At 50.4% G+C, this 44,674-nt stretch carries 39 protein-coding genes; 11 read left to right on the forward strand and 28 right to left on the reverse strand.

Translation table 11 applies throughout. The features are described from left to right. Positions 1–399: 399 nt before the first annotated feature. The 9 genes from QZ310_RS10775 to QZ310_RS10815 form a co-directional block, all read right to left on the reverse strand. Positions 400–2,718, reverse strand: a complete 2,319-nt coding sequence (locus QZ310_RS10775) for a fibronectin type III domain-containing protein (RefSeq protein WP_297072654.1) — start codon at positions 2,716–2,718, stop codon at positions 400–402. Further along, complete coding sequence (locus QZ310_RS10780; protein ID WP_297072656.1) at positions 2,715–3,248, reverse strand: T9SS type A sorting domain-containing protein; 534 nt, start codon at positions 3,246–3,248, stop codon at positions 2,715–2,717. The genes QZ310_RS10775 and QZ310_RS10780 overlap by 4 nt, the downstream gene beginning before the upstream one ends. A 683-nt stretch (positions 3,249–3,931) precedes the next feature. After that, on the reverse strand, positions 3,932–4,075 hold the full coding sequence (locus tag QZ310_RS10785; RefSeq protein ID WP_297072658.1) for a hypothetical protein: 144 nt from the start codon (positions 4,073–4,075) through the stop codon (positions 3,932–3,934). Between the two features lie 53 nt (positions 4,076–4,128). Next, entirely contained in the window at positions 4,129–5,187 is a 1,059-nt protein-coding gene (locus QZ310_RS10790) for a vitamin K epoxide reductase family protein (RefSeq protein ID WP_297072660.1), read from the reverse strand. A 120-nt stretch (positions 5,188–5,307) separates the two neighbouring features. Next, positions 5,308–5,610: a thioredoxin family protein gene (locus tag QZ310_RS10795; protein WP_297072662.1), complete on the reverse strand. Its 303-nt coding sequence runs from the start codon at positions 5,608–5,610 to the stop codon at positions 5,308–5,310. Positions 5,611–5,694: 84 nt separating this feature from the next. Then, positions 5,695–7,158: a pectinesterase family protein gene (locus QZ310_RS10800; protein WP_297072664.1), complete on the reverse strand. Its 1,464-nt coding sequence runs from the start codon at positions 7,156–7,158 to the stop codon at positions 5,695–5,697. Positions 7,159–7,281: 123 nt separating this feature from the next. Next, positions 7,282–8,541: a CinA family nicotinamide mononucleotide deamidase-related protein gene (locus QZ310_RS10805; RefSeq protein ID WP_297072666.1), complete on the reverse strand. Its 1,260-nt coding sequence runs from the start codon at positions 8,539–8,541 to the stop codon at positions 7,282–7,284. A gap of 216 nt (positions 8,542–8,757) precedes the next feature. Continuing rightward, positions 8,758–9,774, reverse strand: coding sequence for a tRNA (adenosine(37)-N6)-threonylcarbamoyltransferase complex transferase subunit TsaD (gene tsaD / locus QZ310_RS10810; protein ID WP_297072667.1), 1,017 nt, complete (start codon positions 9,772–9,774; stop codon positions 8,758–8,760). Between the two features lie 271 nt (positions 9,775–10,045). Continuing rightward, positions 10,046–11,263: an OmpA family protein gene (locus tag QZ310_RS10815; protein ID WP_297072669.1), complete on the reverse strand. Its 1,218-nt coding sequence runs from the start codon at positions 11,261–11,263 to the stop codon at positions 10,046–10,048. 676 nt (positions 11,264–11,939) lie between these two features. Here QZ310_RS10815 and QZ310_RS10820 point away from each other — a divergent pair. After that, entirely contained in the window at positions 11,940–12,164 is a 225-nt protein-coding gene (locus QZ310_RS10820; protein ID WP_297072671.1) for an XRE family transcriptional regulator, read from the forward strand. Positions 12,165–12,670: 506 nt separating this feature from the next. Here QZ310_RS10820 and QZ310_RS10825 read toward each other — a convergent pair. Continuing rightward, the gene (locus QZ310_RS10825) at positions 12,671–13,384 is read right to left on the reverse strand and encodes a hypothetical protein (RefSeq protein WP_297072673.1); all 714 of its coding nucleotides are present in this window, start codon (positions 13,382–13,384) and stop codon (positions 12,671–12,673) included. Between the two features lie 47 nt (positions 13,385–13,431). On the opposite strand from QZ310_RS10825, the gene QZ310_RS10830 reads away from it, so the two are divergent. From QZ310_RS10830 to QZ310_RS10840, 3 genes are read left to right on the forward strand one after another with little or no spacing between them, the layout of a single operon-like run. Then, entirely contained in the window at positions 13,432–14,916 is a 1,485-nt protein-coding gene (locus QZ310_RS10830; protein WP_297072675.1) for an amino acid adenylation domain-containing protein, read from the forward strand. Next, on the forward strand, positions 14,913–15,404 hold the full coding sequence (locus QZ310_RS10835) for a GNAT family N-acetyltransferase (protein WP_297072676.1): 492 nt from the start codon (positions 14,913–14,915) through the stop codon (positions 15,402–15,404). Before QZ310_RS10830 ends, QZ310_RS10835 begins: the two co-directional genes overlap by 4 nt. Next, positions 15,401–16,078, forward strand: a complete 678-nt coding sequence (locus QZ310_RS10840; protein WP_297072678.1) for an alpha/beta hydrolase-fold protein — start codon at positions 15,401–15,403, stop codon at positions 16,076–16,078. The genes QZ310_RS10835 and QZ310_RS10840 overlap by 4 nt, the downstream gene beginning before the upstream one ends. A gap of 26 nt (positions 16,079–16,104) precedes the next feature. Here QZ310_RS10840 and QZ310_RS10845 read toward each other — a convergent pair whose 3' ends face one another. The 6 genes from QZ310_RS10845 to QZ310_RS10870 all read right to left on the reverse strand — a co-directional run bounded on the left by QZ310_RS10845 (position 16,105) and on the right by QZ310_RS10870 (position 20,665). Beyond that, positions 16,105–17,151 (reverse strand): MBL fold metallo-hydrolase, encoded by a 1,047-nt coding sequence (locus QZ310_RS10845; RefSeq protein ID WP_297072680.1) that lies wholly within the window; start codon positions 17,149–17,151, stop codon positions 16,105–16,107. Between the two features lie 35 nt (positions 17,152–17,186). After that, complete coding sequence (locus tag QZ310_RS10850) at positions 17,187–17,891, reverse strand: SAM-dependent methyltransferase (RefSeq protein WP_297072682.1); 705 nt, start codon at positions 17,889–17,891, stop codon at positions 17,187–17,189. Beyond that, on the reverse strand, positions 17,891–19,363 hold the full coding sequence (gene sufB, locus QZ310_RS10855; RefSeq protein ID WP_297072731.1) for a Fe-S cluster assembly protein SufB: 1,473 nt from the start codon (positions 19,361–19,363) through the stop codon (positions 17,891–17,893). Before sufB ends, QZ310_RS10850 begins: the two co-directional genes overlap by 1 nt. Positions 19,364–19,370: 7 nt before the next feature. Continuing rightward, entirely contained in the window at positions 19,371–19,964 is a 594-nt protein-coding gene (locus QZ310_RS10860; protein ID WP_297072684.1) for a CvpA family protein, read from the reverse strand. Between the two features lie 132 nt (positions 19,965–20,096). Then, complete coding sequence (locus QZ310_RS10865) at positions 20,097–20,402, reverse strand: hypothetical protein (RefSeq protein WP_297072686.1); 306 nt, start codon at positions 20,400–20,402, stop codon at positions 20,097–20,099. Then, on the reverse strand, positions 20,399–20,665 hold the full coding sequence (locus tag QZ310_RS10870; protein WP_297072688.1) for a hypothetical protein: 267 nt from the start codon (positions 20,663–20,665) through the stop codon (positions 20,399–20,401). The genes QZ310_RS10865 and QZ310_RS10870 overlap by 4 nt, the downstream gene beginning before the upstream one ends. Positions 20,666–21,133: 468 nt before the next feature. On the opposite strand from QZ310_RS10870, the gene QZ310_RS10875 reads away from it, so the two are divergent. After that, entirely contained in the window at positions 21,134–24,811 is a 3,678-nt protein-coding gene (locus QZ310_RS10875; protein ID WP_297072690.1) for a hypothetical protein, read from the forward strand. Between the two features lie 78 nt (positions 24,812–24,889). Continuing rightward, positions 24,890–25,357, forward strand: a complete 468-nt coding sequence (locus QZ310_RS10880; protein WP_297072692.1) for a hypothetical protein — start codon at positions 24,890–24,892, stop codon at positions 25,355–25,357. Positions 25,358–25,656: 299 nt separating this feature from the next. On the opposite strand, the gene QZ310_RS10885 is transcribed toward QZ310_RS10880, so the two are convergent. The 11 genes from QZ310_RS10885 to QZ310_RS10935 all read right to left on the reverse strand — a co-directional run bounded on the left by QZ310_RS10885 (position 25,657) and on the right by QZ310_RS10935 (position 36,597). Continuing rightward, positions 25,657–26,892 carry an S-adenosylmethionine:tRNA ribosyltransferase-isomerase gene (locus QZ310_RS10885; protein WP_297072694.1) on the reverse strand — a complete coding sequence of 412 codons (1,236 nt, stop codon included), beginning with the start codon at positions 26,890–26,892 and terminating at the stop codon, positions 25,657–25,659. Continuing rightward, positions 26,889–27,539: a ribulose-phosphate 3-epimerase gene (gene rpe / locus QZ310_RS10890; RefSeq protein WP_297072696.1), complete on the reverse strand. Its 651-nt coding sequence runs from the start codon at positions 27,537–27,539 to the stop codon at positions 26,889–26,891. The genes QZ310_RS10885 and rpe overlap by 4 nt, the downstream gene beginning before the upstream one ends. 51 nt (positions 27,540–27,590) lie before the next feature. Next, positions 27,591–28,229 (reverse strand): DedA family protein, encoded by a 639-nt coding sequence (locus QZ310_RS10895; protein WP_297072698.1) that lies wholly within the window; start codon positions 28,227–28,229, stop codon positions 27,591–27,593. Positions 28,230–28,468: 239 nt separating this feature from the next. Continuing rightward, positions 28,469–29,077, reverse strand: a complete 609-nt coding sequence (locus QZ310_RS10900) for a uracil-DNA glycosylase family protein (protein ID WP_297072700.1) — start codon at positions 29,075–29,077, stop codon at positions 28,469–28,471. A gap of 45 nt (positions 29,078–29,122) precedes the next feature. Continuing rightward, positions 29,123–30,328: an FprA family A-type flavoprotein gene (locus tag QZ310_RS10905; RefSeq protein ID WP_297072702.1), complete on the reverse strand. Its 1,206-nt coding sequence runs from the start codon at positions 30,326–30,328 to the stop codon at positions 29,123–29,125. A 165-nt stretch (positions 30,329–30,493) separates the two neighbouring features. Beyond that, positions 30,494–31,060: an elongation factor P gene (gene efp, locus QZ310_RS10910; protein ID WP_297072704.1), complete on the reverse strand. Its 567-nt coding sequence runs from the start codon at positions 31,058–31,060 to the stop codon at positions 30,494–30,496. A 64-nt stretch (positions 31,061–31,124) separates the two neighbouring features. Continuing rightward, the gene (locus QZ310_RS10915) at positions 31,125–31,697 is read right to left on the reverse strand and encodes a peptidylprolyl isomerase (protein ID WP_297072706.1); all 573 of its coding nucleotides are present in this window, start codon (positions 31,695–31,697) and stop codon (positions 31,125–31,127) included. 53 nt (positions 31,698–31,750) lie between these two features. Next, on the reverse strand, positions 31,751–32,524 hold the full coding sequence (locus QZ310_RS10920) for a C4-type zinc ribbon domain-containing protein (protein ID WP_297072708.1): 774 nt from the start codon (positions 32,522–32,524) through the stop codon (positions 31,751–31,753). 32 nt (positions 32,525–32,556) lie between these two features. Beyond that, positions 32,557–33,369: a Nif3-like dinuclear metal center hexameric protein gene (locus tag QZ310_RS10925; RefSeq protein ID WP_297072710.1), complete on the reverse strand. Its 813-nt coding sequence runs from the start codon at positions 33,367–33,369 to the stop codon at positions 32,557–32,559. 7 nt (positions 33,370–33,376) lie between these two features. Continuing rightward, positions 33,377–35,140 carry an aspartate--tRNA ligase gene (aspS, locus tag QZ310_RS10930; RefSeq protein ID WP_297072712.1) on the reverse strand — a complete coding sequence of 588 codons (1,764 nt, stop codon included), beginning with the start codon at positions 35,138–35,140 and terminating at the stop codon, positions 33,377–33,379. Positions 35,141–35,316: 176 nt separating this feature from the next. Then, positions 35,317–36,597, reverse strand: a complete 1,281-nt coding sequence (locus QZ310_RS10935; protein WP_297072714.1) for a DUF4143 domain-containing protein — start codon at positions 36,595–36,597, stop codon at positions 35,317–35,319. Between the two features lie 640 nt (positions 36,598–37,237). Between QZ310_RS10935 and QZ310_RS10940 the strand changes: the two genes are divergently transcribed. The 5 genes from QZ310_RS10940 to QZ310_RS10960 all read left to right on the forward strand — a co-directional run bounded on the left by QZ310_RS10940 (position 37,238) and on the right by QZ310_RS10960 (position 43,517). Continuing rightward, positions 37,238–37,756: an RNA polymerase sigma-70 factor gene (locus tag QZ310_RS10940; protein WP_297072716.1), complete on the forward strand. Its 519-nt coding sequence runs from the start codon at positions 37,238–37,240 to the stop codon at positions 37,754–37,756. Between the two features lie 681 nt (positions 37,757–38,437). Continuing rightward, positions 38,438–39,247: a FecR family protein gene (locus QZ310_RS10945; protein WP_297072719.1), complete on the forward strand. Its 810-nt coding sequence runs from the start codon at positions 38,438–38,440 to the stop codon at positions 39,245–39,247. After that, entirely contained in the window at positions 39,244–41,856 is a 2,613-nt protein-coding gene (locus tag QZ310_RS10950; RefSeq protein ID WP_297072721.1) for a TonB-dependent receptor, read from the forward strand. The genes QZ310_RS10945 and QZ310_RS10950 overlap by 4 nt, the downstream gene beginning before the upstream one ends. A 29-nt stretch (positions 41,857–41,885) precedes the next feature. Continuing rightward, complete coding sequence (locus QZ310_RS10955; RefSeq protein ID WP_297072723.1) at positions 41,886–42,926, forward strand: DUF4249 domain-containing protein; 1,041 nt, start codon at positions 41,886–41,888, stop codon at positions 42,924–42,926. Positions 42,927–42,989: 63 nt separating this feature from the next. Then, positions 42,990–43,517: a hypothetical protein gene (locus QZ310_RS10960; protein ID WP_297072726.1), complete on the forward strand. Its 528-nt coding sequence runs from the start codon at positions 42,990–42,992 to the stop codon at positions 43,515–43,517. Positions 43,518–44,083: 566 nt separating this feature from the next. On the opposite strand, the gene QZ310_RS10965 is transcribed toward QZ310_RS10960, so the two are convergent. Continuing rightward, positions 44,084–44,674: transposase (locus QZ310_RS10965; RefSeq protein WP_297072728.1), on the reverse strand; the 591-nt coding region annotated here is incomplete at its 5' end.

A 44,674-nucleotide genomic window follows, 5' to 3' on the forward strand; every position in this document is an offset into this window, starting at 1 on the left:
AACCCCACACCTTCACGGCACGCAATTTCGCCCTGCGGGCTTCATTGCGTTGCCGTTCGATGTGGGGCTATGAGCACATCGCTGCTCCGCAGCTTACCAATTGCCATCCGGCACTATAATTCTGATTTGCAATGTAGTATATATTACGCCTATTTTGGTGATTTTATAGATTGATAGTTATCGTTAGGTTCTCTATATGTCTTTTGGCTCTTGAGCCCTATCATATAACAAATTACTATCATATAACAAATTTGTTATATCGCTTCAAGCTAATGTGGAACGCGTTATAGGGACTTTTGCTCTTTTGTATCTCCTGTAAGGTGATAAAAAATCATCCGGTCGGATTCCGCAAAATCGGGAATTTCCGGCCGGATGACAATTTTATTCAGTCAGAGGCAATCAGTTTTTCCAACGCTGGTCGCCGATGTTCTTGGTATAAATCTCGTGGTTGGTCACTTCGGGGGACTGTTTATATCTGAGGGCCTCGAAGATATTGTCGGGAGCTTTGTGGTCGTCCTGATGATTCACACCATCCACCTGATTATGGGGAGGATTGGGATTGTTGAAGAGGTCGGTGGCCTTTAAGGGATTTGAACCTGCGCTCACAACGAGGTCTGTCGCTGTGCCTTTATTGCTTGCCGGGAAAGCACCGAATGAATTTTTAGCAGCTGAAAATGCTCCGGAGGTGAATATTTTATCATCACCGAGATTCGATTCCTGGCATCCGACGGAATAGTTGTCCTTGATTTCAAATGTGAATTCGCCCGAACGGATGTCGGCACCACTGAAATAGAGCTGACGGGCATCATCTTCATTCTTGGTCTGGCAGAATAGATTTCTTTGGATGGAGAAGTGTGAACCATTGGGGACATATCTTAGGTAGAGGAAATATCGTCCGCTTGTCCTTGTGGAGAAATTAATGAAAGTGTTGTTTTCAATGGTAATATTCCATTTATAATCTTCCGGCCAGTCAATGATTTTATTTCCGTCTGTCAGCAGGCAGTCCAGTGGGGAATCATAGATAGTGTTGTTGGTGAAGTGGAAATCGCCGAACATGTTGTATGACGAATCTCCGGGAGCGCAGAACCATCCGTAACCACGGCCGTTGGCATCAAAGTAGCCACAGTTATAGAAGATATTTCCGTCGCAATTCAAACTTTGGATGACACCCCCCTTGCTTCCTTGCATTCTTATGAATCCGCGGATGATGCCCTGGAATGTGCAGTTTTCAATTTGCAGGGCTTCGAGAGTGAATTGAGGGGAGTTAGAATAGGAATTAATGAAATAGTTTCCGGTTATGTTTACGCCATCCATGTGTACTTTACCTATATTATTGGCCGACGGACACTGGAAGTCGATATTGCGGAGTGCAATTGGACTTATGGTCAGGGCTCCTGAACTGTTTGATGGTCCTCCAAGCATGAAATTGTAGGTAGAAGTGCTGACCAATGGGTTGACCGTGGGATCACACATGTAGACGACAGCATGTTTTCCGGCGGCTACATCTGAGGGAAGTGTTTCAAGTGTGAATCCCTTGATGATGTCCACATTGCTGTTGATGTAGTAAATTTTCCCACCTTCGAGATAGAAAACCTGGGAGTCATGGATATTGTCGGCCATGAAACCGGCAAGTTCCGTAGAGATGTTGCAGGCATTATAGGCTTCCATACCGGGGGTGACGACATGCGTGATAAGCTTCGGTTGGCTGGGCGCTTTTGTGGTCACTAACAGGTTGTTGTATGTCGCATCAGGTTCGGATTTGACATTGTTGTTTCTGATGGAGACTTTGTAGGTGGTTCCGGAGCTCAATCCGTCAATATCAACATAGCCATTCTCCATATCCTCAGTTGTCAGCATATACTTGGCCCATTTGTTGTTAACTTCGCCTGACAGCGGTGTGACATTCAGTTCATGGGCAACGAATTTCCCATCGGCAATTTCGAAATTGCTTGCGAAGTCCTTGTCGATATCCTCTGAAGCGTGGTTGGCATAGTCGAGGTCAAAGGCGATGCGCAGTGAAGTGGTGTCGCGGCTCGCTACCGAGAGGATAGTAGGGACTTTGTAGCGCTCTCCGGTCACAAGGGTGAATCTGCGGTTGAGCGCGAGACAGTTTCTGCTCGTCCAATCGGAATCGAAACTGTCGTCGATGTCTGACAAGGCCTTTATTCCGAAGGTGTATTGCGATGAATAGTTAAGGTTTTCAATGACTACAGTGGTCAGGTCTGCCGATAATTTTATCTCTCCCTTCGATGTGGATGAGCTTTCTGTTGTGGCCCAATAATCGTCGTCCTCCCAATCAGCCATATTGTCACAGTATCTGACGACATATCCTTTGGCACCATTGACAGGCTCCCAAACTATCCGCAGATTGTTCCATTTGTTATCGGTGGTTCCGTTTGTGAATTTCGGTGAGGGTAATTTGCGGCTGTCGCGGAACTTGAATTCGATGTTTCTTATCTCATCAACCGGAAAAGCGGGAAGACGGCGGTTTGCTCCGTTACCGTGGAGCCGCATCAGTTTGTAGGTTTGTCCCGGGATTCCGAAACTGTAAGGTCCCTTATAGAAAGTGATGCTGTCGATGTCTGAGATATAAAAGGTATTGCCTTCCCAGATGTAAGCATCGGTGTCGATATGTATCTGGTCTATGACGTTTTCCTGGGCATTGGCTCCGGCAGCCATCAACGACATCAAAGCCGGAATGAGTATCAATCTTTTCATCTCTTGGTGACTTTAATGGAGTTGTTCTTATAGTTTACGATATAGATTCCGGTGTTCAGTCCGTTGAGGGATACTGTTGCGGAATTGCCGTCAATCTCTAAAGCGACGTTCTGGCTGCGTCCTGCGACGTCATACACTCTTACGTCTGCCGCCTGAATATCGTCGGTCGAGACGATGCGCAGGCTGTTGTCACCTATGAGTGAGAATACAGTGCTGTTGTTGAGTACTGCGTTTTCGATGGATGATGTGGTTGAATCAAAGGTTGAGTTTTCAAGATCCGCGATTCCGATGGTGTGGATTTTTGGTCCCTCTCCCTCTTTTTCGGACGGAATGGAGATTTCCATGGTTTTTTCCGTAAATTTCATTGTCGGAAATGCTACGGCTGATTGTTCCGGGAAGGGAATTTCAATCTGGGTTACAGATCCGTCGGTATACTTGAAGGTAAGATACAACGAATCCTCTGCTGCCCACATCGTTGAGCCTATTGACGTAAGCGCCAAGGCCGTGATGAATTTTTTAATGTGAAACATCTGATTGGATTTGAGTAGGTTAAATAAATGATTACAGGTTAAATGTATATACTATCAAATGGAGAAATGTCTCTCGCGCGTAGTATAGGTTAAATAGTCTATACAAAGATATTGAAAAAGACAGTCATACCCGCTATCCGATGAAGTTAAAATTCATTAACACAATTGTTAACATAATGGCAGATGTTAAGCTGCGAAGCAGCGGTACGATGGTAGCCCCTCATCGAGCGACGATGCAATTAAGCCCGCAGGGCGAAATTGCAGCGCGCGAAGGTGTGGGGTTATCGGTTGATATGCAGACACGGGCATCGAAGATGTCCGATAATATCATCCCGGCATAGATAAACCATCAATAACCCATTTTAAATAATTAAACGGGTAATATCCGGCATTTTCCATATCAATAATTCGGAGGCGTGCGTTATTATCGGACATCTCCGATGCCCATTTTGGTGGATTTCCTCGTGATCCCCACACCTTCGCGCGCTGCAATTTCGCCCTGCGGGCTTAATTGCATCGTCGCTCGATGAGGGGCTACCATCGTACCGCTGCTTCGCAGCTTACCGACTGCCATCCGGCATGGTGAGGTCGCAATGCATCTTCGCAGCTTGCCATTTGCCATCCGGCATGGTGAGGTCACAAAGCATCTTCGCAGCTTGCCATTTGCCATCCGGCCTCGCATCTTATTGGTTGCCGTTGGGTGCGGTTTTCAGGCGGTCGGGGGTGAGGATGGTGTGTTTTTGAGAGAAATGAAGGGCGTTCATCTCTCGAGGGTTGAGTCTGACGGCATCCTTTATGTCCGGACGTGTTATTTTTTTGATGCTCATAGCTGTGGGAGTTGTTTAGGATATGCTTAATGAGGTTGGAGGGGAATGAGTGGTCAATGGCGCGGTGGGATGGGATCGGAAGCGCCGTCATCTCCGGAGCCGGTTGGTGTGGGTTCAGACTTGTCGATGAGAGGAAGCAGGCGGTTTAGTCCGAGCAGGACGGTCAGGTATGTAAGACCAAGAACGAAAAATTCGATTCTCAGCGGGAAAATCCCCTTGAACCATCCGCCACCGAGGTAGCAGAAAAACAGTAGCCAGAGTGAGGCCTGAACGCTCACGCAGAGCGTACACCACACCTTGGCGCGGAATTTCTGATACCAGATACTCCAGAAAGTGAATGGCAGACAGCACAGATTACAGAGCGCCAGATAGCATATCCACTGCGGAAACATCAGAAGTGCGAGAAGGCTGACTGAGAAGTAGGAGAAACCGACCTCGCTCCAACCGAATATGCCGAAGAATTTCGAGGCTTTCATCTCAAGCACACTGTCGCATCCGCCTTCCTGAAGCACACCGCAGACCCTGTCGGCGGCTGCGTTCTTGATTTTTACAGATTTCTGTACGAGCATATATGTGAGCCATAGTCCGAAGAGGTCAATGGCCGCGATGAACCATGCCGACCAATGGGAATAAAGCCCGTTGCTGATGAAGAGGTAGGCGAAAAGCAGTATGGCACCCGTGATGAGGACCACACTCTTGGCCTTTGCGATGAGTTTGTCGCGTGTGTGAGCGGCATAGTCGGGTTCGATAGACTTGCTGTCGGGATAGGCGAGCATGACCACGCCGTCCCATGCCTTTTTGAATTCATCGACCGGAATGGTTTCGGCCACACCTTGTGTCAGATAATTCAGTTTACCGTCCGAGAAGCCGGTGACAATTACGAACCCCACATCGGTGTGGGCGATGAACGGTGTCGGCAAGTCGGTCAGACAGTCAGGGGAGCCAAGCCGGAGCGATTCATTGGCTATCCCGTAGCTGTCAAGGAGCTTTGACAGACCGAACAGCGACTTGAAGGGCATATTTGCAAAACGGTCGTCGGAATATGCCTCGGTGTGTTTCACCCCGAGTTCCCTTAAGAAATCACTGAATATAGTCCTGTCTGTTGTCTCCATCGTGATTGAATGTATGAAGGATTCTGTTGAGAGATTGTAAGAATGTATGTCGGACAATCCCGAAGCTGGTTGCTTCCGCTGTCCGACATACATGCAGATGTTAACTGAGTAATGAAGAAATCAATATTTGTCCTTGAAGGAGTCGATTTTTGCCAGAAGCACCTCGCCGTCGATTTCTCCGCTGTGGCGCCATTCTTCCTTGCCGTCATAGTAAATTATGAATGTAGGGATCGAACGGACACCCGCTTCGTCGGCGGCATCGTTGTTTTTGTCAATGTCATATTGAAATACCGGGACGCGTCCGTCAAGGAGTTCCTTGACTTGCGAGACCACAGGCATCATGCGCTGGCAGTGGGGACACCATGAGGCGTAGAACTCCACAAGCACTACGCGTGAACTTTTTATAGCTTCGTTGAAGGTCATAATTATAGCGTTTTAGATATTCGAATTGAAATTCTGTATCTAAAACGCTACAGTGACCTGAAGGGTTGAGACCTTTAAGAACGATTAACGAATGTCGCCAGGCTTCCAACCGAGGACGAATTCCGGATTTCTGTACGCATCAATGAGTTTCCTATCCTTTACGGAATCGAGCACCCGCGAACCCTCGGCGCGCTTGGATGTGTCGGTCGGCGAGCCGTCGGGATTTTTGCTTCCGGCCTCGAAGAATCTCACATAGTCATGCGGGCCTTTGGTTATGCCCTCCCAGCCGATAGCTGGAATGTTGTCGAGAGTGCAGTCAATCAACACGAATTCACAGTGCGGATATGTTCCGTTGGTTCTTGCGAAGACTGCACGCGGAGAAAGACCGATGAGGGTGCAGTCCACGAACACATCACCGTGGTTGGAGCTGCCGTTACGGATATAGGCAAAGGGCCCTCTGGAGAGGAGCGTGCAATTCTTGAAATAGACAGGACCACGGCCAAGAACAGTGTCGCCACCACCTTCGATGCGGCAGTTTTCCATATAAAGTGAGCCGTTTGCCTGCAGTGCGTCGCCGTCGCCGATGACCGTGACATCCTTGACGATATTGCGTTCACCCATAATCAGCAGTCCCTCGGCCTGTCCGCGGCAAGTCGTCGCCACGGTGAAGTTGCGGAGCACCATGTCCGTGCAGTTGTCCATCATGAACGGTGCCCGGCGCGAGGGGAAGGTCCCGAGCCATTCGTTAGTGCTGACATCGGCGGGATGAGGATTGAACACCTCATTGTTGGGATAGTGTATGTAGACACTGTCGCGGTTCTCGCCTTCGATGGTCACATTGCGCTTGTTGCGGAAATAGACCAGCTCCTCGTAGTCCCCGTTTTTGATAAACACACGCCACTTCCCGCTGCTGAAATCGGGGATGAAATCCATTGCACCCTGGACGGTGTTGAAATCCCCCGAGCCGTCGGCTGCGACAGTGATTGTGCGGTTGGCCGCTTCCGGAGCATCGGGCCGGACGGAGAAGCGCCAGCCGTCTTTTTTCGTCACGCCGTGGAATTTCTTCCCGTCCACGACAAGCACATCCGGATCGACTGTCACATAGTAGTCACGGCCATAGTCAAGCATGTTGTTGTGGGGATAGATTTCCGCTTTGTTGCCTGTGACGATTATGGGATAGAAGTGGAAGGCGTCGGTGAAACCACCTATTATATTAAGCTGATATTCGTCAGACGTTGCAGCCGCGTTTCCCGAGGGAGTGCCCGGTTTGATGGTCCTGTTGGTGTGGCGTGGTTGATCGTAGATGTATGGGTCGAAGGTGTAGGGGGCTTTCGGCAGTTTTGTGCTTTCAGTAGGCCCTGCAGGAATAGAGAGGTCGAGACTGTCGATGCAGACATCCGTTGCTGCGTCGAAAATGCGTATCATGCCCCTATCGCCAATGGTTGGCGCGGAGGGGAAGGTGATGGATAGACGGGTGTCGATGTTCACATTTTCTGCTCCCGGAGCCGGGGCGAATGTCGCTTTTGGTTTTGCAGCCGTGACTGACATTGTGGTCACAGATGCAATTATTAAACTTGCAAACAGAGGATTCATGGAAATATAGTTTTAAGGTGAAAGGTAGAAATCTACAGGTCACGCGCAAGTCGTGACCTGTAGATTCGTGTTGTGACCTCAGATGGTGCGGAGGAGTTTGATGGCTTTGATGAGGGCGCGGGTGGTGGACGACTCTATGATGCGGGAGCGGGTTCCGGCAAAATGATAGGTCTCGGCTTCGCAAAGGGTCATCCCTTCGGGTGTGAGGAGTGCGGCGGCGATGCAGACGGTGCCGACCGGTTTCTCTTCCGAGCCTCCGCCGGGGCCTGCGATGCCGCTTGTGGCTACGGCTACTTTCGCACCTGTGGCACGGAGTACACCCTCGGCCATCTCGCGGACTACGGGCAGACTTACGGCTCCGTTTTCCTCCAATGTCTTGGCTCCGACACCGAGCAGATTCATTTTCACCTCATTGCTGTAGCTGACCACTGAGCCGACAAAGACTTCCGACGAACCGGGGATGAGTGTGAGTTCGTGGGCTATGTTTCCGCCGGTGCAACTCTCGGCTGATGCGAGAGTCAGGCCGAGCCGTCCACATTCTTTGAGCAGAATCTGGGCCGGAGTGAGGTCGTCGGTGGCGATTACGGCATCGCCGAGCATCTCATGGAGTTCGGCGGCTGCACGGCGCACTTCCTCGGTGATGAAAGCCTTGTCGGGGTGTGCGCCGTCGATGCGCAGACGGATGAGGCCCGGTTTGGGAAGATAGGCGAGGTGGAGATGGGGAGGGAGTGCCTCTTCCCAAGCTGCGATGTATTCTGCAAGGCCGCTTTCGGTATAGTCGGTGACCATGAGCACGGCATGTTCGATGTCGACATTCGTGCGGTATTTCTCGCGCAATTGCGGGAATACCTCGCTTTGGAACATCTCGCGTGTCTCGAACGGTACGCCGGGCATTGCCACGAGGACCTTGCCGTCGCGTTCGAACCACATGATAGGGGCTGTCCCGACACGGTTCTGAATCACACGGCATGAGGTCGGGACGATTGCCTGAGCGGCGGTGAGGTCGTTGAGCTTGAATCCTTTGGAGCTGACCACCTGCTTGACGTTTTCAAGCACTGCCGGGTCTTCGACAAGCTCACCTCCGAAGTAGTCGCGGAGGACGCCTTTGGTTATGTCGTCCTTTGTCGGGCCGAGGCCGCCGGTGGTGATGATTACGTCGCTGAGTTCAAAGGCACGGTCGATTGCCCGGCGTATTTCTTCGGCTTCATCGCCAACGGCCTGCACGTCGTTGACCTCCCAGCCGTAGGGAGCTATATGGCGGGCGATTTCGCCCGAGTTTGTATCTGTCACCTGACCGAGCAGAAGCTCATCGCCGATGACAATGACGGATAGTTGCATTGGGTTGTGAGTTGTTAGTTTTTAGTTGTGAGTTGGGGAGTACAGTTGTGGGTTTTTAGTTGTGAGTTTTTAGTTTTCAGTTTTGAGTTGGGGGGAGTATAGTTGTGATTTTTTAGTTCTGCAATCGACAGCTCAAAACTGTAAACTGATGACTCAAAACTGTAAACTAACAACTCAAAACTAACAACTCAAAACTAACAACTCACAACTCCAAAACTATACCTGCACTCGGGCGTAGGGGACTTCGTCGTAGCGGCAGAAGTCGCGGTCGAGGTATTTATAGTAGGCGGCTATGGCTACCATCGCGGCATTGTCGGTGGTGAAGACGCGCGGGGGGATGAAGGCAGTCAGGTTGTGGCGCTTGCAGTAGTCGGCCACGGCATCGCGCACACCCGAATTTGCAGATACGCCACCGCCGATTGCCACGGTCTTCACTCCTGTCTGCTTCACTGCTTTGTCGAGTTTGTCCATGAGGATGTCGATGATGGTTTTCTGCAGCGAGGCGGCGAGGTCGGCCTTGTTTTCCTCGATAAAGTCAGGATTGTTCTTCAGCTCATCGCGGAGGGTGTAGAGAAACGATGTCTTTAGTCCGCTGAAACTGTAGTCAAGTCCCGGGATGTGGGGCTTGGCGAATTTGAAGCGCTTCGGATTGCCTTCGGCTGCGAGACGGTCGATGTGCGGACCGCCGGGATAGGGGAGTCCCATCACCTTCGCACACTTGTCGAAGGCCTCACCGGCAGCATCGTCGATGGTCTGGCCGAGGATTTCCATGTCATTGTAGTTCCTGACGAGAATTATCTGGCTGTTGCCACCCGAAACGAGAAGACAGATGAAGGGATATTCCGGCACGGGGTCGTTTTCCTCGCGACGGATGAAGTGTGAGAGGACATGGCCGTGGAGATGGTTGACATCCACGATGGGGATGCGCAGTCCGAGCGACATTCCCTTGGCGAAACTCGTCCCGACAAGGAGTGAGCCTAACAGACCGGGCCCGCGTGTGAAGCCGATGGCTGTCAGGTCGCTTTTGCTTATCCCTGCGCGTTTGAGGGCGGTGTCGACGACCGGTACAATGTTCTGCTGATGGGCGCGTGAGGCCAGTTCGGGGACAACGCCGCCGAATTCGGCATGTACCTGCTGCGATGCAATGACGTTGCTGAGCAGGACACCGTCGCGGATTACGGCTGCCGAAGTGTCGTCGCACGACGATTCTATGCCTAATATGATTACACTCATGAAAATATGCTTATTAAGTATTATAGCGCAAAATTAGCAAATTCCGCTGACACGGAGATGAAGTCAGCAGAAAAAGAAAGCAACCCGGAGGGCTTTGGGGGCACCTTCGGGTCGCAAACGTCAATTATTGTTTTTGAACAGAAAAAACTCGGTTTTTTTAGTTTTTAGTTTTCAGTTGTTAGTTTTGAGTCTTTAGTTTTCAGTTTTTGGTTTTTAGCCTTTAGGTTGCTGTCGGTTGTCAACTCAAAACTGTCAACTCACAACTCATATCTTATTCAGGCATTGCGAAGATTACGATGCGGTTCCAGTCGTTGGTATCGTAAATCTGGGTGTTGCTGCCTGCAGCTTCGAGGACGAGGCGGTTGGCGTTGATGCCGTAGTCATTCACGAGGATGTCAGCGACAGCCTGAGCGCGGCGCTCTGAAAGCTTCATGTTGTATTCTGATGTACCGGTATCCTTGTCAGCGTAACCGCGAACCACGATGGTAGCGTCGGGATTAGCCTTCATGTATTCGGCCATGTTGTAGATGTTGACCATTTCCTCTGAGCTTACGTAAGCAGAGTTGAGCTTGAAGCGGACGGTGGGGAGGATAGTGGTTGAAGAAGCTTCCACGACAGTTTCTGATACTTCGGGGCAGGGGAGCTGAGCTTCAGCGGCTGCGAGAGCTGCGGAGGTAGCTGCGAGAGCGCCACGGAGGTCGTTGATCTGAGCGTTGGCATTGTTGATATAATCGGTGTAGTCACAGGGATTGTAGCGCTGGAACTTCGAGCCGGTGAGGTGGAAGGTGAAACCGCCGATAGCTGAGAGGTCAATGTCGATGGGACGACCGTAAGCTTCATTGTTGAAGTTGTCGCCATAGAACTGAGCGCGGCCTTCTGCGAAGAAGTCAACATATTCGCTCAGACGGAAGCGGAGCTGCAGACCTGCTGAAACCGGGAGGAGCCACTGGTTTTTCTTGATGCCCTTGCCGTCGCGGTCCTGGATGTTGCCGAGAGCGGGCTTGTAGTCATAGACAAATGAACCGCCGAGACCGATGAAAGGAACGATTGAGAATACTCGGTTGGGGCTGTAGCCACCGATTGAGTTGAACATATCCCACATGAAATCAACATTGAGGTTGGCCACACGAGCTTTGGCAGTGACACCCTGGTTCCAGTGCATTGCACCGTAGTAACCCGAGAAGCGGAAACCTAAGTAGGGTGAGATCCAACGGCCTACGCCGAGATTGTAGACGGCGGTAATACGGCGATGGTTGTCATTTTTGGTATCGACATTCTCCATGAAGGGTGAACGGATACCGGCACCTATCTGGATGAACCAGTTGTTTTTCCAAGAACCGGGAGTATAGTAGTCCTTGCAGTCCACTTCCTGGACGAGGACGGGTGTCTCCTCAACTACAACACCTGACACTGTCTCCTGTGCCTTTGCGTCATTTGCGCTCCAGAGCATACCGCCCAAAGCTGCTACGATTAACAAATTTCTTTTCATTTCTCTCATAAATTAAAAATGAAACACGATTTTTTAGTAAACTCTTTTTTCTTTAAATAAATTTCTGTGTTGTTTTTCACTTCTTCCTTCACGTTGGGTTTGTTCTCTTGTCTTCGCTGCCGTGAATGGGTGTTGAAGCGTTTTGATTTTATAACATTACTACATTTTTATTTGTTCAACCATCCCCCAAATCCTACACGATTTTAACATTTGATTTTTCCCGCAGAATGCTTATCTTTGCAGGGTGAAATGCCTTTGAGAATACTTGTGGTATCCTCAGAGACATCCGCAGAGGCGGGTGGGCATTGTCGTTTCACATTTTTACGATGACGTTTAAAAACGTTTCTATCTGTCTTTTCAGAAACTTCGCAACTTTTTGACACTCGAGACTGAGGAAACCGCATTTTGAACGTCCACGGCGATATATGTATGTCGTTGTGATTCTCAATGCGCCTTTCGGTCACCAACGGCCGGAACGTGCGAGTCACACCTTACCGCTATATCACCACGTGGGCTGCGGATGTCTCTGTTTTTCTCGAGTAGGTTTTGCGAAGTGCCTTGAATTGGAGAACAGAAAGGTGATTCAGCATCCCACGTTTTCGTAACAAGCCTATCTCCAGTTTATAAAAATGACGGCCTCCGGGATGCTTGCCGCAATCTTTCGCACGCCTCATAAATGCAGCCAATCGGTACAATTATCCGCGAAGAGCTGATGCGTCAGGAGAGAAGCATCTCCTGGTTCGCTCGAAAGCTGAGCTGTGACCGTTCCAACGTCTACCGTCTGTTTCAGAAGCATTCCATTGATACCGCCCTCCTCATGCGTATCTCTGTCATCCTCAATCGCGACTTTTTCGCGGAACTTAGCCGGAACCTCCCCGCCAACAAGGAGCGGGATATATAGAATATACATATAAGAATAGTGAAAAAAACTGTTCTATTTTTAGTCTTATTTGGGCGTGTGCGTATTCTGCGATATAATCGTGTCATTAGAGATACACCTACAGATGCTTGTTATTGCAATTTTATTTGTAAATTTGCAAAGAGATAAATAGAAATTAAAGGAATCCGAAAAGATACTTGATAATAATAGCAGATTATAATATGTCCTTATAGCAATATAAACTATATTACAGGCAACATAAAGCTTGCATATAGTCAATTACTGTTAACATCGTATGTAATATTCAGTAAAAAGGTTGTATCCCATATAGCCAACAACCGATATCCTGCATGCTGTCGTAGAGACATTGTGCAGGATGCTTTTTATATCTAAGTTCTATACTTATCAGATTAATTGTGAAATGGTTGGATGAAATTGTCTCATTAATTGGCCTAATTATCTTTCGGAATATGGTATAACATTATTGTAGCCGTTTGAGAATTAGATTAATTTAAGCAAGGTAAGGATTATTTTTTCTTTGACATGATTTCGTTCATCAGGCGGTCGTAGTGGGCGAGGATGGCGGGGTCCATTGTGTCGGTGACGAGATTGCGGGCGGTTTGGACGAGGGTACGGGCTGAGGCGGTACGGAGGTATTTTTCGTCAAGTCCCCAACGCCCGAGACGCCAACGGTCAAGCGCATCGGCATCCTTGAAAATGGCATAAAGTTTCTCCACCTTTCCGGCTCTGTCAGGGAAGTCCCTACGGATAGCTTCTATGCCCAATGTGTCGTCGAGGTCATGGTAACGCATCAGATAGACGGCTTCCGGATGAAAGACAATTCCGGCTTGCTGTCGAGACGGACAATCTGAGTCTTCTGAATTGGATGCACCCTTGCAGAACTCCGTATAATAGACGGCAGCACGTGCTCCATGCCCTGTGTCGAGATATTCATCATGGCGACGGGTGTCATGAAACACAGAGGCGTGTGCGAGGATTTCGAGGGCTTCGATGTCATCAATGCCCATTTCAGCGACTCCCATCCGCAGTGCATGAAGCAATACTCGTTCGCAATGATGAGCGGCATGGAGTGGGCTGTCAGGCATGTTGAAGCTGACATCATCATAGAGGAACCGTCCCCATTTCAGGAACAGATTTCTGACCTCGGCAGGGAGGGTGTCGTAATATCGGGCCGGAGTAATCATGAGGGTGTAGTAATCATTATGTGTGTTGATTTGCAAATATAAGAATAATTGAACAATCAACGGTCATAAAGGCTTATATATACATGATGGAAAACACTATTTACAACCGTTTCAAACAGATTGCAGCTTCCCAACCGGACGCTATAGCCATCGTGGAAAATGGCAGAAAGATAACATATTCACAACTCGACAGCCTTGCGGACGCCATCACGACACTCTTTCCGAAAAAACATGCCGGAAGGGTCGGAATAGTAATGAACCACGGCATAGAGATGATAGCCTCAATCCTCGCAGTCCTGAAATCCGGAGCCGCCTACGTCCCGGCCGAACCGTCGTTTCCCCCCGAACGCATAAAGTTCATGATGGAGGAGGCAGATGTCGACTTCATAATCGTCTCACCTGGTGTCAAACCGGAAACCGGAGCGACACCTCTACTTGAAATCGCACCCGGATTAAAAGCAGAAGGCAATCCGGATAATGCAACCGTCGCTGAAACCTCACCGGAGGATACAGCCTATATACTTTACACCTCCGGAACGACAGGAAAACCGAAAGGTGTTGTCATCAACAACCGCAACGTGTGCCATTACGCCGACGCCTTCGAACAGGAATTCCATACGGCTCCCGGCGACGTGATGCTGCAATATTCTGTGTGCTCGTTCGATATATTCGTGGAAGAGGTGTTCACCACACTTCTCAACGGAGCCACCCTCGCCATACCTCCGGAAAACACGAAGTCGAATCTTAATGAGCTCATGAAGTTTGTTGAAGCTCATGGTGTCACCATCATCAGCGGCTTCCCCTATCTGCTTCTCGACATGAACAAGCTCCCGGAAATTCCGAAATCACTGCGCCTGCTCATCAGCGGCGGGGATGTCCTGCGTGGAAGCTATATCGACCGTCTGCGCGAAACAGGGGTTGAAATCTACAACACCTACGGGCCATCCGAAACGACCGTGTGCGCGACTTACCAACGCTGTGACAATATCCCGCCGCTTGACGACGGAACCTTCCCTATCGGTCATGAGATAAAGGATGTGGAAATAATGATAATGAACAAGAAAATGAAACCGGTGAAGCCCGGTGAGCGCGGTGAAATCTGCATTCTCGGCGAAGGTGTAGGTGAAGGCTATCTCACGACTGTCCCGGAAAGCGCCAACTTCACAACCCTTCCCGACGGACGGAGAATCTACAGGAGCGGCGACCTCGGCTACCGTCTCCCCGACGGGTCGATAGGATTCCTTCACCGAAAGGATGACCAGGTGATGATTCTTGGCAAAAGAGTCGAGCGCGAGGAGGTCGAGAATGTCATAAATGCAATTGACGACGTCGAGAACGGCGTGGTAGAGGCCGACATTGATTCCCAGGGGCTGTCATATCTGGTTGCCTATATCGTGCCGAGTCATCTCCGCTTCTCGTTCCGTCAACTGACCGAGAAACTCAAACGTAAACTGACCCCATTCATGATTCCCGAATTTTTCATCCGGATGGAAACTTTACCACTAACTCCCAACGGAAAGGTCGACCGCAAAGCATTGCCAAAAGTATTCAAGGAGGGACAGCTATGATGCAACTATTCTTTGAACCACTCAGGGACATCGACCGTCTACTCGCATGGCGCATGGAGGTGATAGAGAGCGTTTTCGGTCTGTCGGCAAAGACTGACACCGAAACCCTCACCCAACTTTGCAGGGCGAACCGTGACTACTACAGATTCAACATCCGCCACGCAAGCCATTACGCATGTCTTGCCGTCACTGCCGAGGGTGAGGAGATAGGGTGCGGAGGATTGTGTTTCCACCACGAACTGCCTTCGCCCGACAATCCCAACGGAAAATGCGCATATATGATGAACATATATGTGCGTCCCGGTTATCGCCATCAAGGGGCAGGACACGCCATCGTCGACCATCTCCTCGAAAAGTGCAAGAGAAGGGGAATTAGCAAAATTTATCTTGAAGCCACGCCTCTCGGCCGGGAATTATATTCAAATCTGGGATTCACCGACATGGCAAACATGATGATATTCAATCCGCATAACAACACACAGAAATGAACAAGACATTTGAGACTGCAGGCTACCGCTGCCTCATCTCCACACCCGAAAAAGGAGTGAAAGCTCCATCGCAAACCGTCTATCTTCTATGGCCGATGCCGGTGACAGCGGAAACGTCCGCACGCCTTGCCGAACACTATGCGTGTGGGATAGCGTTCATCACCGGTATCGACTGGGATAACGACCTCACACCGTGGCGTGCTCCCGGGGTATTTCAGCGTGACGCTCCATTTGAAGGTAAAGCACAGGAATTTCTCGACAATCTGACCCGCGTCATCGTCCCCGCAATAGATAAGGCGATGAACCTCACCCCTGAGTTCCGCACACTTGCAGGAATATCACTCTCGGGACTGTTCGCAACGTGGCAATGGATTGAATCGCCCTTCTTCAACAATGTCATCTCCATTTCCGGCTCATTCTGGTATGACGGTTTCACGACATGGCTGCGCTCGGCCCCCATCCCGCCACGCGGAGGCAAAATCTACCTTTCACTCGGTGATGAAGAGGAGGACACAACGGTTGCCCGCTTCCAACCGGTGAAACGTTGCACGGATGAAGTCGCCGACATTCTCCGCCGGGCAGGAATCGATGTGGTCTATAAGATGACAAAAGGAAATCACTATGCCCCGCCTGTCCCCCGGTTGATGGCCGCGCTCGATTCAATTATCGGATAGACGGATGCAGTGACAGGACACACTCCCTACGGCTCCAAAGGATAAAGGAGCGAGGCATCGAAGCGAGGAAGCGCGACGAGATGCAGCTGTGAGGGTGGTGCGTCAGGTTCGTTGAGGCAATCGAAACCGGAGCCAAGATTCTTCACGCCTACAGTTGCCAGTGCGGTTGCGACAGCACCGAGGGCTTTCTGAGGCGTGTTGTTGTCATGCGACAGATGGCAGAGGAACACGTTGCGAAGACGTGGCGTGTAGATGTCGGCGAGAAATTGCGCAGTGACGCGGTTGTCGAGATGTCCGTTGGCCGCCTCGATTCTTGCCTTAAGATACTCCGGATAGCGCCCCTCGCGGAGCATCTGGAGGTCATAGTTGGCCTCGATGACGATGTGGGTTGCACGGCGCATATAGTAGTCGACGCGCTCGCTGATACAACCGAGGTCGGTGGCCACTGCGAAATTCACATCGCCGTGGGTGATGAAATAGCCAGCGTTGTCGGCTCCGTCGTGCATCACGTCGAAGGCCGTAATCTCAAAATTGCCTATTTTGAAGGGGAATTCCTTGTAGATGGGCGCATGGTAGTCCTTGATGCGGCGCGACACATTGTGGCGGCGTAGTATGCCGTTGAGGGTCTTCGGGGTGCAGTAGACACGCAGATGGCGGTAGCGACGCAGAAGTCCGTAGACATCGCGGATGTGGTCGCCATGATCGTGGGTGAGACAGATACCCTTCACCCTCTCCATCGAAACACCGTTGCGACGCAGTCCGTCGACGACTTTCGCAACCTCCACTCCGGCATCAATCAGGAAACCACCCTCGCGGTCGCCGACGTAGGAGCAGTTGCCTGAACTGCCACTGCCGAAACTCATGAAAAACACCTTGTCGGCGACATTCATCGGCGGCAATTCGTCGATGGTGTCGCTGTTGACTGTCTCACGGTTCATCTGACGTGCGATTTCTTCCATTTTCTTTTCGGGTATGATACGGAAATCGCTTCCGGCCTCAGTATTGAAGTCGTCAAGACCGTCAAAGAGGCCGGGCATACGTCGTCCCGATGATATTTTGCGTGATTTTGCCAAGGAGTAGATAGTTGTGGGTTGTTAGTTTTGAGTTGTCAGTAGTTCAGCAGGAAGATTGTAGGGATTTTGTCGTAGTCATATTTGCACCGCGCCCATTTGGAGAGCGGGAGGGTCAGGATGGTCTGCTGCGGGCCGGTGATGTCGGAGGCCACACAGAGTTTCAGCCCGGGAGGCAGTGTCGATGCAAGCTCGGCTATCAGCTTATTGTTGCGGTAGGGTGTCTCGATGAATATCTGCGTCTGATTCTCACGGCGAATGCGCTGCTCGAGTTCGCGCAGACGTGCGGTGCGCGCCTTGGCCTCGTGGGGAAGATAGCCGATGAAGGCGAAGCTCTGTCCGTTGAAGCCCGAACCCATCAGCGAGAGCAGGATGCTCGACGGCCCGACGAGCGGAACGACCTCATAGCCCTTCTCCTGGGCGATTGCAACGAGGTCGGCACCGGGGTCTGCGATGGCCGGACATCCGGCTTCGGAAATCACCCCGACAGGGTGGCCTTCGGCAAGCGGCGAGAGCATGGCTGGAATCTCTTCGGGCCGGGTATGCTCGTCGAGGACGGTAAATGTCAATGAGTCGATGTCGATATTCCGGTCACAGCGTTTGAGAAAACGGCGCACTGTGCGGACATTCTCGACCACGAAATGCTTCACTCCGCGTATGATTTCGAGATTCCCGTCGGGAATCACGTCGGTCACCGGAGCGTCGCTCATGGTCGACGGTATGAGATAGAGCGCGGCTTTCATTATCCTACGGAGCCTTCAAGTGTGATCTGCAGGAGGTTCTGTGCCTCGACGGCAAACTCCATCGGGAGCTTGTTCATGACCTCCTTTGCATAGCCGTTGACAATCAGAGCGATGGCCTCTTCGGTTGGGATACCGCGCTGATTGCAATAGAAGAGCTGGTCCTCGGAAATCTTCGATGTCGTGGCCTCATGCTCGACAATGGCGGTGTCGTTGAGCACGTCAATGTAGGGGAAGGTGTGGGCGCCGCACTTGTCGCCCATCAGGAGCGAGTCACACTGGGTGTAGTTGCGGCATCCTGTGGCATCCTTGGCCACCTTGACGAGTCCTCGGTAGGAGTTCTGCGAATGTCCGGCGGAGATACCCTTGGAGACGATTGTCGACGAGGAGTTCTTGCCGATATGTATCATCTTTGTGCCGGTGTCGGCCTGCTGATAGTTCTTGGTCACGGCTACGGAGTAGAATTCTCCGCGCGAGTAGTCACCCTTCAACACACATGAGGGGTATTTCCAAGTGATGGCCGAACCGGTCTCCACCTGTGTCCACGAGAGCTTCGAGTGGTCGCCACGGCAAAGGCCGCGCTTTGTCACGAAGTTGTAGATACCGCCGCGCCCCTGGGCATCGCCGGCATACCAGTTCTGGACGGTGGAATATTTGACCTCCGCACGGTCCTCGACCACGATTTCCACGATTGCGGCGTGAAGCTGATTCTCATCGCGCATCGGGGCGGTGCAGCCTTCGAGATAGCTGACGTAGGCATCATCGTCGGCCACGATAAGCGTGCGCTCGAACTGGCCTGTGCCTGAGGCGTTGATGCGGAAGTAGGTCGAGAGTTCCATCGGGCAGCGGACTCCCTTGGGGATATAGACAAACGAACCGTCGGAGAACACGGCCGAGTTGAGCGCCGCGAAGAAGTTGTCGCGGTAGCTCACCACTGAGCCGAGATATTTCTTCACGAGGTCGGGATAGTCCTTGACGGCTTCCGAGATGGAGCAGAAGATGATGCCCTTCTCGGCGAGCTTCTCGCGGTGGGTGGTCTTCACGCTGACGGAGTCCATCACCGCGTCGACAGCCATTCCGGCAAGAGCTTTCTGCTCCTGCAAGGGTATGCCGAGGCGGTTGAATGTATCGAGAAGCTGCGGGTCCACCTCGTCGAGGCTTTCGGGTCCCTTGGCCTTAGCGCGGGGCTCGGCGTAATAGCTGATGGCCTGATAGTCGATGGGCGGAATGTTGAGATGCGCCCAGTCGGGCATCTTCAAAGTCTCCCAGTAGCGGAAAGCCTTCAGACGGAATTCGAGCAGCCATTCCGGCTCCCCTTTTTTGGCTGAGATGAGACGCACCACCTCCTCGTTGAGCCCGACGGGGATGATGTCGGTGTCGATGTCGGAGGTGAAGCCGTATTTATATTCATCGGAGGTCGCGCTCTTGATGAGCTGATCGCTGTCCTTGGGATTGTTTTTCTCTTTTGTTTCCATTATTTCTTCATTCATGAATAGAACGGGAGACTGTCTTGCTTTTGTCTGTTTCGACAGGGGTCGCCTCTTCATTTCCCGAGGCATTTTCGGTGTCCTTTTCCACGGGATGGATGGTGTCGAGGACCCACGGTGCGAATCCAATCGTCCACTCGACCGCCTTCCCTCCTGCCAGTCGCGAGTCGGCTATCAGATGGGTGTTGGGGAAGCAGACAATGTAGAGGTTGAGCAGGAGGCTCACCACAAGTCCGTATTTCGCAACCGAGAAGGCCGCGCCCGCGATATGGTCGAGGGGAGCGAGGAGCACGATGTGGCTCACCGTATGGAGCAGCTTGGCCACAAGTATCACGGCATAGTAGGCCACGAGATATATCACTCCGTTTGCCAGAATCGACACCGCATAGTGCGATATTGACGACCCGGCCTGCCAGTCGGGATGATTGTCAAAGAAAATCTGTTCGACCGTCCCGCCAAACATGCGGCAGGCGATGATGGCTATCACGATAGCCGCTACCGAACCGAGCTGCGTGATGATTCCCTTGCGGAAACCAAGCCACGCCGAAACAATAAAGATCAGGAGTAAAATTATGTCTATGGCTGCCATGAAGTTTCTATTGCCCCTCCCCTATGGAAAAGGATATTCGATGCAAAATTAACAAATTATTCCCTAACTCAGTTGAAAAGAGAGGATAAATTAACGGGTGTGTGGCAAAATTCACAGCATCCCACACCCCAATTATTCCGCATCACTTTTCCGCAAGGATGTCTCCATCGCCTTGTCGTAGGCCTGTCCGCGCGACGTCAGATAACGGAAAAACACGACATCGTCGACCACCTCTATATGGAAGGTGAAAAAAGCCCTGCGGCTGCCCTCTCGGATGCGATAGACATGCCTGAATCCTGTCAGCTTCCTGCAATCGGTAATCTCTCCCAATGTCTTGGCCCGACCGACTTCATCAAGCATTGCCAGAGCCGACCGAAGCTCCTTCCCGTTGAGACGTTCAAGACTTCTGGCAAAATCTTTTGAAAGCCTGTAGTTCATCCTCGACCGGCTTTTTCGCGCAAGCGTCTGAGAAGCGCATCCTGCTCTGTCTCGGAAATCATCACCGAACCCTCCGGCCGTGTCTCAAGCAGATAGGAATAGATTGTCTCGTCATCCGTTTTTTCGGTCGCCTCAATCACCATTGTCTCGATAAGGCGTTTGACACTCGTCCCCATCATTGCAGCCTGGACGGCAAGCCGACGGCAGATATCGTTTGGAAGTTCTATCAGTTTCTTGGTCTTCTCTGACCCGTTTAATGCCACAGTATTCATACTCGGATATAATTTATAATGCAAATATAACATATATATATGATATAACAAAACTCCCGCCGCCTCCTCCCCGGCTTAGGCTTCGCGCTCCGGTGGAGTGCTATTTTTTCATAAAATATAATATGTGGTAAAAAAAAATCACTTTTCCGCAGGGGGATTTAAGGTTTATCCCAAGGTCTGCAATCGGCTTAAGTTGCAACATCAGCGACACTTATGTGTCATTAGCGCAACATCCATTTTAAACAAAAACCATGAATTAACTCTAACTTTGTCACAAGTTTAAACAAACCAGAATCAATCTTGCCTATGCATAAAGCCATACACATCACAAAAAGCTAATCATCAGGAGAATACGCATAGGAGTATCCTCCTTCTCACCTCGCCTTCCGTCCTTCTCCCGGAAGGCATAACCTTAAACGAGAACAAAATTAAACTTTTCTAACTAATTTAATTAAATTTATGAAGAAAAAATTTGTAAAAGTTGCTCTTCTGTCGGTGCTGACTTGCGGTCTTCCCGCAACATTCACCTCCTGCGACGACGACGGCTGGAAAGACCGCACCAACGTCCTCGACGAGGAGATGGCTGAAAAGGGCGAGCTCATCGACAAACTGAGCGATCAAATCAACACCCTTAATACCCAGATTGCACAGTACAAGGCTGAGGGTGAAGCTGCTCAGAAGGCTGCCGACGCAGCTATGGCAGCTGCAAAAGATGCCGATGCTGCCGCTCAGCTTGCTGCTCAGGCTGCTGCTGAAGCAAAACAGCAGGCTGCTGAGGCTCTTAAAGCTAACTATGAGGCTCTTAAGGCTCTCATCGATGCAAACGCTAGCGAAATCGCTGCAAATACTGGTAAAATCAACGACAATGCCGGTACAATCGCTAAGATTCTTGAATCCCTCAAGGGCTATACAACTAATGATCAGCTCTCAGATGTGGTTAAGGACATCAACGATAAGCTTGAGGCTGCCGGTGTGAAGTCTGACGCGGCATTTGATGAACTTAATGGAACCGTTGCCGGTATCAATGCTGCCATTGCCGTTCTTAATGGACAGGCCGAAGCGCTTGGTCTGGATATTACCAATCTTAAGAACGCTACTGAGAAGCAGCTCGGCACTCTTGAAGAAAATCTTCTCGCAGGCGATAAGCTTCTTCAGGATCAGATTGATGCTGTCAAGAATGAACTTAAAAATCTTGAAATAGCATCAAACCTTGAGCAGTTTACCAAATTCATTGCTGAAACTGAAACTCAGCTTGATGCCCTTAAAAAATATGACGAGGAGCTGAATAGCAAGCTGTCTTCAGCTGACAATGCCATCAAAGAGAATCAGGCTAAGATTGCTGCTCTCACCACCGAACTCCAGAGTGCGGCTGCACAAGCTGCTGCAAACGCAGAGTTAATCACAAAGCAGGCTGCACTTATTAAGGCTAACGGCGATGCCATCGACGAGCTTAACAACAACGTTATCCCCGCTCTCTCAGGCCACATCGGTGCTATCGATGCACAGCTCTTCACTATGAGCGAAGAGATGGATCGTCTTGCTAACAGCGTTAACGCCATCACTCCTCAGCTCGTAACATTCGTGCTTGATCAGCTTCGTGGTCTCGTATTCATCCCCAACACATTCGTTGGTGGTATCGAGAGTGCTCTCTCGTACAATATGGTCTATAATCCTCTTGTTACCAATCCTTCAACTCCTGCAACCTTTGATTACAATAATTTCAAGGTTAGCGGTCAGAAGAACTGGTTGCGTACTGCGTCTAAGGATACTGACAATTTCCATCCTATTACAGAGATTTCTTACCACATGAACCCGACCAGTGCTAAGGTTGAGTTCAAGGATCTTAAGATTGTCTCCAACGATGCTGAAATCATCTCACGTGCATCTTCTGCAAACATTGCACTTGATGGTTCTTACAACGACAACAAGGGTCTCAGCATTGCTGACGGTGTCCTCACTGTAGCTATCAACGGTGATGCTCCCCTCTACAATGCTTCCAATAAGAAGATGCCTGTATTCGCTCTTCAGGCTAACGTCTACACTGAGAACAAGGAGGATGGCAAGACTGAAGTGACCACCGTTACTTCTGACTATGCTATGTTCGCTCAGATGGACATCACCCCCGGTGCTATTGTAATCAACCCCCAGACTTTCCTTGAGGAATATGGCGCAGCTCAGGCCCGTGGCAACAAGGAAGTTTACACTGAGATGAAGAATGTTCTTGACAACGTTCAGACTGTGAATGTTGCATGGAACGGTACTGCCGATCTTCTCAAGATTATGAACATCACCTATACTGACAACCAGCGTGGTCAGGAAGGCGTATGGCTCTCTCCCGAGGAGTGGGGCAAGTTCAACCTTAAGATGAACTTCTCTCTCATCGACTACACTATCGGCGCAAGCACCGTATCTGAAAGCTCTTGGGCTTCTATCGATCCCGAGACCGGTGTCATCACTCCTTGTGTAAACGGCGATGCTTCCAAGCAGTCTACCGACGAACTCGGTCACATGCCTCTCGTTTATATCACTGTAACCGAAGGTGACAACGTAGTTCTCCAGGGCTTCATCCGCATCAAGATTACACCTACCGTTGACGACTATAAGACTGATGTTCTTACTTACAATAACATCGACTTCGGTTGTGGTACTGCAAGTGGAGCTGAAACAAATGAAAACATCCTCAATATGATGCTTTCTGTAACCGGTCTTAGCGAAGATGTATTTGTGGCACACTACACTCCCGTTCTCGTATCGACTGGTGATGATGTAATGACTCAGTTCCAGAATATTGAGGGAACATGGTCTGATACAGAAGGTCTTGGTGATGTTCGCTTCCATGGTCTGAGCGCTAATGGCAAGCATGAATATCATTTCGATTGGTACCTTGATACTGAGGCCCAGCAGAAGGCTTACGAAGCAGCAAACCATGTTGGCACTACCTATGTATGCTTCGAAAGTGATGATGCTGACGTTTATCCCTACGTTTATCTGCCCATGCAGGTAGCCGTTAACGCTAAGCCCGTTGCAAATGTAGAGGCTAAGATGGAAGCTCGCTGGTTCCGCAACCTCACCACTGCACTCCTTAATATCCAGCAGCCTACCAACGGTTATCAGCCTACGACAATTGTGACTGACCTCAATCTTCTCTGGCAAGGTTCTAAGCCCACTTTCAAGCAGATTTCAGGTAAGCCCGAAATCAAGGCTGAAACATACGCTACTCAGAACGGTCTCGCCGGTGGTTATCGTTACTATTTCCCCGACGTTCAGAAGGACGTTGACGGTATTAAGTTCACTGTAACCAATAAGACTAACCCCTGCCTCGTTGGTAACCATAAGGAATCTAATGCCAATATGAGTAACCACGCACTCATGGTTGTTGAAAACGGAGCATTCGTAAGCAACGGTGAATATAGCAATGATGCCATCTATGCGAATGGTAAACTTCTCGCTACTCTTGATCAGGCTACTGGTATTGTAACTCTCGCTGAGACTCCCGAGGCTCAGGAGCTTCTCAACAAGTATGCTTCTGACGGCAATGGTCTTGACCGTACAAATGCTAAGCTTCAGGTTCAGGTAGGCGTAGTTGCTTACAACGAATGTGGCATTGCCCTCGAACTCAACGAAAACTCTGTAATTCCCGCAACTTTCCTCCGTCCTATCAATATTGTCAATACTCAGAAGACCATTGACTTTACTGATGCTATTGCAAATGGTTCGAAGTGGGATGTATATGATCTTCTTGACTTCTCTGACTGGCGCAGTGTAAACTTTAGCGGTCAGGAATGGCTCTTCGCTTACTACAACGTGAAGGGTGTGAAGGTTAACCTTGATAAGATGGAGACCAATGCTGGTACTATCAATAGCGCTCCTGATAAGTTTGTTGTTGACCCGAGCGTCATTGCTGCCTTCAGCATAGAACCCGATCCCGAGGGAACCATCACTTATCCTGACTACCTGATTAATTCAAGCAGCAGCAGTGATGTGGCCAATCTCGTAAAGAAGGGCTTTGGTAAGATTGTTTACGATAATACCAAGCTCAATGTCAAGGAATTCAAGGTTCGCATTCCGATTACTATCCAGTATGGTCTTGGCGAATTTGATGTAATTGTTCCCTGTACTGTAAAGGCTACTTTATAATATAGCAGATCCAAATTGATAACACTAATAAAGGGGGTGGCAAAAGCCACTCCCTTTTTATAGATTTATTATCCGATTATGAAAAAGATATTTCTTTATGCCATTGCAGTCATCCTCTTCGCAGGGGTGTTCAATGCATGTACATCAAAGAGCTCCAAGACAGAGGAGGAGCAGGGCTACAGAGTTTCCGCAGCCGACTCATCGGCTATGGTCAATGAGGTAGCCGAAATCCTCACCCTCATGCAGAACGACGACTACGCAGCAGCAATCGACCGTCTCTACACATTCAACCCGACCGACAGCACCCTCACCCCTCTCGACGAGCAGGGCCGCACGGATCTGCAATTCCGCGCTCAGGTGTTTCCGGTGAAATCATTCAAGCTCTATTCAACCGGCTTCGACAACGAGTGGACCAATACCGTCACATTCGACGTAGCATTCGGCGAGGCAGATGCCGAGGGCAATGCCCCCATGACAAAGATGGGATTCAACATCATCAGCAAGGACGGCAAATTCTATCCCACCATCCTCGACAAACACATGTAGAGAAAATCTATATTTAGTTGGGCATTAGCTCCAGATTGAATAAATTATAAAACACAATGTGTGACTCAATAGAAAGTCTGATTGAGTCACACATTTCGTTTTATGATTGTAATTTTGTGGGATTTGTATTATCGCACTGTTTGGGCTGGTTCAGGTATTAATTTTGTTGAAAAAAATACTTGAAAAACGGAATGTTATGGATAATACAAATTTGAAATTGAGGAAATTAAGCTTGAAATTGAGAGATTTGGACTTGAGACTGAGGGAATTATGTCAGACCTGGGTAAATGAGATTTTTGCTACAGGAAGAGACATGCGTCGCCGTATGAGAGGAAGCGGTAGGCGGGATTTGAGAGTGCGTAGTCGTAGATTGTGCGCCACTCCGGGTTTGCCGGATTGCTTTGTAGGAAGGCTGATACGAGCAGGAGGAGTGTCGAGCGTGGCTGATGGAAGTTGGTCACCATTCCCTTGACTACACGGTACTTATATCCGGGTGCTATCATGAGGCGCGTGGAGGCCACAAACGTGTCCTCGCCTGTCGCGTCGAGATGGCGCAGGATTGCCTGCATTGATTCGCCGACGGAGAGTTGCGGATGTGATTCCTCGTAGGGGTACCATTGTGGTAGTACGTCGGCCGGTAGTCCGCATGAAAGGCGGCAACCGAGGTGGTAGAGGCTTTCGAGTGTACGCACGGAGGTTGTGCCGACGGCAATGATGCGACGGTCAGTCGAGGCGAGCTCTTCGATGAGTTTGCGTCCGACGGCGATGAATTCGCTGTGCATGTCATGCTCGCCGATGGAGTCTGATTTGACCGGCTGGAATGTACCGGCCCCGACGTGGAGGGTAAGCTCGCGGCGGGGAATGTCGCGGCGGTCGATGGCTTCGAGTACTTCCGGGGTAAAGTGAAGACCTGCGGTCGGGGCTGCCACCGAACCGTCGATATGGGAGAAGACGGTCTGATAGTCGCTTGAATCGCTTTCCTCCGTGTTGCGGTTGAGGTAGGGAGGAATGGGGATTTCACCTACGGCTGAGATGATGCGGGAGAAGGTGATGGCCTGATTGTCCCATGAAAATTCCACAACCGATGTGTTGCCTTCGCGGGCGATTCGGGTTGCAGTCAGTGTGAGGTTTTCTCCGTCGATTGTCAGAGGCATACGCAGCGGTTCGCTCTTCCATCGCTTGGAGTTGCCGACAAAGCAGGTCCAGGAACAGGAGTGGGTCGAGGCGAAATTGCAGGCATAGTCTGCCGGATTGACGGGTTCGAGGCAGAAAATCTCTATCAGTGCGCCGTCGGATGCCTCGCCTTTGCGGAAACGCAGACGGGCGTTGATGACACGGGTATTGTTGTAGACGAGCATCGCGTCCTCCGGCAAGAGTGCCGGAAGTTCATTGAAGATGCGGGTGTCGACGTTGCCGTCGGCATCTTTTACAAGCAGCAGACAGCGGTCACGTTCGGCAAGCGGATGCTTTGCGATGCGTTCGTCTGGGAGAGGATAGTCGAAGTTTTCTATGCGTATATCGCGGATGTCCATCATGCAAGGTCAATAAGGTCAGCAATAGCCTTGTGGGGGTCGGGTGCTCCGAAGACATAGCTTCCGGCCACAAGGATGTCTGCTCCGGCTTCAATGAGTGCGGGAGCGGTTGATAGATTCACACCTCCGTCAATTTCAATTACGGCTTCCGAGCCGCTTTCGGCAATCAACGCGCGGAGTTGTCTCACTTTCCTGAGGGTGTTGGTGATGAAGCTCTGGCCTCCGAAACCGGGATTCACACTCATGAGAAGCACCATATCGAGTTCGCGAATGATGTCCTGCAACATCATGACCGGAGTTGCGGGATTGAGGGTGACTGCCGCACGCATCCCGGCATCCTTTATGGTGTGGATGACGCGGTCGAGATGGGTGCAGGCTTCCCAGTGGACATTCATGATAGCAGCCCCCGCATCGCGCACAAGACCGACGTAGCGTCCCGGATCCATGACCATCATGTGGACATCAAGCGGCTTTTCGGCAATGGTGCTGATAGCCTTGATGACGGGAAATCCGATGGTTATGTTGGGGACAAACATTCCGTCCATGACATCGATGTGAATCATCGACGCACGGCTGGTATTGACCATTGTGACGGCCTCGCCAAGTCGGGCGAAGTCGGCGGAAAGGAGGGAGGGTGCTACTTGTATCATGGTTGTTGATATTTGTCTTTGGAGGTTTGGTTTTAGAGTGGCCCCGATAACTTATGCTACGGGACTTTTGGGGCGAGGTTTGAAAGCATTCCAGAGAATTATGCCCACGCAGATGACACCGATTGCGATGCCGATGTAGGTCAGATAGTCGTTGTATTCCTCAACTTTTGCGTAGAGCTGGTCCTGGGGAACCATTTTACCGAGCCAGTAGCCTAAGGCTCCGAGGACGATATTCCATGTCAAGGCTCCGAGACCGGTGAAGATGACGAATTTACCGACATTCATTCTCGCAAGTCCTGCAGGGATGGAAATCAACTGGCGTACAGCCGGAATCAGACGGCCTACAAAGGTGGAGATGGCTCCGTGTTTGTCAAAATACTCTTCAGCGTGCTTGACTTTGGCCTCGTCAATCAGGCAGGCGTGGCCTATGCGGCTGTTGGCGAATTTATAGACGATCGGACGGCCGATCCACACCGAGAGATAGTAGTTTATCAATGCTCCGATGATTGCTCCGACAGTGGCAAGTCCGACAACTGCATAGATGTCGACATCACCTTTGGTGCAGGCAAGATAGGCTGCGGGAGGTACGATTACTTCCGACGGGAAGGGGATGAATGAACTTTCAATAATCATGAAGCCAAGCACGAGCAGATAGACTGTCATAGGGTCGGCGACTAAAAATTTTGCCATGATTCCGGCGGGATCGAAGATTGCCAGAAGAGGTAGTAAATCAAACATTTTTTCTATAGTTAAGAGAATGTTTATGATGTGAAAAAGGTGCCTTGTAGTGGCAACGTTATAATGCCTTGGACACATCAATTGTTCAAGGTGCAAAATTACATATTTAATAAGTAAAAACAAAACCGCTTCCCGAGGAATGGTCCTCCCGGGAAGCGGTTTTATATCCGTAGGGTTGAGTTGGATAATTTCTAAGGGTTTGCAATTAGGCCGGCTTTGATGAAGAGTTGGCGATAGGCCTCCGCCTTCTTCTCTACGGCAAGCGGATAGGCGCGTGATGTGGATGGCATCCGTGTCATGTCGAGCAGACGGCCGTCGGCCGGCCAGACGACCTCTACCCATTCGCCGATTTTGGGTAATGGAGAGGCTGTGATTTCCGCTATGACGCTTGCTGCCTTCTCGCCGGTCGTGGCGATTACATGGCAGTCGGGCATTTTTTCCAGAAGGGCCCCCAGATTCACCGGCTCGACGATTTCCAGAAACTTGTCCGATGCATTGTCCTTGAGCCGCCGGATGGCAGCCCCGGTGTCGTGCAGGGCTATTCCCTTTTCTTCAAGAAAATTCCTGATGAGCGCCTCGTCAAAAGTCCCGTCGGGCAGACGGAAATGGTCCACATCGTTGTAGAATATGATTCCCATCACCTTCCAGAAATCATTGGTTTTGTTGGGGTAATAGAACTCCATTGACCATCTTATCGGCTTCGGCGGAAAGGTGCCCATGATGAGGACCTTTGCATTGGAAGGAATGAATGGCGGGAACGGGTGACGTTCGAGCGGGAGGTTTGAGAAATCCGGTGTCATCGGGTGGAATTTTGTTTTGTATATGATGTCGGTCGGTCAACCTGCTTATCCTTCGGCTGTAGTCAGCTTCCGTGCAAGGGCTGTAGCGGCTTCGCGGCACTGTTCAAGCTGCTCGGACGTGGGGGCCTGTTTGATGAGTACAGGTTCGGTCACGCAGACGGCCTTGAGGGATTCGAGATAGCCCGACATTACTTTAACAGCCTGCTGCGCCCATGTGCATGAGCCGACCATCATTATTTCACGGTTTTTAACACCGCGCATGACGATTGCCTCCATCACGTTGCGGATTGGCGGGAAAAGAGAGTCGGAATATGTCGGGGATGCTATGATGAGACCTCGGTGACGGAAAATGTCGGAGATGATATAGCTAAGGTCGGTCATCGAGGCATTATGGATGGAAATATCGCGGATTCCTGCTTCGGCAAGAGCTTCGGCTGCGGTTTCAGCCATTGTCTCGGTGTTGCCATACATTGAACCGTAGACGATGGTCACACCGTTGTAAAGCGGCTCATAGCGGCTGAGCTTGTCATAGAGATCCACTACCTCTTTGATGCGGCTGCGCCACACAGGTCCGTGGGTCGGACAGACGGTCTTGATTGTCACACCCTCAAACTTCTTGATTGCGCGCTGGACAAACTGGCCATACTTACCGACAATATTGCTGTAGTAGCGGAGCATTTCGGGGAAATAGTGGTCGGTGTTCATATCGGTATCAAGGACGGCTCCGTTGAGGGCTCCGAAACATCCGAAGGCATCACCGGCAAAAAGAGTAGCCTCCTCTTCGATGTAGGTCATCATTGTCTCCGGCCAATGAACCATGGGGGTGAGGTTGAAACGGAGAGTTGTGTCTTCGCCGAGCGAAAGTGTATCACCGTCCTTGACGGTCAGCATGTTTGTATCCACACCGTAGAAACCCTTTATCATGGCGATGGTCTGGGCATTGCCGACGATTGTCATGTCGGGGTAAGCGGCACGGAGCATACGGATGGCACCTGAATGGTCCGGCTCCATGTGGTTGATTATCAGATAATCCGGCTTGCGTCCTCCCGAAAGGTTATCGATATGTTCAATCTGACGCAATGCGTAGTCAGCCTCGACGCCGTCGACAATTGCGCTTTTCTCGCTTCCGGTTATCAGATATGAATTATAGCTGACTCCGTAGGGAATCGGCCACAGGGCTTCAAAAATATGTTTTGTGCGGTCATTGACGCCTATATAGTGGACACGGTCTGAAATTCTTGTTACTTTCATAGCCTTTGAGCATTACAGGAAATTACTACTGACTGGTTTTTTATCGGATACAGTTGTTTTCTAAGCGAAAACAATAGGCTGCGGACATCGTCTGCCCGCAGCCTTTATTGCTTTTGAATGGTTGAATTGTCGTTGTGGATAAGTCAGCCCTCGTGTGCGGGATGATTATTCCTTGATGCGTTCAACGTATGAACCGTCGCGGGTATCGACACGGACCTTGTCACCGATGTTGCAGAAGAGGGGCACACGAATCTCAGCGCCGGTCTCGAGAGTGGCGGGCTTGAGGGTGTTGGTTGCGGTGTCGCCCTTGATGCCGGGTTCGGTGTAGGTGATTTCGAGAACCACGCTGGTAGGCATCTCGCAAGTGAGGATGGTATCGGAAGCGGCGTGAACCATTGCTTCGCAGATGTCACCTTCCTTGAGGAACTGTACGCCGTCGATGCTTTCGCCGGGGAGGGCTACCTGCTCGAAAGTTTCGGTGTGCATGAAGTTGTAGCCCATGTCATCCTTGTAGAGATACTGGTAGGGGCGACGCTCGATGCGGACCTCATTTACTTTCACACCTGAGTTCCAGGTTTTGTCGAGCACACGGCCGGTCTTTACATTTTTAAGTTTTGTACGCACGAAAGCGGGGCCTTTGCCGGGCTTTACATGGAGGAATTCAACGATAAAGAAGTAGTTGCCGTCGATGTCGAGGCACATACCGTTTTTAAAGTCTGCAGTTGTTGCCATGGATTGGTAATGGTGTTGTGTGATTGTTTAAGCGTTAAAGGGGGATGTGGAGGTTCGGGGGGAATCAGTTTCCGCAGCCGTCGCAACCGCAGGAGCCTTCGCTGCCGCAGCCTTCACCGTCGCCGCAGCCACCACCGCAACATCCACCGCCGCATGAGGGATGGAGTTCTTCGGGTGTCGCGTCGCGGACAGTGACAACCTTGCCTTTGAAACGGAGATCCTTGCCCACGAGAGGATGGTTGAAGTCCATGACCACATGGTCAGGACCGACCTCGACCACTTTGCCGGTGATACGGAATCCGTCGCCGGTCATCATGGGGATGTAGGCACCGGGCTTCACTGCCTCGGCATCGAATTTGCCGTCGACCATGAAGATGCTCTTGTCGAGCTTGGCCACATCATCGGGGTTATAGGGGAAGCCCTCACCGGCAGCGACGGGGACATCGAATTTCTGTCCTGCCTCAAGACCTTCGAGCGCGCGCTCGAGAGGAAGGATGAGACCCTTGGTCACACCGAAGATGAAACGTTCGGGTTCTTCGTCAACCACGTTGTGGACGAGGCTTTCAGTCCCGTCGGGAGCGACCTCATAGAGGTCATAGCTTATTTCGACATATTTGCCGGGGAGAATCTTTTCCATAATCTTTAATTAAATTGTAGTTTAGTCGTTGGTAACTGTCAGAAAGAGTATCTTTAAGCCTCACCTTCAGTTACACCGGCCAGTTCGGGATCAATCATGATGCGTCCGCAGTATTCGCAGACAATGATTTTCTTGTGCATCTTGATTTCCATCTGTTTCTGCGGGGGAATGCGGTTGAAGCAGCCGCCGCAGGCGTTGCGCTGGATGTAGACCACGCCGAGACCGTTGCGGGCATTCTTGCGGATGCGCTTGAACGCTGTGAGTGTGCGGGCATCGATCTTCGGCTCGATTTCCTTGGCGTTGAGGCGAAGACGCTCTTCGTCTTTCTTGGTCTCGGAAACGATTTCTTCGAGCTGATGACGCTTGTCGACGAGGATGTGGTTGCGGTCAGCGAGAGTCTCTTCGGCAGCGTTGATGTCGGCTGTCTTGTTCTCGATCTCGCGGGCATACTGGTTGATGCGCTTCTCGGAGAGCTGGATTTCGAGAGTCTGATACTCAATCTCTTTAGATAACAAATCAAACTCGCGATTGTTGCGCACGTTGTCAAGCTGCTGCTTGTAGGTGGCAATCTGCGACTGTGCCTGCTCGATGTTGTTTTTCTCCTTGGCTGATTTCACGCGGAGGTCCTCGATTTCAGCACGGAATTTGTCGATGCGGGTGTGGAGACCCTCAATGTGGTCTTCGAGGTCACGCACTTCCTCGGGAAGCTCACCGCGGATGGTCTTGATGCGGTCGATTTCGGAGAGGATGGTCTGGAGCTCGTAGAGAGCGCGAAGGCGCTGCTCCACTGACAGTGACTGTTCGGATTTATTTTGCTCTATCGCCATATATGTTATAGTAGAATTTTTATAATTCTTCGTCAGACGTAGCGCACCGGGTTCTGCTCGGCGCGCGATTGCCGGACTGCAAAGGTAGGAAATTTTTCTGAAATTATGGCCGAAAAAATTGACTTAGTGCAGATTTCGCTCTCAAAGTGGCCTGTGTCCACCATCAGAATCTTCTTTCCGAAGTCGACGAAGTCGTGATAGCGGGTGTCGGATGTGATGTAGGCATCGGCTCCGCGGGCAATGGCCGTACCGATGAACTCTCCTCCGGAGCCACTGCACAGCGCCACGCGGCTCACCTTCTCCATCCCTTCCGGGCCTTCCGAACGGCGCACCACCGAGGCTCCGTAGACCTCCTTGACGCGACGGATGAAGTCGGCGACGGGGATTGGTTCGGGATAGTGGCCGATTACTCCGAGACCTGTCTCCGGACTGCCGGGCTGCGGGTCGAGGACGCTCATGTCGGCCAGTCCGAGCATCGAGCCGAGACGGTGGGAGACTCCGCGGCTTGCCGAGTCGAGGGCGGTGTGGGAAGAGTAGACCGCAATTCCCCCGGTAATAGCAGAAATCACCGAACGCTCCACTTGGGAAGCGCCGGTGATATGCTTGAGACCTTTGAAAATAAGGGGATGGTGGGAGATGATGAGGTTGCAGCCTTCAGCCGAGGCTTCGGCCACTACTTCGGGAGTGACATCGAGGCAGAGCATCACCCCTGTGCAGGGTGCATCGGGGGTGAGCGGACAGAGCTGCCAGCCGGTGTTGTCCCACTTCTCCTGGAGGCCGGGAGAGGCGAAGTCTTCAATGCAGCCGACAATGTCGGCAAGCGTCACGGGTTGCTTCGCGCTCATGGGTCAATTATTTCTTTTCGTCCTTGAGGTCAAGACGGATGCAGAGCTCGTCGAGCTGTGAATCGTCGATTGCCGCGGGTGCGTCAATCATCATGTCTCGGCCGGAGTTGTTCTTGGGGAAGGCAATCACGTCGCGGATTGAGTCGAGGCCGGCGAGGATGCTGACGAAGCGGTCGAAACCGAATGCGAGACCTCCGTGAGGGGGTGCGCCATACTTGAAGGCATTCATGAGGAAGCCGAACTTGTATTGTGCGTCCTCTTCGCTCAGGCCGAGCAGACGGAACATCTTGTCTTGAAGTTCGGCTTCATGGATACGGATTGAACCGCCACCGAGCTCGTTGCCGTTGACAACCATGTCGTAGGCAGTTGCGCGTACTGCGCCGGTGTCGCTGTCGAGCAAGTGGATGTCGTCGGGGTTGGGCGAGGTGAAGGGATGGTGCATGGCGTAGTAGCGCTGTGTTTCCTCGTCCCATTCGAAGAGGGGGAAGTCGATGACCCAGAGGCAGGAGAACTTCTGCGGGTCGCGAAGACCGAGGCGTGAGCCCATTTCGAGACGGAGTTCGCAGAGCTGCTTGCGGGTCTTCATTGTCTGACCTGCAAGGATGAGGATGAGGTCGCCGGGTTTGGCACCGCAGCGTTCAACCCAAGTGCGGAGGTCGTCCTCGCTGTAGAATTTGGAAACGGACGATTTGATTGAGCCGTCGGCTTCGACCTTGACCCACATCATGCCCTTGGCACCTACCTGCGGACGCTTCACGAAGTCGGTGAGCTGGTCGAGCTGCTTGCGGGTGTAGTCAGCGCAGCCGGGGGCTACGATGGCACCGACATATTCGGCATCGTCAAGCACTGCGAAGCCCTTGCCGCCGGTGAGGTCCTTGATTTCGACAAATTCCATGCCGAAGCGGGTATCGGGTTTGTCGGAACCGTAGAGGCGCATGGCGTCGGCCCATGTCATGCGGGGGAAAGGCTCGGTGAAGTCGATGTCCTTGACATATTTGAAGATGTGTTTCACGAGACCTTCGAACATGTTGAGCACGTCTTCCTGATTGACGAACGACATTTCGCAGTCAATCTGGGTGAATTCGGGCTGACGGTCGGCGCGGAGGTCTTCGTCGCGGAAACATTTCACAATCTGGAAATAACGGTCGAAACCGCTGACCATGAGGAGCTGCTTGAAGGTCTGGGGCGACTGGGGAAGAGCGTAGAACTCACCGGGATTCATGCGCGAGGGGACAACGAAGTCGCGCGCACCTTCGGGGGTCGACTTGATGAGGACCGGAGTCTCCACTTCGAGGAAGCCCTTCGAGTCGAGGTAACGGCGGATTTCGAAGGCCATGCGGTGGCGCAGTTCGAGGTTGGCGCGCACACAGTTGCGGCGCAGGTCGAGGTAGCGGTACTTCATGCGGAGGTCATCGCCGCCGTCGGTCTCGTCTTCGATGGTGAACGGGGGCACATCGCTGCGGTTGAGCACCTTCAGCTCAGTGGCGATGATTTCAATGTCACCGGTAGGAAGATTGGGATTCTTGCTTGTGCGCTCAGCGACCTTGCCTGTCACCTGAACCACGAATTCACGTCCGAGGTGATTGGCTGCCTCACAGAGTGCGGCGTCATTCTCGATGTTAAACACCACCTGAGTAATACCGTAGCGGTCACGCACGTCTACAAAGGTCATACCACCCATCTTGCGGGCGCGCTGCACCCAGCCGGCGAGGGTCACTTCCTGACCCGCATCGCTGAGTCGGAGTTCGCCGCATGTTTTCGTTCTATACATAGCAGAACTGTAATATTATGTAGTTTCTAATTACGGATTGATTGGGCTTGAATCTTGTCGGTCGGTAGCGGCCACAGACCGCAACTCCCCTTCAATCTGCAAAATTACAAAGAATCAGATAGAAAATCAAAAAAATAATTGATTAGGGGTTCTGTCAGATAAAAGATAGAGCCTGATTATGCCCCAAGGGTTGTTATCGGGACAACGAGAACACCGTCTTTACGGCGATAAGCGAAGGAACCGGCGGCTGTGAGGACCATAAGGAACGAAGGTTCTTTCATCCGTTCAACGTTTATCTTGGAGGATAGGGCTTTCAGACTTTCCGCTCCGGCTTCAATAAGCGCCTCGCCGCCAAGTTTGATTTCTATAAGTCCGTAGTTGCCGTTTGGGAGATGGACAACGGCATCGCATTCCAGGCCATTTTTGTCTCTGTAATGATACACTTCTCCGCCGAGAGGCTGGGAGTAGACTCTGAGATCGCGCACACATAATGTTTCAAACAGCAAGCCGAATGCCTTAAGGTCATTCATCAGGTCACCGGGGCCAAGTCCCATGGCCGCAGTAGCTATGGACGGGTCAACGAAATATCGGGTATCGGCGGTGCGTATGGCTGTTTTTGATTTCAGATTTGGATTCCATGCAGGCATATCCTCAATGACAAACATTGAGCGCAGGACATCAAGGTAGTTTCTGACAGTCTTGTCCTCCATGACGTTCGGGTCCCCTCCATTCATATCCTCGACAATCTGTCGTATGGAGGTCTGCGTGCCTTGAAACCGGGCGTATGAACGCATGAGACGTTTTGCACGTTCCACGCTCCTGTCCACTCCGTCGACTTCACGAATATCGACATTGACAACGGCACTGTAATAGTCTTTCGCAGGATCCAAGGCAACGTCATCAGGAAGAGTGACCGCTATTGGCCATCCTCCACGGCATACCAGATAGGCTATCTGCTCTAATCCGACATTGGTTTCGCTTCCGATTCCGGCAGCCGGATTTTCAAACAAAGCTTTTAGGCTTACTTCTCCGCTTGAATCCCCCGATTCGAAAAGCGACATCGGTCGCATCCTTAACCATGAAAATCGTCCTGTGCCGGAATGGCTTATTTTGGAGCGGTCCACGGGTTTAGCTGAGCCGGTGAGAATGAATTGCCCCCTTTCCCTGCGGTGGTCGACGGTATGGCGCACGGCATCCCAGAGCATAGGCGCAAGCTGCCATTCGTCAATGAGGCGTGGCGTGGCTCCGTCAAGTATTAATTCGGGATTTTCTTCGGCAAACAGGAGATATTGAGCTTTACGTCTTGGGTCAGAGAGGAAGATGGCGCTGTTGGAATGATGTTCGGCAGTTGTCGATTTTCCACACCATTTAGCTCCTTCTACAAGCACAGCACCGACACTTTTCAAGCGTCGGGACAGCTCTGAATCTACTATGCGGGGACGATAAGCTTCTTTCATGATTAAATTATATTTTCCACAAAATTAGTGAATTAAAATGTAATTACCAAATTTGGCCGAGTTTCATTACCCAATTTAGTTGAGTTTCATTACCCAATTTGGCTGAGTTCCGTTACCCAATTTGGCCGAGTTTCATTACCCAATTTGGCCGGTTTTAATTACCCAATTTGGCTGAGGTTCGTTACCCAATTTGGCTGAGTTTTATTACCCAATTTGGTTGAGTTTCGTATGGATGGTGGAAGGGATTTGTTCGGATTGGTGGATTTGGGCGATGTATTGGTGCTTAATCATGACTAATTGCTGCTTTTTGGATGTCTATTAGTGGATGTTTATTGGCGGGTTGATAATTAATGGCTAATTTTGCAGTTGAAATCCCAATAGTCAAATTTATGGTTCAATCCGAAAATCCGGTTCATGTAAGATGAAAAGAGATACAAAAGAACAGAATAAACAAAAGTAACAGAAGTATAATTTGCTGAAATTAATCTTTTTGTATCTTCTGAGCTTCTGTCATTCTGTACCCTTTTCAGATGTTGACGATTTAAGGCATCGTAATTACGGCTTGTACCAAATTTATTCTGTTTTCAGTCAATATACTTTTTTTCAATCAATATCTTCTTTTTCAATATCCTTTCAATCAATGGCACTGACACTTCAACGCACGGATGTGGATGAGATATTCCGACGGTATTACCGTCCGCTGTGTCTCTATGCCTTGCATTATCTCCGGAGTCCGGAGAATGCTGAGGATGTGGTGCAGGATTGTCTTGCCGATTTCCTTGAAGGTATGGGAGTGGGGCGCGAGGTGGCGGATGTCAAGGCTTATCTCTATATGATGGTGCGCAACCGCTGTATCGATGCGCTGAAACGCGACAGCCGGATAGACCACGAACATACCGCTGATGAGTTTGAGGAAAGTATTGCGGAGGAGGACTATGAGGAGGCGTCGGTCATTGAGGCGCGGATGTGGACAGCCATAGATTCGCTGCCGGAAAAGTGTCGCGAGGTGTTTCTGATGAGCAAACGCGACGGTTTGAAGTATGAGGAGATTGCTGAAGAGTTGGATATTTCAGTGAATACGGTCAAGAATCAGGTGAGCAAGGCGTTGAAGACCTTGAAGGGTGCTTGCCATAAGGTCTATATGTTCTTCTTTGGGTAAATGGATAATTCCCCGTCACGGGCATTGAAGATGTCCGATAATAACGTGTGTTTTCGGATGATTCGAATAATTGTTGATGGGAGTTGTGGGAATGGAAAATTCTGGACATTATTTGGTTTGTTATTTGAAATGGGTTAAATATAAAATGATTGGTTTGTTTATGCGGGGGTGATATTATCGGACATCTTCGATGCCCATTTTGGTGGATTTACACGTGACCCCACACCTTCGCGCGCCGCAATTTCGCCCTGCGGGCTTCATTGCATCGCGCTCGATGAGGGGCTACCATCGTATCGCTGCATTCGCAGCTTACCGGTTGCCATCCGGCTGAGTTATGCCATGATGCCTTCGCAGCTTACCGGTTGCTATCCGGCTGGGTGATGACATTATGCCTGCTATATAACTACACATCACTTATATAACTACCCATCACTTTTGTTATTTTTACTTAAGCTGGTGATGGAATCATCATTTGGACTTCGCAGCTTACCGGTTGCCCTCCGGCCGGGTGATGCCATGATACCTTCGCAGCTTGCCGGTTGCCATCCGGCAGGGTGGTGACATGATGTGGGGTAGGAGAAATATCATTTTTGAATTTTTTTGAAAAATTTTTGCTGAGGGCGTAGTAGTTTTTTGTCCTTTCTCTGTCTTAGGATAAAAACAAAGTGCAAAAATCAAGATATGGACAGAGAAAACAAATATCTACAATTCGTTTTAAAGTACTATGCGCCCGGGCGTTTCGACACCCGTAAGGCGTTGGCATCCTATAAATCGTCTCATCCGGCTGTCAAGCTGAGTCTGTGGCGACCATACGTCGCAGGAGTGGCTGCGATGATTGCGGTTTGTCTCCTCGTTGGTTACTATCTGATGCGTGGCAACGACAATCCTGTCGTGCTCTATGCGTCTGACTCGACTGCCACATATATTCTCCCCGACAGTTCGGAGGTGACGCTCTCTCCTCATTCTTCTCTCTCCTACGTTCCCTCGGATTTTAACGATGAGGCGCGCGATGTCGACATGCGTGGTCGCGTAGAGTTCAATGTCCGCAGGAATCCGCAGGCTCCGTTTACCGTCACGGCCACCTACGCATCCGTGAGGGTGTTGGGTACGCAGTTCACGGTTGCGGAGCTTGACGGCGATTCCATCACGGAGGTTTCGGTGACGAGCGGTAAGGTCTTGTTCACCGCCAAGGGTAGCGCAGAGGGTGTCGTCCTCACCCGTGGAATGGAGGCCGGTTTGCTGGTCGGAGCTTCCAAGCCGGTTGTCATGGAGGATGAGGCGACAGCTCCGCAGACGCGCAGATTTGTGTTTGACAATGCTCCTCTCGCCGATGTGCTCAAAGAACTTTCGGCTCATTTCAAAGTCGAGCTTAGCTGCCCGACCAAGGGGAAGACCCTCACCGCCGAGTTTGAGTCGGATGACCTCGATGAGATTATCATGCTGATTGAGAAATCGCTGAATGTCAAAATCGAAAGGACGGTGAAGAAATGAGGCAGACTGTATTCATCCTGATTCTGTTCGGGTGGCTGTCGACGGTCATTGCCTACGCTCAGCAGTCGGCCTCAGGCAACAAGACTGTGCGCGAGGTCATGGAGGAGTTGAAGAGGGAGCATGATGTGAATTTCGTCTATGATTCGTCCATCAGGCTTGATGTCCCTTACAGCGGTCCTTCCCTGAAAGGCAAGAGCCTGAAATCGAGTCTAAATAATCTTTTCAACCGCGTCGGGCTGAAATGGGAACGCAAGGGAAAGTATGTTGTCATTTTTCCACGCAGGGACTTCACGGTGAGTGGTTACGTCACTCAGGAGGATGGCGAGACTGTCATCAATGCCACAGTGCAGGACCTCCGTTCGGGGGCCGGTACAATGACAAATGAGCATGGTTTCTACAGCCTGACGCTTCCCGAGGGTCAACATTCCCTCCGCTATTCCTTCATCGGTTACACTGAGGAAGTAGCCGATGTGAAGCTGACATCTGACCAGACCCGCAATGTGACTCTTCACCCCGGTGAGGAACTTGAGGAGGTGGTCGTAACCGCCGACCTCAATTCCCCTCTGCATACAACACAGACAGGTAAAATCTCATTGACGGGAAAGGATCTTGACCGGGGTTATGCCTTGTTGAGTTCGCCGGATGTCGTCAAGACCTTGCAGACTCTTTCGGGAGTTGCAGCCGGAACAGATGTCACCTCCGGACTCTATGTACATGGCGGCAGCCATGACCAGAATCTTTTCATGCTCGACGGCACTCCGCTCTATCAGGTCAACCATCTCGGCGGTCTGTTTTCATCCTTCAACACAGATGTGGTCAAGAATATTGACTTTTATAAAAGCGGTTTTCCGGCACGTTACGGAGGTCGACTGTCATCAGTGGTCGATGTCCGCACCCGCGACGGCAACCTGTCGGAGTATCACGGCTCATTCAGCATCGGCCTCCTCGACGGTCGCCTCCAGTTTGAAGGGCCTATCGTCAAGAACCGCACCTCCTTCAACATCGGCCTCCGCCGGACATGGCTGGATCTGATAGCAGCTCCGTTGCAGAGGCTAAGTAATCATTCTTCAGATGACAAGACATACCTCCGGAGTGCTTTCCATGATTTCAATGCAAAGGTGACACATATCTTTTCCGAGCGTAGCCGTGCTGACCTCAACGTGTATTCCGGTGATGATCTTTTGAAAGCGACAGACGACATGCAGACTATCTCCGTATATCCTAATCCGGGCGAATTGGTGTTGAGGGAATATGCAAAGATGGATTTCCATTGGGGAAACTTTACGGCAGCATTAAATTGGAAATATCAGTTTTCTCCCAAACTATATGCCGTATTTACGGGGCTTTACACATATAACCGCTCGAAGAATTCCTATTATGAGAATGATACTGAATATGAGCACGGAGAGGAAACCTTCTGTACGCATACTGAAAACAAGAACCGTTCGACCATACATGACATGGGCTACAGGATGGAGTTTGACTACCGTCCCGGCCGTATGCACCATCTCCGCATGGGGTCAAACTATCTTCTGCACTTCTTCAAGCCGCAAAACTATAATTCTTTGAACTATTCGGGTGATACGATTGTGAGCGATACCCTCCGGCGCTCGCTTTCCGATTCATTCCACGGACACGAGATGTCGGTCTACATCGAGGATGACATTGCCTTCGGTGAGAATCTGAGATTGAATGCCGGTGTGCACTTCACGCTTTTCAATATACCCGGCCATACCTACAATTCATTGGAACCCCGCGTCGCCCTGCGCTATCAGTGCAACGATTGGCTGACACTCAAGGCTTCCTACACGAAGATGAGTCAGTTCATGCATCAGATGTCCAACACCTATCTGAATCTTCCGATGGACTATTGGGTGCCTTCGACAAAAAACATTCCACCTTCACGTTCTCATCAATATGCTGCGGGAGCCTATCTGATGCTGCCACGCAATCTGCGTTTCAGCTTGGAGGGGTACTATAAAACAATGTCTGACCTGATCGAATATGACGGAGGCAGTTCGCTCACCCCTCCCTATCAGAATTGGGAAGAGAATATGTGTCGGGGTCGCGGACGCGCATACGGGATTGAAGTGGGTGCTTCCTACGGCAACGAGCGGATCGGCATAAACGCGGCCTATACACTTTCATGGAGTGAGCGCAATTTCCCCGATTTCTACGATGGATGGTTTCCCGACAAGTTTGACAATCGCCACAAGTTCAATGTCAATTTTTCATGGAAGCTTTCGAAGGGGATTGACATCTATGCAGGATGGCTCTACCACAGCGGTAACCGCATGACGGTTGCTCAGCAAATTGTCATAGGTCCGATTATTCCGGGTGTAGGTGACCACTATACGACCCAATGGCTCTATGACAAGCCAAACAATCTTTCAATGCCAGGTTACCACCGTCTTGACCTCGGCATCAATTTCCGCAAAGTTGGAAAGAGCGGCAGGGAGCGTATATGGAACATCAGCCTTTACAATGCCTACTGTCAGATGAACCCGTTTTGTGTGCGGATAAAGCAGAATGAAGACGGGTCATTCCGGGGACAGGCCACTGCTATCACTCCGATTATTCCGTCCATAAGTTATACATTGAAATTCTGAATATCAAATATTATCAAACACGTCGTAAAATGAAATATATTAAATCCATCATATATGCAATTCTGTCACTCACGGTGGTTTCCTGCGATTCGTATTTTGATATTGACGGACTGCAGCCGACTGTAAGACTCGTGCTCTACAGCCTTCCGGTTGCGGGTCAGGATACGACAATCATTCAGCTATCGAAAAGTGTTCCGGTGTCCGCGGAGGGGCAACCTCAGCTTGGCTTTCCCGGAGGGGATGTCAAATTTGCAATCAATGGAGAACCGAAAGCCGTGTTTTGGAACGAAGAGCGGAAGGGCTGTCTGCCGGGGCAATGCTATTATACTGTTGCATCCATCCAATCCGGTGATAAGATTGGAGTAAGCGCGGAGCTTGACGGATTTCCGGTCGTGACATCAGAGACTGTTGTCCCGGAGCCTTTTAAGGTTGAGAAGGTCGAGATGCTTTATCGGTCCGATGAACTCAGCAATGTGCAGACCCGCGTGACTTTCACTGACCAGTCCGAAAGCGATGACTATTATGCAGTCAGGATGGTAAGACACGCCGTAAGATATAATTCTTCCGGTCCGACGACGAACATAGCGATAGCGGCTGAGGAACCTGTGGAGCTGAACTTTGATGATGAGCCGATATTTAACAACAAGGTTGGTCTTGATGCCACTCTTGATTTTGATTATGACTATGAATATAACCTATATATATGGACGGATGAGCAGATTAAGGGCCGTAGCTACACCTTGAAGTTCAGCAGTCCATATCAATCCCCGACAGAGTATTCATATACTGATTCTAATGGGGTTCTGCATACATTTAAACTTTATTACCAATATAAACTTTATCTCTATCATCTGTCTCCCGAGTTCTATAACTATCTTAAGTCGCTCAACGATAGCGAGAACAATCATTTCGGGAAATTCGGTCTTGCCCCGCTCAGATGCAGCTATACGAATGTGAAAAACGGTTTCGGAATAGTGGGTGGAAGCCGGATTGTTGAAACAGGATGGGCGCTTTCACCTGACAGTGACCATCCGGTGATGAACCTGCCGATAGATTCTGCTCATGATTGAATTGTGGGAGAACTATATAAATCAAACTAATCCAAAATTAAATAAACTAACCATTTAACAACGATGAACAACAAGTTTTTTGCAACGGGCGTCTGCCTGGTGCTTGCTCTTCTCATGCTTACTTCTTGCAGTAAGGAGAATGATTACAGTCCTGTCGAGGCTTCGACGGAGGCGTGTGTGATACGTGTGGAATGTCTTGGGACTGATGGGAGGAGTCTGCTGACGAACCGTGATTTTGTCAATTCAATCTCGATTGTGGGCAACAGTTCCCATTCAAATCTTAAGTTTGAGGTTGAGGGGACGGGTGAACACCGTTATCTCGTGTTCAAAGCCGATATTCCCGACAGCGGTGCAATGGAGTGGGGGAGCGACCGCCGTGAGGCTAAGGGGATGTCGAAACTGACCCTCCATTTTGGGAAGCAGAAGATGGAGATATCGTGTATGTTCAGATTCACCCCCAACCGTGCGCCTGTGGCCGTGGGAGGTAGTCTTACGCTCGAAGAGGTCAGCTACAATCACCGCACCGTGCAGCGCTCTGGCAGGCAGGTTTCGCTGACAGTCAGGATGGACAGGAACGGCAAGTTTAATTGACAGTTCGTCTATTGGGGGGGGATTGTTGGGATGCATTTTGGGGGGGATACAGAAGAACATAAGTTGAAGAAGAAACAGAAGTTTTTTCGTTTAATTTATATTCAAGTAATTTATATACAAGTGATTTAGAACCAAGTAATCTATATCTAATTTAGATACAAGTAATTTAGCCCCAGAGGGTTAATTTTAAGTGGTTTAATGTTAGGCAAGCTGCGGAGCAGCGATGCGGTGGTAGCCCCTCATCGAGCGCGATGCAATGAAGCCCGTAGGGCGGAATTGCGTCGCGCGAAGGTGTGGGGGGTGGAGAATAATTTTTCATCACGGGCATCGGAGATGTCCGATAATATTATGCCGTTGTAGGCAAATTGTCATTCCCGGTCTGATTCCAGGTGTTGTCGGAAATCGCGTATATCGGGCGGCGTGTTTTATTATCGGACATCTCCGATGCCCGTCGTGGTGGCATACATTACCCAACCCCACACCTTCGCACGATGCAATTCCGCCCTGCGGGCTTCATTGCCTCGCGCTCGATGAGGGGTTACCACCGTATTGCTGCTGCTATATAACTACCCATCGCTTATAGTTGCGCCAACAATCTTAGCGAGTTTATTTTCAAGATATTTTCGTCGTTTTTCCATATTAGCCAGTTTAAGGACTATTGCATTTTTTTCGTTCTGAGCCGTTACATCTTCTCTGTATTCCTCCTGTCTCAGCACCATGAAGTATACAATTTCTGCAATCTTGTGTGCAGTAGCTACAGTTGCCTGAGCTGCCCCCAATCTGGATTTTATTCTGCGGTAATAGTGTCCTAATGGTACATCTTTTTTCTGCAAAGCCATTGTACATTGACGGAACACTTGTCCTACAAGATTCTTCCTCTTGGGGACATTGCTTGATTTGAGATCTCCACCCGTAATTTTATCTATGGGGGTAAGATTGCACCATCGGCAGAATTTTGACGCTGATGGGAATTTGTTAACAAATCCCGGTCCGAGTTCCGACATCATTGTTAAAAGCGTTCCATGGCTGATGCCAGGTATCTTCATCAGGTTGACGCCAAACATATTGTAAGCATAATTTTCAATATCGAAATCTATTTTGTTCTTTTTGCAAATATGTTTTCCGGACCGAATCAATACCCCGGTCTTGCACCCGAA

The sequence above is a fragment of the uncultured Duncaniella sp. genome, assembly GCF_910577345.1.
Taxonomy (GTDB): domain Bacteria; phylum Bacteroidota; class Bacteroidia; order Bacteroidales; family Muribaculaceae; genus Duncaniella.

Bases quoted from the DNA above. Each gene is read 5' to 3' on its own strand.
- QZ310_RS10775 (WP_297072654.1), bottom strand. From the start codon at position 2,718: ATGAAAAGATTGATACTCATTCCGGCTTTGATGTCGTTGATGGCTGCC.
- QZ310_RS10780 (WP_297072656.1), bottom strand. From the start codon at position 3,248: ATGTTTCACATTAAAAAATTCATCACGGCCTTGGCGCTTACGTCAATA.
- QZ310_RS10785 (WP_297072658.1), bottom strand. From the start codon at position 4,075: ATGAGCATCAAAAAAATAACACGTCCGGACATAAAGGATGCCGTCAGA.
- QZ310_RS10790 (WP_297072660.1), bottom strand. From the start codon at position 5,187: ATGGAGACAACAGACAGGACTATATTCAGTGATTTCTTAAGGGAACTC.
- QZ310_RS10795 (WP_297072662.1), bottom strand. From the start codon at position 5,610: ATGACCTTCAACGAAGCTATAAAAAGTTCACGCGTAGTGCTTGTGGAG.
- QZ310_RS10800 (WP_297072664.1), bottom strand. From the start codon at position 7,158: ATGTCAGTCACGGCTGCAAAACCAAAAGCGACATTCGCCCCGGCTCCG.
- QZ310_RS10805 (WP_297072666.1), bottom strand. From the start codon at position 8,541: ATGCAACTATCCGTCATTGTCATCGGCGATGAGCTTCTGCTCGGTCAG.
- tsaD (WP_297072667.1), bottom strand. From the start codon at position 9,774: ATGAGTGTAATCATATTAGGCATAGAATCGTCGTGCGACGACACTTCG.
- QZ310_RS10815 (WP_297072669.1), bottom strand. From the start codon at position 11,263: ATGAAAAGAAATTTGTTAATCGTAGCAGCTTTGGGCGGTATGCTCTGG.
- QZ310_RS10820 (WP_297072671.1), top strand. From the start codon at position 11,940: ATGCAGCCAATCGGTACAATTATCCGCGAAGAGCTGATGCGTCAGGAG.
- QZ310_RS10830 (WP_297072675.1), top strand. From the start codon at position 13,432: ATGATGGAAAACACTATTTACAACCGTTTCAAACAGATTGCAGCTTCC.
- QZ310_RS10835 (WP_297072676.1), top strand. From the start codon at position 14,913: ATGATGCAACTATTCTTTGAACCACTCAGGGACATCGACCGTCTACTC.
- QZ310_RS10840 (WP_297072678.1), top strand. From the start codon at position 15,401: ATGAACAAGACATTTGAGACTGCAGGCTACCGCTGCCTCATCTCCACA.
- QZ310_RS10850 (WP_297072682.1), bottom strand. From the start codon at position 17,891: ATGAAAGCCGCGCTCTATCTCATACCGTCGACCATGAGCGACGCTCCG.
- sufB (WP_297072731.1), bottom strand. From the start codon at position 19,363: ATGGAAACAAAAGAGAAAAACAATCCCAAGGACAGCGATCAGCTCATC.
- QZ310_RS10860 (WP_297072684.1), bottom strand. From the start codon at position 19,964: ATGGCAGCCATAGACATAATTTTACTCCTGATCTTTATTGTTTCGGCG.
- QZ310_RS10865 (WP_297072686.1), bottom strand. From the start codon at position 20,402: ATGAACTACAGGCTTTCAAAAGATTTTGCCAGAAGTCTTGAACGTCTC.
- QZ310_RS10875 (WP_297072690.1), top strand. From the start codon at position 21,134: ATGAAGAAAAAATTTGTAAAAGTTGCTCTTCTGTCGGTGCTGACTTGC.
- QZ310_RS10880 (WP_297072692.1), top strand. From the start codon at position 24,890: ATGAAAAAGATATTTCTTTATGCCATTGCAGTCATCCTCTTCGCAGGG.
- QZ310_RS10885 (WP_297072694.1), bottom strand. From the start codon at position 26,892: ATGATGGACATCCGCGATATACGCATAGAAAACTTCGACTATCCTCTC.
- rpe (WP_297072696.1), bottom strand. From the start codon at position 27,539: ATGATACAAGTAGCACCCTCCCTCCTTTCCGCCGACTTCGCCCGACTT.
- QZ310_RS10895 (WP_297072698.1), bottom strand. From the start codon at position 28,229: ATGGCAAAATTTTTAGTCGCCGACCCTATGACAGTCTATCTGCTCGTG.
- QZ310_RS10900 (WP_297072700.1), bottom strand. From the start codon at position 29,077: ATGACACCGGATTTCTCAAACCTCCCGCTCGAACGTCACCCGTTCCCG.
- QZ310_RS10905 (WP_297072702.1), bottom strand. From the start codon at position 30,328: ATGAAAGTAACAAGAATTTCAGACCGTGTCCACTATATAGGCGTCAAT.
- efp (WP_297072704.1), bottom strand. From the start codon at position 31,060: ATGGCAACAACTGCAGACTTTAAAAACGGTATGTGCCTCGACATCGAC.
- QZ310_RS10915 (WP_297072706.1), bottom strand. From the start codon at position 31,697: ATGGAAAAGATTCTCCCCGGCAAATATGTCGAAATAAGCTATGACCTC.
- QZ310_RS10920 (WP_297072708.1), bottom strand. From the start codon at position 32,524: ATGGCGATAGAGCAAAATAAATCCGAACAGTCACTGTCAGTGGAGCAG.
- QZ310_RS10925 (WP_297072710.1), bottom strand. From the start codon at position 33,369: ATGAGCGCGAAGCAACCCGTGACGCTTGCCGACATTGTCGGCTGCATT.
- aspS (WP_297072712.1), bottom strand. From the start codon at position 35,140: ATGTATAGAACGAAAACATGCGGCGAACTCCGACTCAGCGATGCGGGT.
- QZ310_RS10935 (WP_297072714.1), bottom strand. From the start codon at position 36,597: ATGAAAGAAGCTTATCGTCCCCGCATAGTAGATTCAGAGCTGTCCCGA.
- QZ310_RS10940 (WP_297072716.1), top strand. From the start codon at position 37,238: ATGGCACTGACACTTCAACGCACGGATGTGGATGAGATATTCCGACGG.
- QZ310_RS10945 (WP_297072719.1), top strand. From the start codon at position 38,438: ATGGACAGAGAAAACAAATATCTACAATTCGTTTTAAAGTACTATGCG.
- QZ310_RS10950 (WP_297072721.1), top strand. From the start codon at position 39,244: ATGAGGCAGACTGTATTCATCCTGATTCTGTTCGGGTGGCTGTCGACG.
- QZ310_RS10955 (WP_297072723.1), top strand. From the start codon at position 41,886: ATGAAATATATTAAATCCATCATATATGCAATTCTGTCACTCACGGTG.
- QZ310_RS10960 (WP_297072726.1), top strand. From the start codon at position 42,990: ATGAACAACAAGTTTTTTGCAACGGGCGTCTGCCTGGTGCTTGCTCTT.